56 protein-coding genes and 1 other annotated feature (1 of these 57 running past the window's edge) are annotated in these 57,671 nt (G+C 55.4%); of the genes, 54 read left to right on the top strand and 2 right to left on the bottom strand.

Going from position 1 to position 57,671, the window contains the following annotated elements; all coding sequences use genetic code 11:
• From J2Z49_RS10275 to nrdG, 36 genes are all read left to right on the top strand, one after another.
• On the top strand, window positions 1-1,075 hold the 3' portion of the coding sequence (locus tag J2Z49_RS10275) for a D-alanyl-D-alanine carboxypeptidase family protein (protein WP_307402796.1). The gene continues 143 nt to the left of window position 1, outside the view; the window shows 1,075 of its 1,218 coding nt (coding positions 144-1,218); its start codon lies beyond the left edge, outside the window; it ends in the stop codon at window positions 1,073-1,075.
• Between the two features lie 82 nt (window positions 1,076-1,157).
• The gene (locus tag J2Z49_RS10270; RefSeq protein WP_307402794.1) at window positions 1,158-1,607 is read left to right on the top strand and encodes a Fur family transcriptional regulator; all 450 of its coding nucleotides are present in this window, start codon (window positions 1,158-1,160) and stop codon (window positions 1,605-1,607) included.
• Window positions 1,608-1,967: 360 nt separating this feature from the next.
• On the top strand, window positions 1,968-2,435 hold the full coding sequence (locus J2Z49_RS10265; RefSeq protein WP_307402792.1) for a DUF4912 domain-containing protein: 468 nt from the start codon (window positions 1,968-1,970) through the stop codon (window positions 2,433-2,435).
• Between the two features lie 29 nt (window positions 2,436-2,464).
• Window positions 2,465-5,269 carry a 1,4-alpha-glucan branching protein domain-containing protein gene (locus tag J2Z49_RS10260; RefSeq protein ID WP_307402790.1) on the top strand — a complete coding sequence of 935 codons (2,805 nt, stop codon included), beginning with the start codon at window positions 2,465-2,467 and terminating at the stop codon, window positions 5,267-5,269.
• A 125-nt stretch (window positions 5,270-5,394) separates the two neighbouring features.
• The gene (locus J2Z49_RS10255; RefSeq protein WP_307402788.1) at window positions 5,395-5,529 is read left to right on the top strand and encodes a hypothetical protein; all 135 of its coding nucleotides are present in this window, start codon (window positions 5,395-5,397) and stop codon (window positions 5,527-5,529) included.
• 179 nt (window positions 5,530-5,708) lie between these two features.
• Complete coding sequence (locus J2Z49_RS10250; protein ID WP_307402787.1) at window positions 5,709-6,626, top strand: patatin-like phospholipase family protein; 918 nt, start codon at window positions 5,709-5,711, stop codon at window positions 6,624-6,626.
• 88 nt (window positions 6,627-6,714) lie between these two features.
• Window positions 6,715-7,785: a uroporphyrinogen decarboxylase/cobalamine-independent methonine synthase family protein gene (locus J2Z49_RS10245; RefSeq protein ID WP_307402785.1), complete on the top strand. Its 1,071-nt coding sequence runs from the start codon at window positions 6,715-6,717 to the stop codon at window positions 7,783-7,785.
• Window positions 7,786-7,787: 2 nt separating this feature from the next.
• Window positions 7,788-8,594 carry a histidinol-phosphatase HisJ family protein gene (locus tag J2Z49_RS10240; RefSeq protein WP_307402784.1) on the top strand — a complete coding sequence of 269 codons (807 nt, stop codon included), beginning with the start codon at window positions 7,788-7,790 and terminating at the stop codon, window positions 8,592-8,594.
• 144 nt (window positions 8,595-8,738) lie between these two features.
• On the top strand, window positions 8,739-9,176 hold the full coding sequence (mraZ, locus tag J2Z49_RS10235; protein ID WP_307402782.1) for a division/cell wall cluster transcriptional repressor MraZ: 438 nt from the start codon (window positions 8,739-8,741) through the stop codon (window positions 9,174-9,176).
• A gap of 66 nt (window positions 9,177-9,242) precedes the next feature.
• Window positions 9,243-10,217: a 16S rRNA (cytosine(1402)-N(4))-methyltransferase RsmH gene (gene rsmH / locus J2Z49_RS10230; RefSeq protein ID WP_307402780.1), complete on the top strand. Its 975-nt coding sequence runs from the start codon at window positions 9,243-9,245 to the stop codon at window positions 10,215-10,217.
• A gap of 3 nt (window positions 10,218-10,220) precedes the next feature.
• Window positions 10,221-10,727 carry a cell division protein FtsL gene (gene ftsL, locus J2Z49_RS10225; RefSeq protein WP_307402778.1) on the top strand — a complete coding sequence of 169 codons (507 nt, stop codon included), beginning with the start codon at window positions 10,221-10,223 and terminating at the stop codon, window positions 10,725-10,727.
• A 47-nt stretch (window positions 10,728-10,774) separates the two neighbouring features.
• The gene (locus J2Z49_RS10220) at window positions 10,775-12,958 is read left to right on the top strand and encodes a stage V sporulation protein D (protein WP_307402776.1); all 2,184 of its coding nucleotides are present in this window, start codon (window positions 10,775-10,777) and stop codon (window positions 12,956-12,958) included.
• Window positions 12,959-13,091: 133 nt separating this feature from the next.
• The gene (locus J2Z49_RS10215) at window positions 13,092-14,576 is read left to right on the top strand and encodes a UDP-N-acetylmuramoyl-L-alanyl-D-glutamate--2,6-diaminopimelate ligase (RefSeq protein WP_307402774.1); all 1,485 of its coding nucleotides are present in this window, start codon (window positions 13,092-13,094) and stop codon (window positions 14,574-14,576) included.
• 5 nt (window positions 14,577-14,581) lie between these two features.
• Window positions 14,582-15,976 (top strand): UDP-N-acetylmuramoyl-tripeptide--D-alanyl-D-alanine ligase, encoded by a 1,395-nt coding sequence (locus J2Z49_RS10210; RefSeq protein WP_307402800.1) that lies wholly within the window; start codon window positions 14,582-14,584, stop codon window positions 15,974-15,976.
• A gap of 95 nt (window positions 15,977-16,071) precedes the next feature.
• On the top strand, window positions 16,072-17,073 hold the full coding sequence (gene mraY / locus J2Z49_RS10205) for a phospho-N-acetylmuramoyl-pentapeptide-transferase (RefSeq protein ID WP_307402772.1): 1,002 nt from the start codon (window positions 16,072-16,074) through the stop codon (window positions 17,071-17,073).
• 36 nt (window positions 17,074-17,109) lie between these two features.
• Window positions 17,110-18,501, top strand: a complete 1,392-nt coding sequence (gene murD / locus J2Z49_RS10200) for a UDP-N-acetylmuramoyl-L-alanine--D-glutamate ligase (protein WP_307402771.1) — start codon at window positions 17,110-17,112, stop codon at window positions 18,499-18,501.
• Window positions 18,502-18,556: 55 nt separating this feature from the next.
• The gene (gene ftsW, locus J2Z49_RS10195) at window positions 18,557-19,666 is read left to right on the top strand and encodes a putative lipid II flippase FtsW (RefSeq protein WP_307402769.1); all 1,110 of its coding nucleotides are present in this window, start codon (window positions 18,557-18,559) and stop codon (window positions 19,664-19,666) included.
• Between the two features lie 15 nt (window positions 19,667-19,681).
• Window positions 19,682-20,791 (top strand): undecaprenyldiphospho-muramoylpentapeptide beta-N-acetylglucosaminyltransferase, encoded by a 1,110-nt coding sequence (gene murG, locus J2Z49_RS10190; protein ID WP_307402767.1) that lies wholly within the window; start codon window positions 19,682-19,684, stop codon window positions 20,789-20,791.
• A 149-nt stretch (window positions 20,792-20,940) separates the two neighbouring features.
• Entirely contained in the window at window positions 20,941-22,323 is a 1,383-nt protein-coding gene (gene murC, locus J2Z49_RS10185; protein ID WP_307402765.1) for a UDP-N-acetylmuramate--L-alanine ligase, read from the top strand.
• Entirely contained in the window at window positions 22,320-23,231 is a 912-nt protein-coding gene (murB, locus tag J2Z49_RS10180) for a UDP-N-acetylmuramate dehydrogenase (protein WP_307402763.1), read from the top strand. The genes murC and murB overlap by 4 nt, the downstream gene beginning before the upstream one ends.
• A 15-nt stretch (window positions 23,232-23,246) precedes the next feature.
• Window positions 23,247-24,500 (top strand): UDP-N-acetylglucosamine 1-carboxyvinyltransferase, encoded by a 1,254-nt coding sequence (gene murA / locus J2Z49_RS10175; RefSeq protein ID WP_307402760.1) that lies wholly within the window; start codon window positions 23,247-23,249, stop codon window positions 24,498-24,500.
• A 134-nt stretch (window positions 24,501-24,634) separates the two neighbouring features.
• Entirely contained in the window at window positions 24,635-25,408 is a 774-nt protein-coding gene (locus J2Z49_RS10170) for a cell division protein FtsQ/DivIB (protein WP_307402759.1), read from the top strand.
• 33 nt (window positions 25,409-25,441) lie between these two features.
• Entirely contained in the window at window positions 25,442-26,158 is a 717-nt protein-coding gene (locus J2Z49_RS10165; protein ID WP_307402756.1) for a DUF881 domain-containing protein, read from the top strand.
• Window positions 26,155-26,862: a DUF881 domain-containing protein gene (locus J2Z49_RS10160; RefSeq protein ID WP_307402754.1), complete on the top strand. Its 708-nt coding sequence runs from the start codon at window positions 26,155-26,157 to the stop codon at window positions 26,860-26,862. The genes J2Z49_RS10165 and J2Z49_RS10160 overlap by 4 nt, the downstream gene beginning before the upstream one ends.
• Before the next feature lie 6 nt (window positions 26,863-26,868).
• Window positions 26,869-27,216, top strand: coding sequence for a small basic family protein (locus J2Z49_RS10155; RefSeq protein WP_307402752.1), 348 nt, complete (start codon window positions 26,869-26,871; stop codon window positions 27,214-27,216).
• Between the two features lie 68 nt (window positions 27,217-27,284).
• Window positions 27,285-28,502, top strand: a complete 1,218-nt coding sequence (ftsA, locus tag J2Z49_RS10150; RefSeq protein ID WP_307402750.1) for a cell division protein FtsA — start codon at window positions 27,285-27,287, stop codon at window positions 28,500-28,502.
• Between the two features lie 35 nt (window positions 28,503-28,537).
• Window positions 28,538-29,590 (top strand): cell division protein FtsZ, encoded by a 1,053-nt coding sequence (gene ftsZ / locus J2Z49_RS10145; RefSeq protein ID WP_307402748.1) that lies wholly within the window; start codon window positions 28,538-28,540, stop codon window positions 29,588-29,590.
• A 70-nt stretch (window positions 29,591-29,660) separates the two neighbouring features.
• Entirely contained in the window at window positions 29,661-29,837 is a 177-nt protein-coding gene (locus J2Z49_RS10140) for a hypothetical protein (protein WP_307402746.1), read from the top strand.
• Window positions 29,838-29,952: 115 nt separating this feature from the next.
• Window positions 29,953-30,891: a sigma-E processing peptidase SpoIIGA gene (gene spoIIGA / locus J2Z49_RS10135; RefSeq protein ID WP_307402745.1), complete on the top strand. Its 939-nt coding sequence runs from the start codon at window positions 29,953-29,955 to the stop codon at window positions 30,889-30,891.
• A 37-nt stretch (window positions 30,892-30,928) separates the two neighbouring features.
• Complete coding sequence (gene sigE, locus J2Z49_RS10130) at window positions 30,929-31,660, top strand: RNA polymerase sporulation sigma factor SigE (protein ID WP_307402744.1); 732 nt, start codon at window positions 30,929-30,931, stop codon at window positions 31,658-31,660.
• A gap of 123 nt (window positions 31,661-31,783) precedes the next feature.
• Complete coding sequence (sigG, locus tag J2Z49_RS10125; protein ID WP_307402742.1) at window positions 31,784-32,557, top strand: RNA polymerase sporulation sigma factor SigG; 774 nt, start codon at window positions 31,784-31,786, stop codon at window positions 32,555-32,557.
• A gap of 184 nt (window positions 32,558-32,741) precedes the next feature.
• A complete protein-coding gene (spoIIR, locus tag J2Z49_RS10120; protein ID WP_307402740.1) occupies window positions 32,742-33,641 on the top strand; it encodes a stage II sporulation protein R in 900 nt (299 codons plus the stop codon).
• A 104-nt stretch (window positions 33,642-33,745) separates the two neighbouring features.
• Entirely contained in the window at window positions 33,746-34,042 is a 297-nt protein-coding gene (locus J2Z49_RS10115) for a YlmC/YmxH family sporulation protein (protein ID WP_307402738.1), read from the top strand.
• Between the two features lie 271 nt (window positions 34,043-34,313).
• Window positions 34,314-34,769, top strand: coding sequence for a transcriptional regulator NrdR (gene nrdR / locus J2Z49_RS10110; RefSeq protein WP_307402736.1), 456 nt, complete (start codon window positions 34,314-34,316; stop codon window positions 34,767-34,769).
• A 107-nt stretch (window positions 34,770-34,876) separates the two neighbouring features.
• Window positions 34,877-36,895 (top strand): anaerobic ribonucleoside-triphosphate reductase, encoded by a 2,019-nt coding sequence (gene nrdD, locus J2Z49_RS10105; RefSeq protein ID WP_307402734.1) that lies wholly within the window; start codon window positions 34,877-34,879, stop codon window positions 36,893-36,895.
• Window positions 36,896-36,919: 24 nt separating this feature from the next.
• Window positions 36,920-37,435, top strand: a complete 516-nt coding sequence (gene nrdG / locus J2Z49_RS10100; RefSeq protein WP_307402732.1) for an anaerobic ribonucleoside-triphosphate reductase activating protein — start codon at window positions 36,920-36,922, stop codon at window positions 37,433-37,435.
• Window positions 37,436-37,503: 68 nt separating this feature from the next.
• Here nrdG and J2Z49_RS10095 read toward each other — a convergent pair whose 3' ends face one another.
• On the bottom strand, window positions 37,504-37,734 hold the full coding sequence (locus tag J2Z49_RS10095) for an FmdB family zinc ribbon protein (protein WP_307402730.1): 231 nt from the start codon (window positions 37,732-37,734) through the stop codon (window positions 37,504-37,506).
• 168 nt (window positions 37,735-37,902) lie between these two features.
• On the opposite strand from J2Z49_RS10095, the gene J2Z49_RS10090 reads away from it, so the two are divergent.
• From J2Z49_RS10090 to J2Z49_RS10030, 13 genes are all read left to right on the top strand, one after another.
• Entirely contained in the window at window positions 37,903-39,465 is a 1,563-nt protein-coding gene (locus tag J2Z49_RS10090; RefSeq protein WP_307402728.1) for an MBL fold metallo-hydrolase RNA specificity domain-containing protein, read from the top strand.
• A gap of 85 nt (window positions 39,466-39,550) precedes the next feature.
• Window positions 39,551-40,369, top strand: a complete 819-nt coding sequence (gene pgeF, locus J2Z49_RS10085; RefSeq protein ID WP_307402727.1) for a peptidoglycan editing factor PgeF — start codon at window positions 39,551-39,553, stop codon at window positions 40,367-40,369.
• Window positions 40,370-40,393: 24 nt separating this feature from the next.
• Window positions 40,394-41,104, top strand: coding sequence for a response regulator transcription factor (locus tag J2Z49_RS10080; RefSeq protein WP_307402726.1), 711 nt, complete (start codon window positions 40,394-40,396; stop codon window positions 41,102-41,104).
• Window positions 41,105-41,108: 4 nt separating this feature from the next.
• The gene (gene pnpS / locus J2Z49_RS10075; RefSeq protein ID WP_307402724.1) at window positions 41,109-42,500 is read left to right on the top strand and encodes a two-component system histidine kinase PnpS; all 1,392 of its coding nucleotides are present in this window, start codon (window positions 41,109-41,111) and stop codon (window positions 42,498-42,500) included.
• Between the two features lie 92 nt (window positions 42,501-42,592).
• Window positions 42,593-43,354 carry a phosphate ABC transporter ATP-binding protein PstB gene (gene pstB, locus J2Z49_RS10070; RefSeq protein WP_307402722.1) on the top strand — a complete coding sequence of 254 codons (762 nt, stop codon included), beginning with the start codon at window positions 42,593-42,595 and terminating at the stop codon, window positions 43,352-43,354.
• A gap of 78 nt (window positions 43,355-43,432) precedes the next feature.
• Window positions 43,433-44,092: a phosphate signaling complex protein PhoU gene (gene phoU / locus J2Z49_RS10065; RefSeq protein WP_307402721.1), complete on the top strand. Its 660-nt coding sequence runs from the start codon at window positions 43,433-43,435 to the stop codon at window positions 44,090-44,092.
• A 101-nt stretch (window positions 44,093-44,193) separates the two neighbouring features.
• The gene (locus J2Z49_RS10060; RefSeq protein ID WP_407650082.1) at window positions 44,194-45,129 is read left to right on the top strand and encodes an HlyD family efflux transporter periplasmic adaptor subunit; all 936 of its coding nucleotides are present in this window, start codon (window positions 44,194-44,196) and stop codon (window positions 45,127-45,129) included.
• Between the two features lie 19 nt (window positions 45,130-45,148).
• Window positions 45,149-45,871, top strand: coding sequence for a YggS family pyridoxal phosphate-dependent enzyme (locus tag J2Z49_RS10055; RefSeq protein ID WP_307402717.1), 723 nt, complete (start codon window positions 45,149-45,151; stop codon window positions 45,869-45,871).
• Entirely contained in the window at window positions 45,849-46,295 is a 447-nt protein-coding gene (locus tag J2Z49_RS10050) for a cell division protein SepF (RefSeq protein WP_307402715.1), read from the top strand. Before J2Z49_RS10055 ends, J2Z49_RS10050 begins: the two co-directional genes overlap by 23 nt.
• A 5-nt stretch (window positions 46,296-46,300) precedes the next feature.
• Window positions 46,301-47,131, top strand: coding sequence for a pyrroline-5-carboxylate reductase (proC, locus tag J2Z49_RS10045; RefSeq protein ID WP_307402714.1), 831 nt, complete (start codon window positions 46,301-46,303; stop codon window positions 47,129-47,131).
• A gap of 12 nt (window positions 47,132-47,143) precedes the next feature.
• Window positions 47,144-47,407, top strand: coding sequence for a YggT family protein (locus tag J2Z49_RS10040; protein ID WP_307402712.1), 264 nt, complete (start codon window positions 47,144-47,146; stop codon window positions 47,405-47,407).
• Window positions 47,408-47,515: 108 nt separating this feature from the next.
• The gene (locus J2Z49_RS10035) at window positions 47,516-48,214 is read left to right on the top strand and encodes a YlmH family RNA-binding protein (protein WP_307402710.1); all 699 of its coding nucleotides are present in this window, start codon (window positions 47,516-47,518) and stop codon (window positions 48,212-48,214) included.
• 15 nt (window positions 48,215-48,229) lie between these two features.
• A complete protein-coding gene (locus J2Z49_RS10030; RefSeq protein WP_307402798.1) occupies window positions 48,230-48,532 on the top strand; it encodes a DUF167 domain-containing protein in 303 nt (100 codons plus the stop codon).
• Between the two features lie 81 nt (window positions 48,533-48,613).
• Here J2Z49_RS10030 and J2Z49_RS10025 read toward each other — a convergent pair whose 3' ends face one another.
• Window positions 48,614-49,465: a flavodoxin family protein gene (locus J2Z49_RS10025; RefSeq protein ID WP_307402708.1), complete on the bottom strand. Its 852-nt coding sequence runs from the start codon at window positions 49,463-49,465 to the stop codon at window positions 48,614-48,616.
• A gap of 403 nt (window positions 49,466-49,868) precedes the next feature.
• Window positions 49,869-50,110, top strand: a binding site (T-box leader).
• Window positions 50,111-50,176: 66 nt separating this feature from the next.
• On the opposite strand from J2Z49_RS10025, the gene ileS reads away from it, so the two are divergent.
• The 5 genes from ileS to J2Z49_RS10000 all read left to right on the top strand — a co-directional run bounded on the left by ileS (window position 50,177) and on the right by J2Z49_RS10000 (window position 57,587).
• On the top strand, window positions 50,177-52,960 hold the full coding sequence (ileS, locus tag J2Z49_RS10020; protein WP_307402706.1) for an isoleucine--tRNA ligase: 2,784 nt from the start codon (window positions 50,177-50,179) through the stop codon (window positions 52,958-52,960).
• A gap of 754 nt (window positions 52,961-53,714) precedes the next feature.
• Window positions 53,715-54,032 carry a hypothetical protein gene (locus J2Z49_RS10015; protein WP_307402704.1) on the top strand — a complete coding sequence of 106 codons (318 nt, stop codon included), beginning with the start codon at window positions 53,715-53,717 and terminating at the stop codon, window positions 54,030-54,032.
• 139 nt (window positions 54,033-54,171) lie between these two features.
• Window positions 54,172-55,554 (top strand): FAD-binding oxidoreductase, encoded by a 1,383-nt coding sequence (locus J2Z49_RS10010; RefSeq protein ID WP_307402703.1) that lies wholly within the window; start codon window positions 54,172-54,174, stop codon window positions 55,552-55,554.
• Window positions 55,551-56,819: a (Fe-S)-binding protein gene (locus J2Z49_RS10005; protein ID WP_307402701.1), complete on the top strand. Its 1,269-nt coding sequence runs from the start codon at window positions 55,551-55,553 to the stop codon at window positions 56,817-56,819. Before J2Z49_RS10010 ends, J2Z49_RS10005 begins: the two co-directional genes overlap by 4 nt.
• Before the next feature lie 36 nt (window positions 56,820-56,855).
• Window positions 56,856-57,587 (top strand): sporulation protein, encoded by a 732-nt coding sequence (locus tag J2Z49_RS10000; RefSeq protein WP_307402699.1) that lies wholly within the window; start codon window positions 56,856-56,858, stop codon window positions 57,585-57,587.
• Window positions 57,588-57,671: the final 84 nt, after the last annotated feature.

Genomic DNA, 57,671 nt, shown 5'->3' with positions numbered 1-57,671 from the left:
TGCAAGTTCGCCCATGTACCCGGCCAGTACTACAAAAATCCTCACGGCCATTATTGCCCTGGAACATTCCCGCCTGGATGAAGTGGTTACGGTTCCCCGCGAAGCCACCCGGGTGGAGGGATCTGCCATTGGTTTGCAGGAAGGCGAGAGGCTCACCATGGAGGATCTCCTGTATGCCCTGTTGCTGGCTTCGGCCAATGATGCGGCTGTGGCCATTGCCGAACATGTGGCCGGCTCCGTCCCTGCCTTTGCTGCTTTAATGAATGAAAAGGCACGTTCAATCGGAGCCCGGTCAAGTAATTTTCAGAATCCCAGCGGTCTGCCCGACCCCCGGCATTATACAACCGCCTACGACCTGGCCCTGATTGCCCGGTATGCCATGCATAATCCTGTCTTCAGGACCATTGTGTCCACCCGTTTTAAGCAGATCCATAGGCCGGATGCGGATAGGAGTAAAGGCCCCCCCCAGGAGCACCTCTGGAATCACAACCGGCTTCTTTCCCGCTACGAGGGGGCCATCGGGGTTAAGACCGGTTATACCATTGAAGCGGGGCAATGCCTGGTGGCCGCCGCTCAACGCAATGACCGGGAATTAATTGCCGTGATCCTGAACAGTCAGGGGGCAGCCGTTTACAGTGATGCCCGGGCTCTGCTTGACTATGGTTTTTCCGCCTTTAAGCCGGTTCAGTTGGCGGAAAAGGGGGAAAAAGTATCTTCCTTTTCGGTAACCGGTGGAGCTGAGAAAGTTGAGGCAATTACCGGGAATAGTTTTTATTTTAATTTTCCCGCCGGCGAAAAGCCGTCCTTTGAGCAGAAAATCGTTGTACACCAGGATTTACGGGCACCCCTGGCCACAGGGCAGAAGGTGGGGGAACTGGTTTTTACCCGGGCCGGGGGTAAAGAGCTGGGGCGGGTGGATCTGGTATCGGCCCGGGCCGTAGGTACCAGTGTAACCAGGCGGTGGTCCACCTGGGTCCTGGGTGCAGTCGTATTTCTAGTGGCTTTGCGTTTAAGGGCCATGATGGTGCACCGCTGGCGCTGGCGGCGGCTGCGCTACCCGCCATATTTACGCTAAACCAGTTTTTTAGCCGCCATTGACTTTTTTCTGTATGTTTATTATACTTACACAAAGGGCTAAATGGCGGGGTGAGCTCCAGATGCAAAGAGTCATTAACGAAGTGGAGGAAAAACTCCGGGCCGGTGATTCTAAACTGACGCCGCGCCGGGAGCATATCCTGCGCGTACTTTTGGAAAATAAAGACAAACACCTGAGTGCGGAAGAGATTTACAATCTGGTTAAACAAAAAGCTCCCGATGTGGGGCTGGCCACAGTTTACCGCACTTTAGAACTCTTTTTAGATTTTGATATTATCCACAGCATCGATTTCGGGGACGGCCGCAAACGCTATGAGTTTGGTGGTGAACGGGGAGAAGGACACCACCACCATCATCTCATCTGTACCCGTTGCGGGAAAATCATAGAGGTCAATGAAGATCTGCTGGAGGATCTGGAAAAGCGGGTTACAGAAACTTATGATTTTACGATTACAGACCACGAGTTAAAGTTTTTCGGATACTGTAAGGAATGTGCCGGGAAGGAGAGTTGAAGGTCCGCATACCTGCCCTTTTTTATTTGCAGGAAAGTAAAAAAACTTCGCAACCAGGCGTGGCCTTTAGCAACAGTTACCTGAAGTTGGTTCCTGGTGGTTGTGCCGGTCCACAGATTGTGTACTATGATAGATATAAGGAACGTGTTTTCAATGATTAACAAGGTGGTGTTGCAGCACGCATAAGTCTCCGTTACGTAACTGTTTTTTATTAATTTATATGAAAAATATCACTATGTTACATAAGCACTTGTAAATTTAATATTAAAGTTGACTTGAGATGGTTGTGTTGGTGCAAGCTGGTGGAGTATGATAATGATACCAGACTTTTTCCAGATACACACGAGGGGGTATTTTAGCATGGAACTGCCGCGGCATTACAATGAAAACAGGCTGGTTCTGATGATACAGGAACCCACCGTCATTTTCAGTTACTGGGAACTGTCCCGGGGACAGTGGGAGTCCCTGGGGGAAGGGCGTCCTTTATTTTTGCGGCTTTATACTACCGGGTTAAACCAGGGTGGTACTATCCTAATGGAAGTGTCTCTCCCCCCCTTTACTAACGACTGGTATTTTCGCGATGTGTTTCCTGAGTATATTTACCAGGCCGAACTTGGTTATTACGAGCCGAAAGGGGAATTTTATCCCCTGCTTCGTTCCAATCAGGTAGTTACGCCCCGTACCCGGACAGTGGAGGGAGTGGCGCGGTTTTTGAAAGTGGAGACCGTTATTCGGGTCGATACGGATGAGGACACCGTAGAAGATGAAGGAGAAGGCACTGCCTTTTGGGGAGGATACAGTTCAGTGGATTTACCGCATAAGAGTTAACTTATTGACTGGAAAGGGGTAACATCGTAATGCCCGCAGGCTACCTGGCGTTAGTGCTGCACGCCCATTTACCCTATGTAAGGCATCCGGAGATGCCCGAGTGCCTGGAAGAGCGCTGGTTCTTTGAGGCCCTGACCGAGTGTTACATCCCCCTGGTGGAAGTGCTGCAAGGGTTGGTCCGGGACGGGGTGTCCTTTCAGCTAACCATATCCCTTTCTCCGCCCCTTTTAGCCATGCTTGCCGATCCCCTGCTTCAAAAACGCTATCTAAACCATCTGGAGGCAATGATCCAGTTGGGGGAGGCGGAGTGCCGGCGTACTGCGGAAGACACCGACCTGCACCCGCTGGCTTTGATGTACCTGGAAAAGTTAAATGAGGTCCGGAGGGCGTATACAGAAAAATATCAATGTGACTTAATTGGTGCTTTCCGAAACTTACAGAAGATAGGGAGAGTGGAGCTAATTACTACCTGTGCCACCCATGGATACTTACCGCTCATGCAGACCAGGGAGGCCAGGAGGGCACAAATTGGTGTGGGGGTTGAATTTTTTGCGCGGCATTTCGGCGGGCCTCCCGATGGATTCTGGTTGCCGGAATGCGGATATGCCCCTGGCGTGGAGGAGTTGCTTAAAGAATTCGGCATCCGTTATTTTTTTGTTGAAACCCACGGGTTGCTCTACGCGGAACCCGCCCCACGCTATGGTGTTTTTGCTCCGGCCAGTTGTGCCAATGGAGTGGCTGTTTTTGGGCGGGACCCGGAGAGTTCCCGTCAGGTTTGGGACAGGCAAACTGGTTATCCCGGCGACTATTTCTACCGGGAGTTTTACCGGGATATTGGCTATGACCTGGATGTGGACTATTTGCGTCCCTACCTGCCGGCGGGTACCATCCGGGTGGATACCGGGTTCAAGTATTACCGCATTACCGGTCCGGGCCCCCATAAAGAACCCTACCGTCCGGAGCTGGCCCGGGAACGTGCGGCGGAGCATGCCGCTCATTTTCTTTTCCACCGGCAACAGCAGGTGCTTCGTCACGGGGCAAAGATGGACCGTCCCGCGCTGGTGGTTGCCCCCTATGACGCGGAGTTGTTTGGTCACTGGTGGTATGAAGGTCCTCAATGGATAGATCTGCTTAGCCGTAGAATTTGCTTCGATCAGGATGTAATTCAGATGATTACTCCTGGCCAGTACCTGTCCCTGCATCCCGATTTGCAGGTGGTGGATCTGCCCATGAGCAGTTGGGGGGAAGGGGGCTACAACCGTGTCTGGCTGAATCCCAGCAATGACTGGATTTACCGCCACCTCCACCGGGCCGAGGCTGTCATGGCTGACCTGGCCGATTTGCATCCAGACGCTTCCGGGGTGAAAGAACGGGCCTTAAATCAGGCTGCCCGGGAATTGCTTTTAGCCCAGAGCAGTGACTGGGCCTTCATCATTAGAACAGAAACCGCCGTAGAATACGCCCGGAAAAGGCTGACCGGGCATATCGGCAGGTTTAACCTCCTGACGGAGCAATTGGAAAAGGGGTGTATTGACGAAGCGGTGCTCCAGGAAATGGAATACCGGGACAACATTTTTCCCCATCTGGACTACCGCATTTACAGCCGCCACCGGCGGTACAACGTCATGTGCGTGGAGCCCAGGCCACCTTTGCGTATCTTGATGCTGTCCTGGGAATATCCACCCGCCACTGTGGGTGGCCTGGCCCGGCATGTTTACGATCTTTCCCGGGCCCTGGCCCGCCTGGGGGACGAAGTGCACGTAATTACCTGTCCCGTGGCCGGAGAAGAAGCTTACTCGCTGCAGCAGGGCGTTCATGTGCACCGGCTCCTGCCGGAGCAGCTTGGCGCAAAGGATTTTTTGACCTGGGTTAAGCAGTTAAACGAAGGCATGATCACACTGGCCCATAAAGTAATCGCGACCTGGGGGATGCCGCACCTGGTTCACGCCCATGATTGGATGGTGGGGGCGGCCGGCGACCACCTGCGTGAACGATACGGGTTTCCCCTGGTGGCCACTATCCATGCTACGGAGTACGGGCGGAACAGGGGCATCCGTACCGACCTGCAGCGCCGGATCCACGAAAAGGAATACCTGCTTACCCAGGGGGCTACCCTGGTTATCTGTTGCAGCAATTACATGGCTGAGGAGGTAAGCCGTCTTTTCGGGCTGGACAGGGAAAAGGTAAAGGTTATTCCCAACGGGGTGGATCCGGTCAATTTAACGGATGGGAGGACGAAAGAACCGGATTGCAAGGACCTGTACCACCGGGACCCGAACATCGTGTTCCTGGGCCGTCTGGTGCCCGAAAAAGGAGTGCAGGTGCTCCTGGAGGCCTTGGCATCCATATCGGAGCGTGTTGAAGGGGCCAGGCTGCTGGTGGCGGGCCGGGGTCCCTACGAGGAGTACCTGAAGGGTCGTGTTGAGGAACTGGGGCTGTCACCGAGGGTGCAGTTTGTGGGTTTTGTGGATGATCTGGGACGTAACCGCCTTTTGGAAATGGCCCGGGTAGCGGTGTTCCCCAGCCTTTACGAACCCTTTGGGATCGTGGCCCTGGAGGCCATGGCCGCCAGGGTCCCGGTGGTGGTTGCCGACACGGGTGGATTGGGTGAAATTGTGGAGCATGGGGTAGATGGTTACAAGGTGCCGCCGGGTAGAGCGGACATGCTGGCCCATTATATAACCCGGTTGCTCTTTTATCCTGAACTGGCCGTTGAAATGTGCCGGCGTGCCTGGCGCAAGGTTATTACATTTTACGACTGGCAATACATTGCCGAAGAAACACACCAGGCTTATTGCCAGGCCATGGCTACAACCGGTTCCCCCGTGGCATAGAGGAATATAGCCAGTGATGATTTGTTCCCCAAGCACAAAAATTACCAGAAAATCTCTTGCAATCTGGAACCATTTAGCTACTGCTGTAATATGATGATTAGAAAAACAAGGGGTGTCGGGTTTCAATGAAGCTGGAAGGGATATTTACAGATTGGCTGAAGCCTTTTCCACTCAAAAAAATCAGTCCGTGGTGGATTGTCGGCGGGGTAATCCTGCTGGTGCTTGTACTTATTGCAGTCATTGTAATAGTGGTGATTTAGTTTTAAAGATGCCGGTTCTGCTACGCGGAACCGGATTTTTATAATTAAGACGTATGGTGTCACACCGGGTGTATTAAAGGTCGACCAGTCCTTTTGATAAAAAGAGGGCGCCAGGAACCGCCGGGCAGCTTTCCTCATACCATGAAAATAGCATGATTGAGCCTCCAGGAGGGATGATCATGGGGGGCGGGGTTAAGCTGGGACTGGCTTTAGGTGGCGGTTTTTTGCGGGGCATAGCTCATGTTGGTGTTTTGAAGACGTTGACCGCCGAGGGGATTGAACCGCAGTTGGTGGCGGGAACCAGTGCGGGTAGTATTGTTGCCGCGCTTTACTGCAGCGGGTGGAGCATCCGGGAAATGGAAAAGCTGGCCCTGGAGGTAAACCCCCAGGATATATATGATTTAGGCCCCATGTTTATTAACCTGGGAGCTATGGCCGTAAAGGTCCTCATTGATCTGCTTCACCTGCCCGTACCCTTTCCTTCTCCCCTGGGGTTAATGTCGGGTTGTAAACTGGAAAGCTGGGTGGAACACCTGGTAGAACGGAAAACCTTCCGGCAAATGGGGAAATTGCTGGCCATTACTTCGGTGGATATTCATACCGGCCACCGTATTATTTTCGTCAGTGAGGATGTCACCCACCGCCCTCCACCCGAGGATATTTTTTTTATCCGGGGGATACCGGTGGCCCAGGCGGTTCGGGCCAGTTGTTCAGTTCCGGGACTATTTGAACCGAAAAAAGTCGGTGGCCGGCTGTTGGTGGACGGCGGCCTGCGGGAAAATGTACCGGTGGAAGTGCTCCATCTTCTGGGTGCCGATGTGGTGGTGGGAGTGGATGTGGGGTACGAGGGGGAGCACTACAAGCCCATCGAAAATATGGTCCAGTTACTCAGCCAGTCGCTGGATGTTATCGGCAGCGAAGTTACCCGGGTCAAACTGGAAAACTATGCCGACGTGGTGATCCGCCCCATTCTCACCGGGGTTACCCCCTGGGACTTTTCCCGCAATGCTTACTGCATTGCCCAGGGAGAAAAAGCCGCCAGGGCGGCGCTTCCCGAGCTAAAACGCATATTGCAGGAAAAAAGAAGCCGCCGTTAGCCCGCCCTTCTATCGGTAGGGGCTATTTTTTTACTTTGCTTTAGGGTAAGGCCAGGGTATAATTACGTTGTTAAAGGAGGGATTTGTGATGACCTTTTCTCCCGGCGGTTTAGCCACGGGTATTGGCAGCCTGCCCTACACCGATCCAGGACAGGCGCTACCCCTGATTAGAGAAAATATGACCGCTATTCCCCACTGGCCCCAGTTGCCCCAAAGGGGTAGTGCCGAGGGCTTTGTGTACCAATTTTTACAGCCCCTGGTCCAGTTTGAATTGCTGGTGACGGAAAACGACCGGGCTGTCTTTGATGATGAAAACCTCCACTGGCCCGAAAGGCTAACCAATTTTTATACGGCCTACCTGGCGGTGGAAGAGAAAGACCTTACCACCCTGGAAACCTTTGCCCTGCCCCGCGAGGCAGCGGCAGGTTTTTATGCCTTCATGGAAGATATGGCAAGGGATATCGGTGAAGCCCTTTATCTCAAGGGCCATCTGGCCGGTCCCCTTACCATTGCCTTTCAGTTAAAAAACCGCCAGGGCCGGGTGGCTTATTACGAAGAGCAACTGCGGGATCTGGTGGTAAAAGCCCTCGCCGCCCACGCTTACTGGCAGGCCCGCACCCTCGCCAGGCTTAACCGGCCGCCGATAATTTTCGTGGACGAGCCGGCCATCAGTGTCTACGGCCAGTTTACTTACATTACCGTCACCCGGGAAATGATCAAAAACGATCTAAACACCATCTTCCATTTTATTCACGAGGCGGGCGGGCTGGCCGGGGTGCATTCCTGTGATGCCATTGACTGGTCCATCCTCTGTGAATGTGATCTGGACATTATCAATTTAGATGCCTATAATTTTGGTCCTTCCTTATTTGTTTACGCCCGGGAATTAAGGGACTTCATTCACAGAGGGGGGGTCATAGCGTGGGGCATTGTGCCCACCTCTGAAAAGGCCTTTGATGAAGACGAGAAATCCCTGCTGTTACGCTGGAAGAAGCTCTTCTCCGGACTGGTAGAGCGGGGGATTCCGGCGGAGCTGTTGTACCGCCAGTCCATGATTACCCCTGCCTGCGGCACCGGCCTTTTGGCCCCGGAACTGGCCGAGCACATTTACCGTCTTACCCGGAAGGTGTCGGAGCGGGTTCGTGAGGGGGGGTTTTAATCGTGTTACCCGACCTGCACCTGCACACCTGCCGGTGCGGTCACGCCAGCGGGGATGTGGCGGAGTATATTGCCGTGGCCCGCTCCCGGGGCCTTAAACATATCGGTTTTGCCGATCATATCCCCATGTACTGGTTGCCCCCCGGCCGGCGGGATCCGGAACTGGCCATGACCGACGAGGATCTGCCCGGTTATATCGAGTCGGTCCGGAAGCTTAAGCAGAGTCATTCCGATTTGACCATCTACCTGGGGATAGAGGCCGATTATATACCGGGTTACGAAAACCACCTGCACACACTACTTTCCCGTTATCCTTTTGATTATGTCCTTGGTTCGGTGCACTACCTGGACGGCTGGGGTTTTGATAACCCGGATCTGGTGGAGGAATACACCCGGCGGGAAATTGATGAATTATACCGGCAGTACTTTCAGCTGGTGCAGCAGGCGGCCCGCGCAGGTCTTTTTGATGCCATCGCCCACCCGGATTTAATTAAAAAGTTTGGTTACCGGGCCCGCATGGACCTGCAGGAGCTTTACGAGGAGACAGCCCGGGCCTTTGCCGAGGGTGGTGTGTGCGTGGAGGTAAATACGGCCGGTTTGCGCGTGCCCGCCGGGGAAATTTATCCCTCTTTAGATTTCCTCAAGCTCTGCCGCCGCTATCACGTTCCGGTGACCGTGGGCTCCGATGCCCACCAGCCCCGCCTGGTGGCTTACGGTTGGGACCAGGCCCGGGAATGGTTGCTGGCCGCCGGCTACCGTGAGTTGGTAGTGTTCAAAAAACGGATGCAGGTAGTAATACCTCTTTTTTAATAATAACCTTGAGATTAGCCAGATGCTGGCTAATTTTTTTATTTTTTCTTGCGGGCCAGCAGGAATTTACTTCTCCCTGGAGAATTAGGGTGGTGTGATGTGGAGTAAAGTGGAATCAAAGTGGATGATAGTGGGGCATCCGTGATGTTTTTAGGCGAGTACCGGCATACCATTGATGCCAAGGGACGCTTGATTATACCAGCCCGCTTCCGCGAAGGCCTGGGCGAAAAATTCGTTTTGACCAAGGGTCTGGACGGATGCCTTTTCGCCTACCCCCCTCAAGAATGGGCGGAACTGGAAAATAAGATGCGGTCCTTGCCCTTGACCAAGGCCGACGCCCGGGCCTTTGTGCGTTTTTTCTTTTCCGGTGCCTGTGAATGCGAGGTAGATAAACAGGGTAGAATACTTATTCCAGGAAACTTAAGGGAGTATGCGGGTATCGAAAAGGATGTAGTGGTGATTGGTGTTTCCGCCAGGGTAGAAATCTGGTCTGCCGAGCGGTGGGAGGCCTATAACTCCCGGGCAGCCGGTCAGGTGGAAGAAATTGCGGAAAAAATCGTGGATTTAAATTTGGGAATTTAGATTTCCCAGGCCTGATGGGGGCGGGTTTTCACCTGCCCCTACAGTGACGGGTGGGAAAATCAGGGGATGGAGGAAAGGAACTTTACGCATCAACCTGTGTTGCTGGAGGAAGTGCTGGCCTGGCTGAACCCGAAGAGCGGGGGCACCTACGTGGATTGCACCGTCGGGGGAGGGGGTCACGCTGCAGCCATCCTGGAAAGCAGCAGCCCCGATGGCCGCCTGATCGGGCTGGACCAGGACCCCCATGCCCTGGAAGCGGCCGCCCGGCGCCTGGCCCCTTACGGAGAACGGGTCACCCTGGTACGGGAAAACTTTATCAACCTACCCCGGGTCCTGGCCGAACTGGGTCTTCCGGCCGTAGACGGCATACTCTTCGACCTGGGTGTGAGTTCTCCCCAGTTGGATGTTCCCGAACGGGGTTTCAGCTACCACCAGGAGGGTCCGCTGGATATGCGCATGGACCCAACCATGCACTGCACGGCTGCCGACCTGGTCAATAACCTGGGAGAAGAGGAACTGGCCGGGATTATTGCCCGCTATGGCGAGGAACGTTGGGCCAGGAGGATCGCTTCCTTCATTGTGCGGAAAAGACAGCACCAGCCCATAACAACCACCTCCCAGTTGGTGGAAATAATTAAAGAAGCGATACCGGCAAAAAGCAGGCGCAGCGGTCTCCACCCGGCCCGGCGAACCTTTCAGGCCTTAAGAATTGCCGTTAACCGGGAGCTGGAGGTCCTGCCGGAAGCTTTGCGTCAGGCGGCAAACCTGCTCCTGCCAGGGGGACGCATTCTGGTGATCACTTTTCACTCCCTGGAGGACCGGATCGTCAAAAATTTGTTTCGCCATTTGGCCAACCCATGCGTTTGTCCACCCGGTTTTCCCCGGTGCGTATGCGGGCAAAAGCCTGTATTGCGGGTACTTGCTCCCGGGGGGGTGGTACCCTCGGAAAGGGAGGTCAATTTAAATCCCCGCTCCCGCAGTGCCCGCTTGCGGGTGGCAGAAAAATTAAGGCCGGTTCTAAATGCCGCGGGGGGTGAATAAGCTTTGATAGTAGCCAAGGAACAACCTTACCACCAAAGCCCGCCCGGGGAAAGGTACAGCCCTGCGGGTCGTCCCCGGCCGCAAGCACGGCCCCGGGAGCATCTAATACTAACGCTGCTGATCCTGCTCGTTTTTGCATTGGGTATCCTGATTTCGATTTTCTATTCCCGGATACTCATTACCGGATATCAGATCACCCGCATGCAAAAAGAGCTGGCCGAGCTGGAAATCGAGACCCGGGGTCTTGCCGAGGAGGTGTCCAGGCTATCCTCCCTGGAACGGGTGGAAGCTGTGGCCACCACCCGCCTGGGCATGGTGAAGCCAGACGAGAGCCAGGTGGTACTGGTTAAGGCTGCAGGTGATCCCCAGGATGTTCCCCCGGAATCCAGGCCGGCCGAAAAATCTGGGTCCGATGATACGGAGAAAGGCCGTGCACCCAGGGAGCATCACTGGATCCTGCAGGCCCTGGCCGATCTGGTCATTCACCGTTCCTCCGGACATTCCGGTTAAGGGGCACCTATTTTTTCACGGGTGGGCGCTATCTGGAGGAGAAGGGTATGCGCACCACCAGCGTCATTATCCGCCGCAGGCTGACCTCTCTTTTCCTTCTGGCCACTGCGGCCATCGTTGTTTTGATAGGCCGTCTGGCCTGGATCCAGTTTATAAGGGCGGATGAATTGCAGCAAAAGGCCCTGGAAGTGCGGATGCGGGATATTCCGGTGGAGGCCAGGCGAGGGAATATTTACGACCGGACCGGGCGTCTACTCGTAACCAGCGTCAGCGCCGAGTCCCTTTATGCCATTCCCTATCTCGTAAAGGATCCCCGCCGGGCTGCCGAACAGCTTGCACCCCTCCTGGATATGAAGGTGGAACGCCTCTATCAAATCCTCACCCGCCAGTCCTGCTATGAATGGGTTGCCCGCAAATTAGAACCGGGGACAGTAGAGAAAATCAAGCAGCTCAAGTTGCCCGGCCTCTTTTTTGTTGAAGAAAGCATCAGGCATTACGTGTTTGGCTCCCTGGCGCCCCACGTCCTGGGCTTTACCGGCGTAGACAACCAGGGGCTCATGGGCATAGAAAAGACGTTTGACCGGGAATTACGGGGAACTCCCGGCCGCATTGTAGTAGAACAGGATGCTACCGGGCGGGAGGTTCCCGGAGCGCTGCATAAATATATTTCCCCCCGGCAGGGAAGCAGCCTGATCCTGACCCTGGATGAAACCATCCAGCAGTTTGTGGAGCGGGAACTGGACCGGGTGGTGGCTAAATACAACCCCAAACTGGCAGTGATTATCGTCATGGACCCCCGGACCGGGGAAGTCCTGGCCATGGGTAATCGCCCCAGCTTTGATTTGAAAAACTGGATGACTGCTCCGCAGGGGGTTTGGGACCGGAATCCAGCCATCTGGTATAACTACGAACCGGGCTCTACCTTTAAAATCATCACCACGGCTGCTGCCATCAGCGAAGGGGTGGTCAGGCCAGATGACCGGTTCTTCGATCCGGGCTACGTAAAGGTTGCCGACCGCTACATTCGCTGCTGGGCCGACGGCGGCCACGGCAGCCAGACCTTTGAGCAGGTGGTGATGAATTCCTGCAACCCCGGATTTGTGGAGGTAGGGCTGCGCCTGGGCAAGGAAAGGTTTTATTCCTATATTAAAAACTTTGGTTTCGGGGACGTTACGGGTATTGACCTGCCGGGGGAGGCTACCGGTATTCTCATTCCCGAAAAAAAGGCAACCAGCCTTAACCTGGCCACCATGGCCATCGGTCAATCCATTGCCGTGACGCCAATTCAACTGCTGACCGCCACCTGCGCCGTGGCCAACGGAGGTCTTTTATTGCGCCCGCATCTGGTGAAAGAAATCCGCGACCCATCGGGTAAGGTAATCAAGACCTTCCAGCCCGAGGTGGTGCGCCGGGTGCTTGACCGGGAAAAGGCCCGCCAGGTTGCGGACCTGCTCCAGGCGGTGGTCATGAAGGGTACCGGCAGAAACGCCTTCATCGACGGCTACCGGGTGGCCGGCAAAACCGGTACCGCCCAGGTGGTCGGGGAAGGGGGGGGCTACGTAAGCGGGAAATACGTGGCTTCTTTTACCGGCTTTGCCCCGGCAGACAACCCGCGGGTCGCCGCCCTGGTTATGGTTGCCGAGCCGCAAGGCGGCATCTATTACGGCAGCCAGGTAGCCGCTCCGGTGTTCCGGGAAGTGGTCCGGGACACCCTGCATTACCTGCAGGTGCCTGAAACGCCCGGCCTCGAAAAACCAAAGGATCCTTTCGTATACTTTGAACAGCCCCGGGTTAAGGTCCGGGTGCCAAACGTGGTCAATTATCCCCTGGAAAAGGCTCAAAATATCTTGCGCGAGGCGGGACTGTCCTTTGTGGTCCGGGGGGAGGGAGCTGTTGTCCAGGGGCAGACACCAAAAGCGGGAGCCGAGGTGTTAAGTGGTACCTCGGTGGTGCTGGATCTGCAACTCCCCGGGGGTAAATCAAGGGAGGGACCGGTGACCGTTCCCAATCTCACGGGCCTGACCATTACCGAGGTGGCCGCTCTGCTGGCGGGTATGGATCTCCGCCTGGAAGCGGTGGGGATGGGGCAGGCCGCCAGCCAGAACCCCCGGCCGGGGGAAAGAGTCCCCCGGGGAACCACGGTGAGGGTCGAGTTTAAACCCGGATCCGAGCCTTCCCAGGCACCTCCTGCAACTGCCCGGCCGGTGCGGGAATTTATTGAGAGACCATAGCATTATTTATATATAATTAATAAAAAGTGGCAATAATACCTTAAAAAGGACCAAAGGGCTCTTATTGCATTGTAACAGCAGGGGTGGTAGTATAACCACGGGAAATCTTTCTGGTAAGGAAGGAGGATTTCACTTGCTGTTTAGCGAGTTGATCAAAGGGCAAACCTGTTTGGCTGTGGGAGGCAATCAACAAGTACATATATCGGGCATTACCTACGACTCGCGGCAGGTGCAACCGGGTTTTCTGTTTGTAGCCGTGGAGGGCTTCACCACCGATGGCCATCGTTATGTGGAGCAGGCCATATCCAGGGGTGCAGTAGCCGTGGTGGTGCAAAAGGAAATCCCCCTTCCTTCCGGTATTGCCTATGTGCGGGTGCCGGACACCCGCTTAGCTCTGGCTTTACTTGCGGCGCGCTTCTATGGCTATCCGTCCCGGAAATTAAAATTGATCGGGGTTACCGGGACAAACGGTAAAACCACTACCACCCATTTGCTGGCAGCCATTTACCGGGCTGTGGGAAACAAGGTGGGGCTTATTGGTACCATTGCCAACTGGATTGGTGACCGGGTATTGCCGGTAGCCCATACCACCCCCGAATCCCTGGACCTGCAGAAGTTGCTGGCCGAAATGGTGACTGAGGGGGTTACGGTAGCGGTAATGGAGGTAAGTTCCCATGCCCTGGCTTTAAACCGGGTGGCCGGATGTGCCTTTGATGCCGGGGTATTTACGAATATTACCCAGGACCACCTGGATTTCCACCGGGACATGGAGGATTACCTGGCGGCAAAGACGCTGTTGTTCCGGGGGCTGGGGGAGGACGGTAAGCCCGCCCTGGCGGTCATTAATGCCGATGACCCCCGGGCGGAAAGGATCGTGGCCGAAACCAGAGTACCCGTTTTTACCTACGGGCTCACGGCAGAAGCGCAGGTGCGGGCACAGGAGGTTAAGGTCACCTCCCGGGGCGTCTCTTTTACTGTCACCGGCCCCTGGGGTGAAATTCCGGTAAACTTAAAGTTAACCGGTTATTTCAACGTTTATAACGCCCTGGCCGCCGTGACGGCGGCAGTGGCCGGGGGAATTCCCCTGCCGCTGGCGGCCCGGGCCCTGGAGTCGGTGGAAGGTGTGCCGGGCCGGTTTGAGCTGGTGGACCGGGGGCAGGATTTTACCGTGGTGGTGGACTACGCCCACACCCCCGACGGGCTGGAAAACATCCTCACCACCGCCCGGGCCATAACCCCGGGAAGGTTGATTACCGTATTTGGCTGTGGCGGCGACCGGGATCCCACCAAGCGGCCCATCATGGGGGAGATTGCCGCCCGCCTGAGTGATCTTCCGGTGATTACTTCGGATAACCCCCGCACCGAGGATCACATTAGGATCATTGCCCAGGTGGAAGAAGGGGTGCGGCGGGTCCGTTCCGACTACCGGGTGGTGCCCGACCGGCGGGAGGCCATTCGTTTTGCCCTGGGGATAGCCGCCCCGGGGGATACGGTCATTATTGCCGGTAAAGGGCATGAGAATTACCAAATTATCGGTACCACTAAATATCCTTTTGATGATCGCATTGAAGCTATGAAAGCGCTGGACGAAATTTTAGATAGAGGAGAACGACCGTGAAAACGATGACCCTGGAGGAAGTAGCACGGGCCGTAAAGGGCAGGCTGTGTCAAGGGGATGCAGGCGTCCGGGTCCGGGCCGTCTCCATCGACAGCCGCAACCTTGCGGGAGGCGAGCTGTTTTTTGCCCTCCGGGGGCAACGGCATGACGGCCATGACTTTGTACCCCAGGCTCTGGCCGCCGGTGCCGCCGGGGTGGTGGTGGAGCGGATGGTTTCCGCTTTAAATCCCGGGGCGGCCGTGATCCAGGTGGACGACACCCTGGTAGCTTTACAACGGCTGGCCCGCTATAACCGGGAGGCTTACCGGGTGCCGGTGATTGGTATTACCGGCAGTTCCGGTAAAACCAGTACCAAGGACCTGGTGGGGGCTGCCCTCTCCCGGCGGTTTAACACCCTGAAAACCACGGGCAACAGGAACAACGAAATTGGCTTGCCCCTCACTCTCCTGGAGCTTGATGAGCGCTACCAGGCCGTGGTGGTGGAAATGGCCATGCGGGGAATGGGTGAAATTTCCTTCCTTTGCCGCCTGGCCCGCCCCACGGGAGCGGTAATCACCAATATCGGCGAGGCCCATATAGAGCGCCTGGGGTCGGTGGATAACATTGCCCGGGCCAAGGGAGAAATTCTGGAAGCCATCGGGCCGAAAGGGTTTGCCGTTTTGCACCGAGACAGCCCCTATATCCGGCGGGAGGCGGCCCGTTGCCGGGGGCAGGTGTACTTTTTCGGCATCGGCGGTGAAGCGGATGTCCTTGGTAGGGACATTCGTCCGGAAAAAGGCGGCAACCGGTTTCGGGTGAGGGTGCCCGACGGGGGGGGAACGGAAATACATTTACCCCTGCCGGGGCGGCACAATGTGGAAAACGCCCTGGCTGCGGTGGGGGTAGCCTGGGCACTGGGGGTGCCGCTGGAAGACATTGCCGCCGGCCTGGCCGGGGCCGTCTTGACTCCCATGCGCCTGGAAATAATTGATTACCGGGGGCTGAAAATCATTAACGATGCCTATAATGCCAACCCGTCCTCGACCCGGGCTGCCCTGCAGGTACTGGCTGAAACGGATGCTAAAGGGCGCCGCATTGCCGTTCTGGGAGACATGCTGGAACTGGGAGAAAAGGCTCAGGCCGCTCATCGCCGGGTGGGCGGCGATGCCGCCGGGGTAGTGGATTACCTGATTACGGTGGGTAATCTGGCCCGTTTTCTTGCCGACGGAGCCCTGGCGGCCGGGATGCCCGGCGGGCGCATCTTCCGGTGCGCATCCAACGGCGAGGCCGTAGAGATATTGAAAGACCTGGCCCTGCCCGGGGATGTGGTGCTGGTTAAGGGTTCCCGGGGCATGCGCATGGAAGGGATTGTGCAGGCCCTGGTCCAGGGACAAAACACCTTTTTGCATCAAAACACATAAGCTGGCAACAGTTGGCTATGGCGCGCGGAACGACCGGCGCCGACATGTACCGCTAACTTCCGGAGTAGGAGGGAATCCGCCGCAGGTGGTAGCGGATGGGGACCAATGATTTATGGCTTCTTTTAAGCAAGGCTTTGCTTATTTCTCTGGCCGTCACCCTTCTTTTAGGACCCCTGACCATACCCCTTTTGCGCCGTCTTAAGTTCGGCCAGAGTATCCGCAACGATGGGCCGGTCACTCACCTTTCTAAGGGCGGTACCCCCACCATGGGCGGAATCATGTTCCTGGCCGGAACGACTGTGGCCGGGCTCTGGCTGGCCCACCGTTTTCCGGAGGGCCTTCTGGTGCTTGGGGTTACCCTGGGATTCGGGTTGATTGGTTTTTTAGACGACTACATTAAGGTGGCTTTAAAAAGATCCCTGGGCCTGCGGGCTCGGGAAAAACTTTTCGGTCAGGTGATCTTAAGTGTGCTGCTGGCCTTGCTGGCTGTTTCCACCTTTGGCCGGGGGACGGATCTGGTAATCCCTTTTAGCGGTTTTTTTGTTCCCGGGGGATTAACCGTGGAGCTGGGAACCTGGGGTTATCTTTTGTTTGCCGTGCTGGTAGTGGTGGGTACGGCCAACGCGGTGAATCTCACCGATGGCCTGGACGGCCTGGCCGCCGGAGTAACTGTACCGGTGGCCGCAGCCCTTGTGCTTATTTCCCTCTTAATGGATAAGTTGGGAATTGCCATCATCATGGCCGCCCTGATGGGTGGCTGCCTGGGTTTTCTGGTCTACAATCACCATCCGGCCCGGATATTCATGGGCGACACTGGTTCCCTGGCCCTGGGAGGGGCCCTGGGAGCGGCGGCGGTATTGACCAGGAGCGAGTTATTCCTGCTGGTTATCGGGGGTGTGTATGTACTGGAGGCCCTGTCGGTAATCATCCAGGTCATTTCCTTCCAGCTCTTCGGCCGGCGGGTGTTCCGGATGAGCCCCCTGCACCACCACTTTGAGCTGGGCGGCTGGAGTGAACAGCGAGTGGTCTATACCTTCTGGGGGTTTACCCTTGTGCTGGCCCTCCTTGGGCTGGCCGGGCTGTATCAGCTGGGTTAGGTGTTTTGTGAGCATACTCGTTTAAGAAGGAAGGTAATGGACTTGGCATTTGAAGGACTGAAGGTTCTGGTAATCGGGGCAGGTAAAAGCGGGGTGGCGGTTAGCTGTTTTCTGGCGGGTAAGGGGGCAAAGGTCGTCTTAACCGACCGGAAGGAGCCGGCTTCCTTTGTCCCGCCCCTTCAATCCCTCTTGCCGCCGGAGGTGGAACTGGTGCTTGGCCGCTACCCGGAGGTGGATGAGGGGAGCTTTGACCTGGTGGTGATCAGCCCGGGGGTACCCCTCACCACTCCGCCGGCAGCCCGGGCCCGGGAGCTGGGTATTCCGGTAACGGGTGAGCTGGAGCTGGCTTACGGCCTGGCCATGGCACCCATAGTAGCCATTACCGGCACCAACGGTAAAACCACCACCACCAGCCTGGTGGGACAAATTTTTGCCGACGCCGGGATCAAGACCCTGGTGGCCGGTAATATCGGCCAGCCCCTGATTACGGAAGTGGAAAAATATGGACCAAACGACCTGATTGTTCTGGAGGTCAGCAGTTTTCAACTGGAGACCACGAAGCTTTTTCATCCCCGGGTGGCCGTCATCTTAAACATAACCCCCGACCACCTGGACCGGCACGGCAATATGGAGGGCTATGTGGCGGCAAAGGCGCGCATTTTTGCCAACCAGACCGGGGACGATTACACGGTTTTAAATTACGACGATCCCCTGACCAGGAATTTAGCATCCCCATGCCCCGGAAAGGTTATATTTTTCAGCCGGCGGCATAATCTGGAAGAGGGGGTAATCGTGCACAATGGTTACATAGCGGTCAGGGAAAGGGAGGCGGTCCATCCCATTTTGCCGGCCAGCGCCCTGCGTATTCCGGGCAGCCACAACCTGGAAAACGCCTTGGCCGCCGTAGCTTGCGCCTGGGTGCTGGGAATCAGGGAACCGCAACTGGCCGCCACGCTGCACCACTTCTCCGGCGTCCCCCACCGCCTGGAATTTGTCGCCGAGATCAACGGCGTAAAATATATAAACGATTCCAAGGGCACCAATCCCGAGGCCAGCATCAAAGCCCTGGAGGCCTATGATCAGCCCATCGTTTTACTGGCAGGGGGGAGAAACAAGGGCAATGATTTTACCGCCTTGGCCCGCCTGGCGAAGGAGAAAGTAAGGGTGCTGGTGGTGCTGGGAGAATGTGCCCGGGAAATTGAAGCCGCCGCCAGGGCGGCCGGGGTCGGGGAAATTATCCGGGCCCAGGATTTTAGGGATGCGGTGTTTAAAGCCCACCGGGCAGCCCGGCCGGGAGAAGTGGTCCTGCTTTCCCCGGCCTGCGCTAGCTGGGACATGTTCAGAAGCTACGAGGAGCGCGGGGAAGTATTCAAGCAGCTGGTACATGAGCTGATCGTGCGGGAAATGGCCGGGGGGCAGGCCAGGTAAATATTCGGTGAACGGTTTTGCTGAGCATTCACCCGGAGAAGGCAGGGAGACTCCCATGCGCTTACGCAGGCGGCCACCGGATTTTATCCTCTTCCTTACCGTACTCATGCTTTTAAGCGTGGGCATAGTGATGGTTTTCAGTTCCAGTTGCTACTACGCCATGTTTCCGCCCTTTAACAACCCTTTTCATTTTCTGATCCGCCAGTCCATCTGGGCCATCATAGGCCTCACGGCTATGTTTTTAATGATGAATTATGACTACTGGCATTTCAAAAGATGGGCGGGAGCGCTTTTGATCCTGGCCTTTGCCCTGCTGATTGCCGTACTTATTCCGGGGATTGGCGTTTCCAAGCTGGGAGCCCAGCGCTGGTTGAACCTGGGTCCCTTAAGTTTTCAACCTTCGGAGTTTGCCAAGCTTTGCCTGGTGGTCTTCACTGCCTACGGCCTTTCCCGGCGACCCGAACGGATCACCAATTTTCGCCAGGGAATGTTGCCGTACCTGGTGATAATGGGCTTGGCGGCGGGGCTAATTCTCATGCAACCGGACCTGGGTACGGCCGTGACCCTGGCCGGTACCATCGTGTTGATGCTTTTTGCGGCCGGTGCTTCCCTGGTGCACCTGGGCGCCCTGGGTGTACTGGGAGCGGGAGCCCTGGCCCTGGCCATCTGGATGGAGCCTTACCGCATGAGGAGATTCTTAGCCTTTCTGGATCCGGAAAAAGACCCCTCGGGCTCGGGGTGGCATATTTTGAATTCTCTCATGTCCCTTGGTTCCGGTGGCCTTTTGGGCACCGGCCTGGGGCAGGGTCGCCATTCCAAATTCCTTTATCTCCCCGAGAGGCAGACGGACTTTATCTTTGCCGTGATCGGGGAAGAGCTGGGTTTTATCGGTGCCTGTCTGGTGATCCTGTTGTTCATTATGTTCATCTGGCGGGGATTGAAGGTGGCCATTACCTCTCCCGATCCTTTTGGCAGCCTGCTTGCCGCCGGGATTGTTTCCGGCGTGGGTATTCAGGCAATCATTAATATCGGCGTGGTCACCAGCTCCCTGCCGGTCACCGGCATTACCCTTCCCTTTGTCAGCTTTGGGGGAACATCCCTGGTGTTCACCCTGCTGGGGGTAGGGATTTTGCTAAACATATCCCGCTACAGTGCTCCCAAATGACGGGAGGTGGAGTATTTGCATTTTGTGGTAACCGGGGGTGGTACGGGAGGACATATTTACCCCGCCCTGGCCATTGCCCGGGGACTGTTGGCCAAATACCCTGGAGCCCAGGTGCTTTACATCGGCCGGGCCGGCGGCCTGGAGGCCGACCTGGTTCCGAAAGCAAACCTGCCCTTTCGTTCCATTCCGGTAACCGGCTTAAAGCGCAACCTGTCTCCCCGGAACCTGCTGGTGTTCTGGCAGGCAGCCCGGGGGGTTCTGCTGGCCCGGCAGATACTGGCCGATTTCAAACCGCGGGTGGTAGTGGGTACCGGGGGATACGTGTGTGGGCCGGTGGTCATGGCCGCCGTTTTGCTGGGTATTCCCACCCTGATCCACGAACAAAATGCCCTGCCCGGTTTGACCAACCGGCTTCTTTCTCGTCTTGTTAGCCAGGTGGCGTTAACCTTTGACGATGCCCGGAAATATTTTCCCCGTAAAGCTCGGGTTAAAGTTACCGGGCTACCGGTGCGTCCGGAGGTGCTGGCCTGGCGGCGGGACGAGGCCAGGCGGGCCATGGGTATCCCTGAAGATGCCCAGCTCGTCCTCTCCTTTGGGGGTAGTCAGGGGGCCAGGGCGATCAACCTGGCCATGATCGAGGTTTTGAAGCAGTTTGGGGGACGGGAGGGGGTATACTTCCTCCATGTGACCGGTCCCGGCCAATATGAGGAGTTTTGCGCCCGGGCAAGGGAGGCGGGTTTAAGTATAGCCGAAAATGGCAATATTATCCTTGTACCTTATCTTGACGAAATGCCCCGGGCACTGGCGGCAGCCGACCTGGCCATCTGCCGTGCCGGGGCAGCCACCCTGGCAGAGTTGACGGTGGTGGGGTTGCCGGCCATTCTCATTCCCTACCCCTATGCTGCCGGGAATCACCAGGAATACAATGCCCGTTCCCTGGAGAAAGAAGGTGCCGCTCTGGTCATCAGGGATCGGGAGTTAACGGGGTCTTTGCTGGCTGAAAAGTTGGCCCGGCTTCTGGCGCGGCCGGCAAAACTGAAGGCGATGGCCAGGGCAAGCCGCCGCCTGGGACGTTCGCGGGCCCTGGATGAAATACTCGAGCTAATAGACAACCTGGTCCGGTAAAAACGGGGCTACTGCCCTTCATGAACCAGGTGGCACGGCTGGACAAGCCCGGGAATGGCACACCTTTTTTAACGCGGGCATAGTATATGGTGTATCGCGAAGCCGTCACGTTTGCCAGGAGCTGTAACCGGGAAAGGAGTTGAAAGTCCTTGCAGGTAATACCCCGGCGGGTACATTTTATCGGTATTGGCGGGGCTGGCATGAGTGGCCTGGCCAGCATCCTTTTGGATTTGGGTTATGAGATTAGCGGTTCGGATCTTTCCTCCACTGATACCATCCGCAGGCTGGAATCCCGGGGAGCCGTTTGCCATGTGGGGCACGCCGCCCGGAACCTGGATGCAACGCAACTGGTGGTTATTTCCTCGGCGATTAAACCGGATAACGCCGAATTGCTGGCAGCCCGGCAAAAGGGCATCCCGGTGATGCACCGGGGGGATCTGCTGGCCTGGTTGATGCAGCGGCAAAAGGGCATTGCCGTTGCCGGGGCCCATGGCAAGACCACCACCACATCCATGCTGGCCCTGGTACTGGAAAGGAGCGGACTTGACCCGACCATTGTCATTGGAGGTGAATTGAACGATATTGGCGGAAACGCCAAGCTGGGTCGAGGGAAATATCTGGTGGCTGAGGCCGATGAAAGTGACGGATCCTTTTTGAAGTTGCATCCGCTGGCAGTGATCGTAACCAATATTGAGGATGATCACCTGGACCATTACGGTTCGGTGGCGGAAATTAAGAAGGCTTTCCGGCAGTTTATGGGCAGAGTGCCAGAATACGGGGTGGTCATTGTTTGTCTCGACGATCCCAATGTGCGGGAAGTATTGCAGGATTTGGGCCGCCCCGTGATTACCTACGGTATCGAGAGTTCCGGTGCCGACTATGTCCTGCGCCATTTATCTTTAGACGGTGAAGGTTCCCGCGGTGAAGTGTATTATCATGATCAGCACCTGGGTACCCTGGAACTTTCCGTCCCTGGGAAACATAATATGTTAAACGCCCTGGCCGTGGTAGCTGCAGCCCGCTGGCTCGGTCTTGATTTCCAGATCATCGCTCAAATCCTCAAAGAGTTCCGGGGGGCCAGAAGAAGGTTTGAACTGCTGGGGGAAGTGGGAAATGTGCGGGTGGTGGATGATTATGCCCACCATCCCAGTGAAATAAAGGCCACCTTGCAGGCGGCCCGCCAGACGGGGCCAAAGCGCCTGATCGTCGTCTTTCAGCCTCATCGCTACACCCGGACGGCCTTGTTAAAGGAACAATTCGGGAAGGCTTTTGGCGAAGCCGATCTGGTTATCGTCAACGAGATCTACAGTGCCGGGGAGCAACCCATAGAGGGGGTCAACGCCCAGTTGATTGTCCGGGCCATTAAAAACCACGGCCGCCCGCCGGTGGTTTACCTGCCGACCGGGGAACAAATAGTCAATTACCTGGCTGCCAATGCCCTGCCCGGCGATTTGATTTTAACCATGGGTGCGGGGAACATCTGGCTCTGTGGTATTGAACTGGTAAAAAGGTTAAGGGAGAAAACAGCATGACTTTGCCGGCCGGTTTTAAAGAATTAAATGCCCTGTTACCCGGGCAGGTGAAGGCCAATGAGCCCATGGCTCGTCATACCACCTGGCGTATCGGTGGCCCGGCGGATATCTTTGTAGAGCCAACGGGAGTGAAGGAACTGGCCCGGCTGGTTACCTGGGTACACGGTCGTGGTCTCCCCCTTTATTTTATTGGCAACGGTTCCAACCTGCTGGTAAAGGATGGTGGCATCCGCGGCATAGTGGTGAAAATTGGCCGTGCCTTCGGTCAGGTCCAGGTGCAGGAAACAACTCTGATCGCCGGGGCCGGGACAATGCTGGGTGTGCTGGCGTCCGTAGCCCAAAAGAACGGCGTGGGCGGTTTGGAGTTTGCCACCGGCATTCCCGGAACGGTAGGCGGGGCGGTGGTAATGAATGCCGGCGCCAACGGTTTATCCATGGCCGACCTGGTGCAGGAAGTTACGGTTATGGATTCATCCGGTGAGCTGGAACGCCGGAACGCCGGCGAGTTGGGTTTTGGCTACCGGACCAGCAATTTGCTGGGCAGTTCGCTGGTGGTGCTGGAGGTGACCTGTCGGGGTGTGGCCCGGGACCCAGACCGGATCCGGGCGGATATGGAGCAGTATCTCGCCCGCCGCCGGGCTTCCCAGCCCCTATCCTACCCCAGTGCCGGCAGCGTCTTTAAAAATCCCCCCGGCAAAACGGCCGGCTGGTTAATTGAACAGGCCGGGTGTAAGGGTATGCGCCAGGGTGATGCCCAGGTGTCTTTAATCCACGCCAATTTCATTGTCAATTTGGGAAAGGCTACCGCCCGGGATGTACAAATCCTGATCCACCGGGTACAGCAACTGGTTTACGAACGCTTCGGGATAACTCTAACTCTGGAGGTACAGGTTCTCGGTGAGGATTGAGGCGGGGGTGACAGCATGGTCAGGTTTTTCATTACGGGCGGTAATCCCCTGCGGGGCACCGTGCGGGCCAGCGGCAGTAAGAACGCCACCCTGCCGATCCTGGCCGCCTGTCTCTTGCACGGGGCACCCAACGTAATCCAGCAGGTGCCGGCGTTAAAGGACGTAGCGACCATGTGCGATGTCCTGGAATACCTGGGGGCCCGGGTGAACAGGGAAGGGGATTCCATCAGGGTTGACGCCACCCATATACAATCCCTGGAGGTAGGGGAAGATTTAATGCGCCGGATGCGGGCGTCCAACCTGGTGCTGGGGCCTCTTCTGGGGCGCTTTCGCCGGGTCAGGATCTCTTACCCCGGCGGCTGCAACATCGGTTCCCGGCCCATGAACCTGCATTTAAAGGGGCTCAAGGCCATGGGGGCCAGGATTGAGGAAAAATTCGGCTATATTACCGTGGAAGCCGATAAACTGGCGGGTGCCGAAATCCACCTGGATGTTCCCAGTGTGGGCGCCACCGAAAACATAATGATGGCCGCCGTGCTGGCCGAGGGCACCACTGTCGTCCGCAATGCCGCCAAGGAGCCCGAGATTGTGGACTTGCAGAACTTTTTGAACCGGATGGGAGCGCGCATCAAGGGTGCGGGTACGGATGTGATCCGCATCGAAGGGGTGAAACACCTCTATTCGGTGGAACACGCGGTGATTCCCGATCGCATTGAAGCAGGGACACACCTGGTTGCCGCTGCCATTACCGGCGGAGATGTCACGGTAACCAACGTCATTCCCGAACATCTGGAGCCCGTGCTGGCCAAGTTGAAGGAAATGGGCTTTTTAGTGGAGACGGGCGATGAACATGTGCGGGTGGCGGCCCAGGGGCGCCCGCGGACGGTAGATATCAAAACGCTGCCCCATCCCGGCTTCCCCACCGATATGCAGCCCCAGATTATGGCCCTGGCCTGCCTGGCGGAGGGAACCAGCGTGATTACCGAAACAGTCTTTGAGAACCGTTTTAAACATGTGAGCGAACTGCGGCGGATGGGTGCCGACATCAAAGTGGAGGGGCAGACGGCCATCGTCAAGGGGGTAGAAAGGCTCACCGGTGCCCCGGTGATGGCCACTGATTTGCGGGCGGGCGCAGCCCTGGTCCTGGCGGCCCTGGCTGCGGAAAACGGTACGGTGGTTGAAGGTGTGGAACATATCGACCGGGGCTACGAAAGACTGGAACAAAAATATGCCGCCCTGGGGGCCAGAATTATGAGAGTATCCACTTGATGTGGTTCTTTTTTAGTTTTTGGGTGGACAAGTTTTTCCGGTTGCTATAATATTTTGGTATAATAATCCGGGAACGGGAAAACCGGGTATTATTGCTTGTTGGGGCCAGCCGGCGGGCTGGCCGGATACAAGGGATGCCTGGTATCCGCGGGCATCAATTCTACCGGTTCCAGGACAAACTATTGGGAGTGGTGAGGTTGGGCATACCGCGGCGTACCGGAAAATATCTTGCCGAAAGGATTTTGTTTGCCTTTGTGGTCCTGCTGGCCGCTTTTATCCTCCTGGGTTCACCCCTGTTCGAGGTGCGCGAGATTGAAGTTACCGGTAACAGTTCGCTGGCGGATAAAAAAATTGTGGAACTTTCCGGGATCACCGCCGGCACAAATATTTTCAAGGTTAATTTAAAAGAGTCCGCAGCCCGGATCCGCACCGTGCCGCTCATTAAAGATGTCAGTCTCACCCGCGAGTTTCCCTCCCGGATAGTGATTGCGGTACGGGAAAGAAAAGCAGTGGCTTTGCTTCCCGTCAAGGACGGTTTCATGCAGGTGGACCGGGAAGGGGTATGCCTGCAGGAAAGCGGGGTGGCCGGTTCCCTGCCGGTGGTGACGGGGGCGGTTGTTTCCACCCCTGCCCCGGGGCAGGTGATCCGGGATGCCAAACTGTGTACCGCCCTGCAGGTGATCAATCAGTTGCCCGGGCCGCTGCGTAGTAACCTTTCCGAAATACACGTTAATGGTCAGGGTCAGGTGGTGCTGTATACCCTGGACGGAGTGGAATGCCGCCTGGGTACTCCTGTGGATATCAATAAAAAAGCCGGTGTACTCCTGCAGGTTCTGGAACAGGTAAAGGGCCGGCAGATAGCCTATGTAGATCTTACCGGTGTTCCCGTGATCAAATATGTCAGATAAAATTTAGATGGCCTGAAATTGGGGGGCATGACCGTGAAAAGCAGGGGATTTCACTGGGCGTTGGTCCTGGTGGGGCTGGTCATGGGTCTGATGCTGGCGGTGCAGTTTCGTTTGACCAAGGATATCCAGGAAACGCCCCCCGTTAAACAAACGCAAACCCTGGCTGCCCAGGTTAATCAAGCTAGAAAGGAACGGGATGATCTCCAGAGACGGGTTAGTGACCTGCGGGCCCGCCTGGATGAAGTGGCGGCCGATCCCCGCTTAAAGGCGTTAAAAGAGGAATTGAACCGGGTGCGTATTACGGCCGGCCTGGTAGATGTTACCGGGCCGGGGGTGGAAGTAACTTTAAATGACAGCAACCAGGTTTTGCAGCCGGGACAAAATCCAAACCTTTATGTTTTACACGATGAGGATGTGCTGAAAGTTATCAACGAGTTAAAGGCCGCCGGGGCCGAGGCCATAGCCATCAACGGGCAGCGCATGCTGGCCACCAGTGAAATACGCTGTATCGGCCCGACCATTTTAACCAACCGCAACCAGCGCCTGACCCCCCCTTTTGTCGTCTCGGCCATTGGTAATCCCGATAATTTAGTTAATTCCCTGCTAATGCGGGGAGGGGTAGTGGAGCAACTGCGCTTTTGGGGTATACAGGTGGAGGTTAAAAAAGTAGCGCAACTAACCGTGCCGGCCTATACGGGAGGGGTGCGCTTTGAGTATGCCCGCCCGCTGGAGGAGGGAGGAAAACAATGAAGCTGTCCACGTATCTATCCCTCGGATTGGTGGCCCTGGTTTTGGGTGTACTTATTGTTTTCCAGTTCCGGGTTACCAGGCACATTGAACAGGGTGTTCCGGCCGGCCGGGCGCAGGAGCTGGCCCTGGAACTGCGCCAGCTGGAAAAGGACAAGAGCAAACTTGGGGCCGAGGCCAATGACTTAAGTCTTAAACTGGAACAGGTTACCCGGGGGCAAACCGAAGCAGAGAAGGCCCTCAAGGATGAGCTGGCCAAAGCCAGGTTGCTGGCCGGTTTGGTTCCCGTTACCGGGCCCGGGATTGAGTTAACCCTGGACAATCCTCCCCAGCAGGCCGGTGGACGGGGGCCCGCCAGCCTTTATGCCATCCGGGACGAGGACCTCTTGCGGGTGATCAATGAACTACGGGGTGCGGGGGCCGAGGCCCTTTCCATTAACGGCCAGCGCATAGTGGCCCACACTGAAATTCGCTGGGCCGCCCCCTTTATTAATGTTAATTTGACTAGAATAGTGCCGCCATACCATATCCTGGCCATTGGCAAGCCGGACAATTTAAAAAGCGCCCTGGAAATTCCCGGCGGGCTGGTGGAGTACTTGCAGGATCTGGGGGTCCAGGTAAAGATCCAGCCCTATGACCGGCTTACCATCCCGGGTTATTCCCGCACGACGGAGTTTCGCTATGCCAAACCAGTGGTAAAAGGGTGAGAAAAAATGTGGTTAGGTATCTGGCTGGCCGTTGCCGGTTTGGTTCTGGGAGTGCTGCTGGGGCTTAATATCCCCCTGGTGTTGCCACAGGTTTACGCCAAGTATCTTTCCGTGGCGGCGCTAGCGGCCCTGGACTCGGTTTTTGGAGGCATCCGGGCAGCCATGGAGGACCAGTTTGATAACACCGTTTTCATTTCCGGTTTCTTCAGTAATGCCCTGCTGGCTGCCGGTCTGGCCTTCATTGGAGAACGCCTGGGGATCGATCTTTATTTAGCCGCCGTGGTGGCCTTCGGGGTGCGGCTGTTTCAAAACCTGGCCATTATCCGGCGCCACCTTTTTGAAAAATTAAAATAAAGTTTAAAGGGAAAAGAACGACTGGCGTTGAATTTTACATTTTTAGTAACTGGTAGGGGGTGCCCCGCTTGACTGGAAAGGAAGTTGTGGCCGGCCTGGATGTGGGTACGTCCAGTATGGTGGCGGTGGTGGCCCGGGTTGCCGATCCCGGACGGGCAGTCGGAGTGGGCTGGTGTCCATCCCTGGGCATGCGCAAGGGTATAGTTATTGACGTAGAAGGGGCAGCCCAGGCGGTGCGGCGGGCCGTGGAGATGGCCCAGGAGGCTGCAAGATGCAGGATCGGTACTATCTGCGTGGGTTTTTCCGGCCACGGCGTAAATGTGCTCACCAGACATGCCGATATAACTATTGGTCACGGTGGAAAAATTACCACCGGTGATGTGGCTGACCTGATACAAATTCTGAGGCAAGTGGAGGTCCCTGCCGGAAGGCGGGTTTTGCAGGTAGTGCCGGTGGAATTTATGATTGACGGTATGCCCAAAAGGGATAACCCCGTCGGGTGTACAGGTTCCAAACTATCCCTGGAAGCACGGGTGGTAACTGTAGACAGTCAAATGGTAGGACAGCTGGTTACCGCCGTAGAATCGGCGGGACTCCGGGTGGCGGAGGTTGTATTAAACCCACTGGTGGTGGCGCAGGGAGTTTTGAGTACCGTTGAGAGGGAACTTGGCGCGGCTCTGGTGGATTTAGGCGGTGGAACTACGGCCGTCACAGTCTTCAAAAGTGGGACCCTTATGGATATGACCGTTATTCCCGTGGGTGGGGAACATATTACCAGCGACCTGGCTATTGGAGTGAGAACTTCCCTGGATGCAGCCGAAAAGGTGAAGCGCGAGATCGGCCTCTTCCCACAAGAAACAGTTTTTGTAGAATTACCCAGCATGGGTGGCCTGGCCTCCCGGCGGGCCAGCCTGGCTACCATCAGGCAGATTATCGAATCCAGGGTGCTGGAGATTTTGGATCTAATTAAGCAAAGCATTGCCAGGCTCACCCGGGGGAAGGCGTTGCCCGGGGGGGTTGTACTCACCGGCGGCGGCTCCTTTCTAAAAGGATTGACCGATCTGGCCTCCCGGGTTTTGCAGTTGCCTGTCCGGGTAGCTACAACGGAACCGGACTGGCAGGCTGCCCGTTTTTTGGCCAGACATGCGGCCGCATGGGTAGCCGGGCGGGAAAACCACAGGCTGGCGATGGCAGCCGGGGAGTTCCGGTTCGGGCCGCGGGGAGTAAGACAGATTTTTGCCCACTTACGCCGGAGTTACCCTCATGGAAGCGGTACTGACGGTTAAGGTATTTTCTTGAAAAGCCATAGAGGGGGATAATCATGCTTGACTTTGAGCTTGAAAACAACCAGTTTGCCAATATTAAGGTCATCGGAGTGGGAGGGGCTGGCAACAACGCCGTTAACCGGATGATTATGGCCGGTTTGCGGGGAGTGGAGTTCATTGCCGTTAACACCGATGCCCAGGCTCTCCAATTGGCCCAAACCAGCAATAAAATCCAGATCGGGGCCAAGTTAACCAAAGGGCTGGGTGCCGGTGCCAATCCGGAGATTGGGCAGAAGGCGGCTGAAGAGAGCCGGGATGATATCATCCAGGCTTTAAAGGGGGCAGACATGGTTTTTGTTACTGCCGGTATGGGTGGTGGTACCGGTACCGGAGCGGCGCCGGTGGTGGCTGAGGTGGCCAAGGAACTGGGTGCTTTGACTGTAGGGGTGGTGACCAAGCCTTTCACCTTCGAAGGAAGAAAGAGGATGAACCAGGCAGAGATGGGTATTCAGAACCTTAAGGGCAAGGTGGATACCCTGATCACCATTCCCAACGATCGCCTGTTGCAGGTTATTGACAAGCATACCTCCATTGTAGAGGCTTTTCGCATAGCTGACGATGTTCTGCGCCAGGGCGTGCAGGGCATTTCGGACCTGATTGCCGTTCCCGGTTTGATCAACCTGGATTTTGCCGATGTGAAGACAATCATGAAGGATACCGGTTCCGCCCTCATGGGTATCGGGGTGGCCAGCGGCGAGAACCGGGCTACCGAGGCGGCCCGCATGGCCATTTCCAGCCCGTTGCTGGAAACCTCCATCGAAGGGGCCAGGGGCGTGCTGTTAAACATTACCGGCGGTACCTCCCTGGGTCTCTTTGAGGTAAATGAGGCGGCGGAAATTATCTCCCAGGCCGCCGATCCCGAAGCCAACATTATTTTTGGTGCGGTCATCGATGAGCGTATGGAAGATGAAGTGCGGGTAACGGTCATTGCTACCGGTTTTGATCAAAAAGTGGTTAAAAAAGAACGGGCTAAAGATGAGTTGGAAATTAAGCCCTTCGCCAGCCACGACGACCTGGACATTCCTGCCTTTTTACGCCGCCGCAATTAAAGCTTGGTAGTTAGTTTTGAGCAAATTTTTTTAAAAAGCCGGTCTGTAAAGACATGGCTTTTTTATTTTTGTGCACAATAAAGGGGAGGGAGGAGATGAACAGTTGGAGCATCCGGAGCACGAGAAAACTGTGGAAGTGAAGGGAAATCGCAAGGAAGATCTTAACCGCATCAGGGGTGCCCAGCGTCTGGTAGATCCCGAACGGGGGCCGGAGAATAAGAGAAAAAAGAAAGCCCGGGAAACATAGAATGACATATTTTACCAGTCTGGTATTGTATAATAAGACCAGACTTTTCTTTATGCCCATTGATTTGTAAGGCTGTCATAAGGGTCTAGAGGCGGCCATATAATGGTAGAGGGCTGTGCACGGCCAGGTGGGAGTGGGCTTGATGACCGGTTACGTCGTCTATGTGGATCAGGTCCTGGCAGGCAATTTGCTCCTCAACTATATTCTATTATGGACGGCCGGGCGACTATCACAGGTGAGGGCAACTTTGTTCCGGCTGGTATTATCCAGTGCCCTGGGCAGTATATACGCTTTGTTCTTCTTTGTTCCGGGCTTTAACCAGTTATTTAGCTTACCTTTGAAAATTTTCTTTTCGTGCTTGATGATCGTGATAGCCTTTGCTCCTTTGCCCCTGAAAAGACTGCTCGCCTGTCTGGTTTTTTTTTACTTATCTTCTTTTACTCTGGGAGGCATCTGGCTAGGTTTTATTTATCTTCTCTATTCTAATAGCGATTTTGCCTCCGCCGCGAACCGGATATTGCGCATTATCCAGCAGTATTTCTGGCCCGGCCTGTTGCTAGCTCTTTTAACCCTGGTGGGGGGAGGGCGTGTACTGGCCCTGTTGATGCGGTCGCGGTTGGAGCAGCAGGCCCACCGGGTGGCCCTGGTGGTGGAAGTAGAAGGGCAGCGGGTAGAGGTGAGTGGCCTGTTGGATACGGGTAACAGTTTAAGGGACCCCCTTACCGGTTACCCGGTGATTGTCGTGGAGTACACCGCCTTGCTGCCCATATTGCCCCCGGCGGTGAGGCAAATTTTTGAGGAACCGGGGGATTCCGGCGACCCTTCCCTGCTGGCGACCCTGGCCGGAACTGACTGGCCGGCCCGCCTCTGTTTAATTCCCTTCCGCTCCGTGGGCCAGGAGCAGGGAATTTTGATTGGTATTCGGCCGGACCGGGTGGAAATTCTCCAAAAAGGTGGTAGTACCGGGGTTCAACAGGTAGTTGTGGGTATTTGCAGGCATTCATTAGGAAGTTACCAGGCACTGGTACCTCCGGCACTGGTCAGGGCAGCTTGACAGGCCGGGGAGCAATTTCAAGGTGGGGTGGGAAAGTATGTCTTTGCCGAAAATTGTGCAACTGAAATGGTATTACCGCTTGCTACTGATCAGGCTGGCGGCCTGGTTGGGCTACCAGCGGGAAATCCATTATGTAGGCAGCAGCGAGGCACTCCCGCCACCCCTTTCCACCGATGAAGAGTCCTTTTTGATTAACAAGCTGGAGGCCGGGGATAATGCCGTGCGTACCGTGCTTATTGAACGCAACCTGCGTCTGGTAGTGTATATAGCCCGCAAGTTTGAAAATACCGGCGTGGGGATAGAGGACCTGGTTTCCATTGGAACCATTGGGCTGATCAAGGCGGTAAACACCTTTGACCCCGCAAAAAAAATCAAGCTGGCCACCTATGCTTCCCGCTGCATTGAAAACGAAATCCTCATGTACCTGCGGCGCAACAATAAAACCCGGGCCGAGGTATCCTTTGACGAACCACTGAACATTGATTGGGAGGGCAACGAGCTATTGCTTTCCGATGTACTGGGTACGGAAAACGACATTATCTATAAATACATTGAGGAAGAGATAGATAAAAAGCTTTTATATATGGCCCTGAACAAATTGAGCGGCCGGGAGCGCAAGATTATGGAACTTCGTTTTGGTTTGAACAACGGGGTGGAAAAGACTCAGAAGGAGGTAGCCGATTTACTGGGTATTTCCCAGTCCTACATTTCGCGGTTGGAAAAAAGGATTATCAAGCGCCTTAAGAAAGAAATGCACCGGCTGGAATAGGGTGGCAAAGAGCCCCAAAGTCCGCCGGGGCTTTTTTTATCCATGTATAAAGGCAGGGGGCCTGGGTAATAATGAGGTTATGGCCAAACGCATAAAAACTTGAAAAGAGGTGGGCGGTCTTCCATGCTGGTGAACAAGGTAGAGATCAGCGGTGTGAACACCTCGAAACTCCCCCTGCTCACGGGGGCCCAGATGCGCCAGTTGTTCGAAGCAATGCACAACGGAGACCAGGAAGCCCGAACCCAGTTGATTAACGGTAACCTGCGCTTGGTCCTTTCGGTAATCCAGCGGTTTACCAACCGCGGTGAATATGTGGACGATCTCTTTCAGGTAGGTTGCATCGGATTGATGAAGGCGATCGATAATTTTGACCTCTCCCAGAACGTTAAGTTTTCCACCTACGCTGTTCCCATGATCATTGGTGAAATCCGCCGTTACTTAAGGGACAACAATTCCATTCGTGTAAGCCGTTCTTTAAGGGATATTGCCTATAAAGCCCTGCAGGTAAGAGACAACCTGGTCAACAAGTATTCCCGGGAACCGTCGATCAATGAAATTGCCGGCGAACTGAAGCTACCCCGGGAAGAAATTGTTTTTGCCCTGGATGCCATCCAGGAACCCGTTTCCCTGTTTGAACCCATCTATCATGACGGCGGGGACCCCATTTTTGTCATGGACCAGATTAAGGACGAAAAGAACCACGACCATAACTGGCTGGAAGGTATCGCCATTAGGGATGCCTTGAGAAGGTTGAGCGACCGGGAAAAGTTGATTCTCACCTTGCGTTTTTACGAGGGGAAAACCCAGATGGAGGTGGCGGAAGAGATCGGCATTTCCCAGGCCCAGGTATCCCGCCTGGAAAAAGCCGCTTTAAATAACATGCGCAAGTATTTATAGATTATATCTCCGGCCGTCTTCCTGCCGCCGGTGTCGTCCCTTCAGGCCGCTCCCGTGGGGGACAAAAACTCACCGGCGCTTTCGCTTTCCTGTGCCCTCATTACTCAGGTTTAAGCTGTCGAAAAACGGGTAAAACTAGGGGTAGAACAAATATTTGCAAGTTGAGTAATGGGGGAACAAGAAAATGCTCTCGCGAAGGCGGATCGGCTTTTGGGTTGCGGGTGTACTGGCGGTGGCGCTGCTGGCCTGCTGGGGCTTGCAGCGGGCTGCCATGGTTAACCCCTACCATCCCGATCACCTGATCCGCTTCCATGTGATTGCCAACAGCAATTCGCCTGCCGACCAAGCGCTGAAATTCCGGGTGCGGGATGTGCTTGTCCAGGCCATGACCCCTCGCTTCCAGCAGGCCCGCAATATTGAAGAAGCCAGGATCATCGCCCGGACCAACCTGGATTACATGGAACAACTGGCCAGGCAGGCAATCCGCGACGCCGGGGCGGACTACCCTGTCACCGTTTCCCTTGGTCACTACCGGTTTCCGGCGAAAACCTATCACGTGGCTAATGCTAGCCCGGGGAAAGTTCACGACCTGACCCTGCCCGCCGGTGAGTATGAAGCGGTGCGGGTGGTCATCGGCCGGGGTGCCGGGGCGAACTGGTGGTGCGTGTTGTTCCCGCCCCTATGTTTTGTAGATTTTCACAATTCTGCCGGACCTTGTGCCGGTAAACGGGAAAACCCGCCCCGTTTGGGCACCGGGTTGAAGTGTGATCCGGCTAAAGAAAGGCCGGAGCAAAAAACTCGGTCTCCGGCGGATGAAGGCAGAGAAGGGGAACTGGATGCCGCGGCGGGTTCAAAAGCGGAGCCGGCTTTTAAATGGACCGGGCCCCCCGCCGTAGCCACCCTGGCTCCCGCCCACCGGGCCGGTGAAGATGAGGGTGTTCTTTTAAAAGCGAATTCCTCCGACGGTACGCCCGTGGAATTTCGCTTGCGCATCCTGGACTTCTTTACCAGTGCGCAGGGCTGGTTGGATCGTCTCTGGAGTGCCCAGCACTCACCGTTTTCAGTTAACTACGCAGGAGATTAAAACCGCATATAGCCAGTCCGCACCATTGGATAACCCTTATTTCGGTGAGTGCTGGGTTCAGCTTGCCCCCCTGGCGGCATATAATATGCCAGGGGGTGCAGGCAATGGTAAAGGTATCGGATTTGCGCATGCGGGAAGTAATTAACATTGCCGACGGGCGCCGTATGGGGCCGATTAAGGATATTGACATTGACCTGGAACAGGGACGCATCAGCGCCATCATTCTGCCCGCTCAGGGAAGTCGCCTTTTAGGGTTATTCGGCCGGGAAGAGGAAATTGTGGTCCCCTGGCACAAGATTAAAAAGATCGGCCTGGATGTAATCCTGATCGATTTGCGGGATGTTACCGGCGTGCGACCCGAACCAGGTTTCCCGGGCAACGGGAAAGAACGTTATTTCTAATAACCTCCAAAACTACCCGTGTCTTGTCCAGGTAGTCTCGTCCTGGACTAAAAAATGGGACAAGCATCACCCGCAACGGAAAAAACATGAAAAGGGTACCTCTTGCGAACAGAGAGGGAGGAAATCGTTTGTGGTTTCGCGAGGGGTACCCTTTTCACGTTTTTGTTTTTGCCCCTATATATAGTATAATATCTGCGCCAGCTGTACTATATATGTGAAGAAAAGTTTCTTTATCCCCAGGGCCTGTGGTGGAAAAGAGTGGTGAAACAGCGTGCGCTGTCCCTTTTGCGGTTTTTCGGAAAGCCGGGTGCTGGATTCCCGCTCGGCGGAAGACGGGTATTCCATCCGCCGCCGGAGGGAATGCGCGGGATGCGCCCGGCGGTTTACCACTTACGAGCGGGTGGATGAGCTTCCCCTGGTGGTGGTAAAAAAGGACGGCCGGCGGGAGGTATTCAATCGCAAAAAACTCCTGGCCGGGCTGGTCAAGGCCTGTCAAAAGCGCCCCGTATCCATGGCCGCCCTGGAGGCCCTGGTGGACGAGGTGGAGCGAACATTGCGCAGCACGGCTGAGCTGGAGGTTTCCAGCCGGCAAATCGGCGAAATGATTATGGAACGGCTGCGTGTCCTGGATGGAGTGGCTTATGTGCGCTTTGCCTCGGTATACCGGGAGTTCCGGGATGTGCAGGAATTTTTGCGGGAAATCCAGCGCCTATCCGAAACGACGTAAAAGCTTAGCTATTATAGCAGCTGGAACTGTAACGCTAGATATTTATATATTTAAGAAGCTAGGATTGCCGGATATTATCCAGACCTTAGTTAGAGGAGGCTACCGACTTGTTCAAGGTTATCCGCAAACGGGATGGGCGGGAAGTGCCCTTCGATGAGACCAAAATTACCGATGCCATCTTTAAGGCCGCCCGGGCGGTAGGGGGTGAGGACCGCCAGACGGCCATGGAGCTCACCATCGAGGTCCTCAAAATGCTCAAGAAGAAGTACAACGGCCAGGTCTTCGGCGTGGAAGATGTCCAGGACGTGGTGGAAAAGGTGCTCATTGAAGCCGGTCATGCCCGCACGGCCAAGGCCTACATCCTCTACCGGGACAAGCGAACCCGCATCCGGGAAGCCAAGGGTGATTTAATGGATGCGGTGGAGGAAATCCTGGCGGAAACCAACCGGGAAAATGCCAATGTGGGCAATTCCCCCTCGGCCAAAATGTTGCAGATTGCCAGCGCAGCCAGCAAGAAGTATTACCTCACCCGCCTTCTGGACGAGGATTTTTCCAATGCCCATATGCGGGGAGACATCCACATCCACGATCTCGACTGGTACGCCAAAACCTTGAACTGCCTGCAACTGCCCCTGGACAGGCTCTTAAGTGAAGGCTTTAATACCGGTCACGGGTATATCCGGCCTCCGAAACGGCCCACCTCGGCTACGGCCCTGGCGGCAATCATTTTGCAGAGTTCACAAAACGATATGTTCGGCGGACAGTCCTTCCCCTTCTTTGACCGGCAAATGGCTCCTTTTGTGGAAGATTCCGATGAGAACGAGACATTCCAGGCCATGGAAGCCCTGGTGTACAACCTCAACTCCATGCACTCCCGGGCGGGGAGCCAGGTGCCGTTTTCCAGCATCAACCTGGGCACCGATACTTCCGAGGCCGGGCGCAAGGTAACCCGCAACTTGCTTTTAGCCTATGAGGCCGGGCTGGGGCGGGGAGAAAACCCCATTTTCCCCAATATCATTTTCCGTGTACAGAAGGGGGTCAACTTTGAACCCGGGGACCCGAACTATGATCTGTTCCAGTTAGCCATTCGGGTAGCCAGCAAACGGTTGAATCCTTCCTTTGCCTTTATGGATTCTTCTTTCAACCGTCCTTACGGAGATCAGGTGGCCTATATGGGCTGCCGCAGCCGGGTGATGGCCAACCGGCGGGGCCCGGAGGTCACGCCGGGTAGGGGGAACCTGTCCTTCACCACGATCAACCTGCCCCGGCTGGGCATAAAGGCTGAGCGAAATCTCAAGCGGTTCTATGGGCTTTTGTCGGAGGTCATGGACCTGGCAATCAGGCAGCTTTACCATCGCTTCCGGGTGCAGGCCAGGCTCAAGGTCAAGGACATGCCCTTTGTCATGGGGCAGGGCATTTACCTGGGTTCGGAGGGGCTGAAGGAGGACGATTGTATCGAGCCGGCCATCGTCAACGGCACCCTGGCAGTGGGCTTTATCGGCCTGGCCGAAGCCCTGGTGGCTTTAACCGGGCGGCATCACGGCCAAAGCGAGGAATCCCAGGCCCTCGGCCAGGAGATTGTGGCCTTTATGCGCCGGCGTATTGATGAGGCCTGTGAGGAATATGACCTGAACTATACCCTGCTGGCCACACCGGCCGAGGGGCTTTCCGGGCGGTTTGTGCACATAGACCGGCGGGAGTTCGGCATTATTCCCGGGGTGACGGACCGGGAATATTACACCAACTCTTTCCATATACCGGTGTACTACCCCATCAGCAGCTTTGAGAAAATCAGTCTGGAAGGACCCTACCATAAATACTGCAATGCCGGACACATCAGCTATGTGGAAATGGCCTCGCCACCGGTACATAACCCCGAGGCGGTGGAAACCCTTATCCGCCACATGGCGGCCAGCGACATGGGTTATGCGGCCATTAACTTCCCGGTGGATTTCTGTACCAGCTGCAACTTAATGGGCGTAATCAACGAAAATAATTGCCCCCGCTGCGGCTCGGCAGCCATCCGGCGGGTGCGGCGGATTACCGGTTACCTTTCCACCGTGGACCGCTTCAACGACAGCAAGGTGGCGGAATTAAACGACCGTTTGCCCCACAGCCTGAGTTAGATGCTTTAGCGAGGAGAGGTATTTGTGCAGTTACGTGTAGCCGGAATAATTAAGGAAAGTGTGGTGGACGGGCCGGGCCTGCGGCTGGTGGTTTTTGCCCAGGGCTGCCCCCATCGCTGTCCCGGCTGCCATAATCCCCACACCTGGGATCCGGCCGGGGGCGCTTCGGTTGAGGTGGAAGAAGTTCTGGCCATGGTCAAGAAAAATCCCCTTTTAAAAGGGATAACCCTTTCCGGGGGCGAGCCCTTTGCCCAGGCCGGTGCCCTGGCCTATCTGGCCCGGCAGGTTCGCGCCCTGGGCCGGGATGTGATTACTTACACGGGCTATACCTGGGAGGAACTCCTTGAGCTCGCCAAAAGGGATGGGGCGGTAAAAGAGCTTCTGGAGCTTTCCGATTATATTGTGGACGGTCCCTATATCCAGGAAAAAAGGGATCCGGAACTGCCCTTCCGTGGTTCCAGCAACCAGCGCATTATCGATGTACCCGCCTCCCTTGCCTGCGGCCAGGTGGTCATCGCTTCGTGGGGTAGGATTGGATAACGGACGGGAATTCCCTCTTTTTCCGGCCATGTTCCATATAGCGAAAAAGGGGTTTTAAAACCCCTTTTTCAATGTCCGCAGGTAGCGCAGCTTTTACCGGCGCACCCGCCACAGCTGCTGCCACCACTGCTGCTACCGCTGGCATCCCGGTTGCCCGGGGAGGCAAAGCTGCTCATCACCCGGTTTGCGCCGGTGGCCTGGCATGCCGGGCAGACCTGATGCTCACCACTTTCTCCCAGTGAGCATAATTTTTCAAAGCGGTGACCGCAGGTGTTGCAGCGAAACTCATAAATAGGCATTCCGTAACACCCCTTTCCCCATTCACAGCAGGGACTTCCCGGCTATTTTTAGCTTACGCTGCAGTCCGGCACCTGTCAAGGAAGACATTTTTCACTGTATTCAGAAGGGATATCCTCGTTGAAAGGGAATTAATAAAAATCTAAGTTGCACTAATTAGGAGGGGTTGCATGCGCGTTCGTTTTCTCGGAGCTGCCCAAACGGTCACGGGCTCCTGCTTTCTTTTAGAAGTGGGAGCCAACCGGCTGATGGTGGATTGCGGCATGTTTCAAGGGCCCCGGACTTTAAGGGAGCGTAACTACCGGCCTTTCCCTGTATCACCCCTTAGCGTAGATTACGTTTTGCTCACCCACGCCCATATAGATCACAGTGGCTTAATTCCCAAACTGGTGAAACATGGTTTTCGGGGCAAGGTGCTGGCCACCCCGGCTACCATCGATCTGTGTGCAGTCATGTTGCCCGACAGCGGGCACATCCAGGAAATGGAGGTAGAAAGGCTTAACCGCAAGGCAGCTCGGGCCGGCCGCCCGCTCATAGAACCAATTTATAACGTTGAAGACGCCAACCGGGCCATGGATTTTTTTCAACCAGTGGATTACGGCCAGACGGTGAATCTTACCAGAGAAATCAGCGTACGCTTTTTAGAAGCGGGACACATCCTTGGTTCGGCCATGGTGGAGCTTACGGTGAGGGAGGGGCAGCAAGAAACCAAACTTCTTTTTACCGGCGATTTAGGGAAAAAGAACAAGCCCTTCCTTAAAGACCCCTCGTTTATCGACCATGCCGATTATGTCTTCATCGAATCCACCTATGGTGACCGCCTACACCCGGATCAGGGGGATCATGTAAATCTGCTCCACGATATTATCTGGGAGACCTATCACAAGGGTGGCAATTTAATTATTCCCGCCTTTGCCGTGGAGCGCACCCAGGATTTGATTTATGATCTCAATCTCCTGCTCATCAACAATCGTTTCCCGCCCATGAAGGTTTACATTGACAGCCCCATGGCTGTGGCGGCCACAGAAGTTTTCAAGAAGTATACTCCTTATTTTGACCGGGAGACCCAGGATCTTATAGCCCGGGGCAAAGATCCCCTGAACATGGCCGCCCTTGAGTTTGCCCGTACCACCGAAGAATCCATGGCCTTGAACAAAATTAAAAGCGGCGCCATCATCATTGCGGCCAGCGGCATGTGCGAGGCCGGCCGGATCAAGCACCACCTGCGCCACAATCTGTGGCGTCCCGAATGCACCGTTCTTTTTGTTGGTTATCAGGCTCCAGGAACCAAGGGCCGCCAAATAAAAGACGGGGCGAAATTCGTGCGCATACACGGGGAAGAAGTGGCCGTACGGGCTACCATTAAAAGTATCGATAGTTTTTCTGCCCATGCGGATAAAGAAGAATTGCTGGAATGGTTGGAACACTTACAAAAACCTCCTACCAGGGTTTTCCTGGTGCATGGGGAACCTACGTCCATGAATGTTCTGGCGCAGGATATTGCCCGGCGTTACGGTTTTTCCGTGCACGTTCCCGTGCTTGAGGAAGAAGTGCAGCTTACTCCGGCTTTGCCGGTTGGCGAGGAGGAGTTGCGCCAGGCATATGACGCAGTGGCGAGCCGCTTGCAAGATCTGCTGGCCAGCGGTCTGGGCAGGGGGCATTACCAGGAGATTATGGAACAACTGGACCATTTGAACGCCCTGCTGGCATCGATTCAGAAGCAGGCCAGTTAATTACATTGCCTAAAACAAGGCGTACCGATATAATTATATGGTGTAATCGGGAATTTTCCCGGTTTTTTGGGAGGGACTGATTTACGTGCCCGGCTACCTGTGGAAAGAAGAGGGGGCAGTTAAGTGGCTGCTCTGGGAAGCCTTCCTGGACACCGGTTTGGTGAGCCATGGCTTTACCACCCGCCATGGTGGTGTTAGTACCGGGGAATTCGCCACTTTAAATATGGCCTTTCATGTGGGTGATGACCCTGATCATGTCCTGACCAACCGGGAGGTGGCCTGCTGGGCTTTGGAAATGAACCCCGCACACCTGGTGGCCGGCCAGCAAGTCCACGGGGATCGGGTGGCGGTGGTTGGGAAGGTTCACCGCGGCCGGGGGGCCCGGTCAACGGAAGATGCCCTGCCTGCCACTGATGCCCTGATTACCGGGGAACCCCTGGTACCCCTGTCCAGTTATTATGCCGATTGCGTGCCAGTTTTCCTTCTGGACCCGGTCCGGCGGGTGGTCGGTCTGGCACATGCAGGCTGGAGGGGGACGTACCTTGACATTGCGGCCAAAACGGTGGAGGCCATGGGCCGGTTTTTTGGCAGCCGACCCGAGGATTGTCTGGCGGGCATTGGCCCCTCCATTGGACCCTGTTGTTATGAAGTGGATGTGCCCTTAGTTGACCTGTTTAAGGGACATTTTCCTTTCTGGCAGGAACTTTTGGTTCCCAATCCTACCGGCAAGTGGCAGCTTGACCTTTGGGAGGCCAACCGGCGCATTCTGGTGGAAGCCGGCCTTGGGCCGGAAAACATTTTTATAGCCGGTGTTTGCACCTGTTGCCGGCAGGATCTCTTTTTTTCATACCGGGGGAGTGGCGGCCGTACCGGCAGGATGGCGGCCCTGATCATGTTAACTTAACGGCCGCTTAAAGGAGGCAAGTATATGGCTAAAATCCTGGTTGTGGATGATGAAGAGCATATTGTGGAGTTGATCCGCTTTAACCTGGAAAAGGAAGGTTACCAGGTAATAGCCGCCACGGACGGGAATACCGCCATCGAAATGGCACGCTCCCAGCGGCCCGATCTCATCCTGCTGGATGTGATGTTGCCGGGACAGGATGGCCTGGCGGTCTGTCGCACCCTGCAGCAGGAGGCTGAAACACGGCATATTCCGGTGATCATGATCAGTGCCCGGGGGGAGGAGCTGGATAAGATCCTGGGTCTGGAAATGGGAGCCGACGATTACGTCACCAAGCCTTTTAGCCCGCGGGAGCTGGTGGCGCGGGTCAAAGCCCGGTTGCGCCGGGCGCCTGTGGGGGGCGAAGGAAGGGGTGCTCGCCCCCCGGGGGGAAAGCTGGTCCGCGGGCGGCTGGTAATTGACCCGGATCGTTTCCTGGTTACCGTGGACGGCGTTAAACAAGACCTAACTCCGAAGGAATTCGAATTACTGCGGTTTCTGGCCAGTGAACCGGGAAAAGTATTTTCCCGTGAATACCTGCTGGAACAGATCTGGGGGTACGATTACGCCGGGGACTCCCGGACGGTGGATGTGCATATACGCCATATCCGTCAAAAGCTGGAACAGGTGCCCAACGCGTCCCAGTATATTGAAACGGTACGTGGAGTGGGTTATCGCTTCCGGGAGGTGCCTTAAAAGAGTGAAGCTAAACTTCCTGCGGGGTATTTCCTGGCGGCCGGTGGTCAGTTATTTTTTTCTAATGGCCATCTTTTTTGCCCTTTTGCAGCTTTATGCCGCTAAAAAACTGAGCGTAGGAGGAGCTTTATTTATTATCCTGCCCCTATCGGTATTACTGGCCTGGCTTTTATACCAGAGGGTCATCGGCCCGTTAAATGAAATCATTGCCGCGGCCAGGGATATGGCCCGGGGCAACCTGAACCGGGAACTGCATATTTATACCCAGGATGAAATAGGAGAACTGGCCCGCAGCATTAATGACATGGCCCGTCAACTGCGGAACACTATTGGCATGATCACCGATGAAAGGAACCGGGCTCGCGCCATTCTGGACAGCATGGCCGACGGGGTAATTGCCCTGGACCGGGATGGTCGCGTGCTGCTCATAAACCCGGTGGTAGAGGAAATATTCGACTTAAGGCAGGAAACCTGCCTGGGAAAAAAAATCCTGGGAGTTATCCGAAACTATGACGTTGAGCGCCTCTTGCGCAAGGCTCTAGAGACGCAAAAACCCACCAGCGAGGAAGTGAAAATTTTTGGGGCCGGTTCCGACCCTCGCATTTTTCGCCTCCATGCCACTCCTTTAAAAGGCTCCGGCCGAGAAACCGGGGGGGTAGTGGTGGTCCTGCGGGATATTACCGAACGCAAAAAACTGGAACAGATGCGTACGGAGTTTGTGGCCAATGTCTCCCATGAACTGCGTACTCCGTTAACTTCCATCAGGGGTTTCGTAGAAACCCTTCTGGACGGGGCTCTGAATGATCCAAAAACTGCCCGCCAGTTTTTAGAAATAGTGAATAAGGAAACCGAACGTCTGACCCGTCTGGTCGATGACCTGCTGGATCTCTCCAAGATTGAGGAACGGCGGGTGGTGCACCGCTGGCAGCCGGTAAATTTGGTGGACGTTATCAACCGCGTGGCTTCCCTGTTCCGGCCGCAGGCAAAGGAGAAAGCGCTCACCCTTTCCCTGGAAGTGCCCCGGGATCTGCCCAGCGTATATGGTGATCCCGATATGCTCGCTCAGGTGTTAATTAATTTGCTGGACAACGCCATTAAATATACACCACCCCGGGGCAGCGTAACCATCCGGGCCATGATCCTGGAGGATCAGTTGAGGGTAGAGGTGGAAGATACCGGCATTGGCATTCCTGCTGAAAGCCTGCCCCGTATATTTGAACGTTTCTACCGCGTGGATAAAGCCCGTTCCCGGGAACTGGGGGGTTTTGGTATCGGCCTGGCCATTGTGAAACATATTGTCCGCGCCCATGGCGGCAAGATTGAGGTGGAAAGCACCCCTGGGAAGGGAAGCTTGTTTTACTTTACCCTGCCCCTGGCTGAACCGGCATCCCGTTAATCAAAAAATAACCTTTTTGTAAACCATGATTAACATTCCTTTGTTAGAATGGGCCACAATGACAAAAAAGAGGTGACTTAGGGGGGTGCCCGATGGAGGAACACGTGAAAATTGCTGTTAAAGATTTAAACCTTTATTATAAAGATTTTCACGCCCTGAGAGATATTAATTTAGATATAAAGGCCAACAAAATCACTGCCCTTATTGGTCCTTCCGGTTGCGGTAAATCAACCTTTTTGCGTACTTTAAACCGGATGAACGATCTTATCGAGGGAGTGCGGATAGAGGGAACGGTTTTACTGGACGGTCATGATATCTATGCCCCCGATGTGGATGTGGTTTACTTACGCAAACGGGTCGGGATGGTTTTCCAGCGTCCGAATCCTTTTCCCATGTCGGTTTATGATAACGTGGCTTACGGACCAAGGGTTCACGGTATCAAGAATAAGCGGCTGTTGGACGAAATTGTGGAAAGGAGCCTGCGGGACGCGGCCCTGTGGGATGAGGTGCAGGACCGCTTATTTAAATCGGCCCTGGGCCTTTCCGGTGGTCAGCAGCAACGCCTGTGTATTGCCCGTCTCCTGGCGGTTGAACCGGAAGTGTTACTGATGGACGAACCCAGTTCTGCCCTGGATCCCATTTCCACTCTCAAAATAGAAGAGCTGATCCAGGTGCTGAAGAAAGATTATACCATTGTGATTGTGACCCACAATATGCAGCAGGCCGCCCGGGTTTCGGATATTACCGCTTATTTTTTAAACGGCGAACTGGTGGAATGGGGGACGACGGATGAACTCTTTACCCGTCCCAAGGATCAGCGAACTGAAGATTATATTACTGGTCGGTTTGGTTAGTATTTTGCGTTTGCCGGTCCACCGCGACTGTTGGCGCAAAGGACGAAAACAAAACATGTTTTTCCGGGAGGGATGTCGGTGAGTCCCCGTTCTTCCTTTGATAAAGCCCTGGCGGAGCTCCAGCAGGATATCCTGCGCATGGCCAGTTTGGTGGAACAGGCCATTTATGATGCGGTTCAATCTCTGGTCAAGCTCGACGTGGCAAGTGCGGCCCAGGTAATCATGGGCGATGAGATGATCGATGAACTTTACCTGGAAATTGAAGATAAATGCGTAAAATTAATTGCCACCCAGCAACCCATTGCCCGGGATTTGCGGGTGGCCATCACCGGGATCAAGATTCTTTTGAGTCTGGAGCGGATGGCCGATCATGCGGTGGATATCGCCCGGGCCACCATGTGTTTAAGCGGGCAGCCTTTGACGGTAAAATGCCTGGAATATATCCCCCAAATGGGAAGGCTGGCCCAGCAGATGGTCAAGGATGGCCTGGATGCCTATGTTAACGGTGATGTTCAAAAGGCCAGGGAGATGTGTGCCCTGGATGACGAAGTGGACTATATTTTTGCCAAAGTGTTCCGGGAACTGATCAACGGCATGATGGAGAATCCCAAAACGATAATGCAATCGGCCTACCTTCTTTACGTCAGTCGCTATCTGGAAAGGATAGCCGATCACGCCACCAACATCGGGGAAGCGGTTATCTACCTGGTCACGGGTGAACGCCGGGAACTAAACTAATTTTCTCAGCCAGGCGCCAGTTGCCGGTACTTTTTTCGCAGGATTTGCACCAAGAGCCGTCGAATAAGACAAGTTATGCATCTCTATCTGAATCTTGGCAGGTGACGGGGTTGATCTCCCTGCTCCGGGCCAGAAAAATATTCCCTTTGTCGATCCTTTCTCTGGTAGTTCTTTTTTTCCTCTGGTGGCTGGGAAACCGCACCTGGTACCTGGTCGAGACACGCCTGGTCAAGGTGGAATGGTTGGAAGAGGGCAAGGTTTCCCGTACCATTACCACCGCTGGCTGGTTGATTAAGGAAGAGCAACTGCTTCCCTCGCCAGGGCGGGGTCAGTTAAGGCTGCTGGTAGGCGATGGGCAGCGGGTGCGGGCCGGGGGAGCGGTGGCAGAGATCCTCCTGGCCGATAATGGTGCCGGCGGGGAAAAAGTGGTTGTACATGCACCCCGGGGAGGAGTTTTCTGCAGCCATATCGATGGACTGGAAAAGGTATTGCGGCCTGGCAATGCATTAGAAATGGAGGCCGTGGAAAAACTGGGGGCAGAGCCCGCTTCCCCCGGTACGGGTAGCCGGGTGGAAAAAGGGGAGCCCGTAGGCAAGCTGGTGGATAACCTGTCCGGCATGTGGTACTGGTGTCGGGTTCCCCGGGAGGAAGCCGGGTCTGGAAAATGGTCCCCCGGGCAGCCGGTGGTCGTTCTGTGGCAGGGACGCCCAATACGCGCCCGGCTAGAGAAAATTACCGGAGAAGAGATGCTCTTTCTGTTATCCGTTTATCCCGGAGACCTGGTCCACCAGCGCCAGGTCCAGCTGGAGCTGTTGGCGGGAGAAGTGGCCGGTTTTGTGGTCCCTCTCCGGGCCGTGGTGGAGCGGGGCGGGCAACCCGGTGTTTATATCATTTCCCGGCGCCGGGCCACCTGGGTGCCCGTTCAGATTCTCGGCAGGACGCCGGGGCGGGTGGTCATTTCCGGCCGCGGTTTATCTGCCCGCACCCGTTACGTGACCAACCCCTTGTGGGTCCGGGAAGGAGACAAGCTGGAATGAGTGCTGGGGGGAAGGATATTTGGGAATCAGAGAAAATCTGCGCCTTGTACTTGAGCAGGTCGCGGAGGCAGCTAAAAAGGCTGGCCGGGATCCCGGTTCGGTTAAGCTGGTGGCGGTAACCAAAAACGTTCCCGTGGACATGATGCAGGAAGCTATGGCAGCAGGGGTAAAGGCCTTTGGGGAAAACCGGGTGCAGGAATTGGTGGCCAAACACCCCCGACTGCCGGTTGATGTGGAATGGCACCTTATCGGCCATCTGCAAACGAATAAGGTTAAATATATCATTGACAGGGTTCACCTGATCCATTCACTGGATAGCTGGCGCCTGGCCCGGGAAATCAGCCGCCGGGCTCAGGAGCGGAGCTTAAATGTTGAAGTGCTGGTGCAGGTAAATATATCCGGGGAAGAAACCAAATACGGTCTACCCCCTGGGGAGGTGAGGAACTTTATTGTCGGGGTGGCGGAGCTTCCCGGTATCCGCGTGCGCGGGTTAATGACCATTGCTCCCCTGGTTCCGGATCCCGAAGGGGTAAGACCGATCTTTCGAGAATTATATCAAATGGCTGGCTGGCTCAGACAAGAGCTGCCGGGGTTACCGCTGGATTTTTTATCTATGGGTATGAGCAACGATTTTAGGGTGGCGGTAGAGGAAGGGGCAAATATAATTCGAGTGGGTAGCGCCATTTTTGGACCCCGACCAAATCCAAGGAGGGATAACCATGGCGAAAAAATTGGTGGATAAGGTCCTCGGTTTTATGGGCTTTGAAGAAGAGCCTCCGGAGGAAGAGGAAAAGGAGCGCTTCCGGGAGGAACGGTTCCGGGATGAAGAAACCGTACCCCAGGTCAAGCGCAAAGGGCAGGTCTTCAGCTTGCACACCCAGCGCCAGGTGCGGGTCATTGTGGCCGAACCCCGGGCCTTTGAAGATGTGCAGAGCATAGCCGAACATTTAAAAAACCGCCGGCCGGTGGTGGTTAATCTGGAGCGGGCTGAGAGCGAGCTGGCCAGGCGCGTGGTGGATTTTGTCAGCGGAGCTACATACGCTCTGAACGGGAGCATGCAAAAGGTAGGCAACGGTATTTTTCTCTTTGTGCCCAGTAATATGGATATAGCCGGCGACATTAAAGAATTTGGGGAACGGAGGATTTTCTCCTGGATGGACCAGTAACGGGGGTGTTCCTTTTGCCATTAACAGGGCTTGCAATTGGTTGCCTGGGAGGCGGGGCCATGGCCCAGGCCTTGCTCACAGGATTGATAAAAAGCGGTATCCAGGCTCAAAACCTGTATGTAAGCGATACCCGCCGGGAAAGGCTGGAATTATTGCACCGGGAGCTGGGTGTACATACGCGGGAGGACAACAAGGATCTGATAAAGGAAACAGATGTGGTTATTCTGGCAGTCAAGCCCCAGGTAGTAGAGGAGGTTTTGAAGGAAACGGGGGCCCTGTTCCAGCCCCATCAGACTCTAATCTCCATTGCCGCCGGTATTACCACCCAGTTCATTGAAAGTTTTCTCGCCCAACCGGTGCCGGTGGTCCGTGTTATGCCCAACACGCCCTGCCTTTTGGGAGCCGGAGCCAGTGCCCTTTGTCTCGGCACCTACGCCGTTGCCCGGGATCGGGAACGGGCCATGGCTATTTTCAGTGGCGTCGGCCGGGCGGTAGAAGTGCCGGAAGGGCTGATGGACGCCGTGACAGGGCTTAGCGGCAGCGGGCCTGCCTATATGTATGTTATCCTGGAGGCCCTGGCCGATGCCGGGGTGCGGGTGGGCCTACCCCGGGATGTGGCTCTATTGCTCAGCGCCCAGACCATGCTGGGAGCGGCCCGGATGGTTTTAGAAACCGGCGAGCATCCCGGCCGCCTGAAAAATATGGTTACCACGCCAGGGGGGACGGCCATTGCCGGTGTCTATGCCCTGGAAGAAGGAGGGCTGCGGGTAACCCTCATGCGGGCGGTGGAAGAAGCTACCCGCCGCTCCCGGGAAATGTCCAGTGGATTAAAATAAAAGGAGAGCACTATGAGTTTAGAACGCATTATTAACGTGGCTTTCCAGGTTTATGCCTGGCTGATCTTTATCCGCATTATTTTGTCTTTTATTCGTCATAACCCCTACCATCCTCTGATCCGTTTCGTTTATGAGATTACCGAACCTGTATTGGGTTTCTTCAGGCGCTTTATCCCCCCCGTGGGAATGCTGGATTTTTCACCCCTAGTGGCTTTTTTTGCCCTGGAATTGCTGCGCCAGATAATTCTCAACGTGATCCGGGCCCTGGGGTTGTAGTCCTGAAGGAGTGAGGAAGTACTGGATAAAGAGTTTCTTCTATCCCGTGCCCAAACCCAAGAGGAAAAAGAACTTCTGGCCAGGCTTTGTGACCTGGTGCAGGGAGTTTTGCGTACCCGCCAACCGCGCGTAACGGATTTCCTTGATCCCCATCATGCCGGTCTGGTGCTTAAGGCTTTGGAAAAAGTGGCCGATCTGGCGGCGCAAAGTGATGGTGGTTACCCCGGTGCCGAGCGGGTGCGTATTCTTATTTATCCCGATTATCTCGATCCCCGGGAAGAGGAGTGGGATCTGGCATTTTTGTCCATCCAGGGTTCCTTTAGAGATCAGGGACTCAGCCACAGGGATTTTCTTGGGGCTTTGCTGGCCCTCGGCTTGCGCCGGGAGAAAATTGGGGACATCCTCCTGCATAACGACCAGGCCCAGGTGGTGGTCACCGGCGAGATAGCACCCTTTATCCAGTCCCAGCTTGCCCGGGTGGGCCGCATCCCCGTGACCGTGCACCAGATTGCCAGGGAGCAACTCTGCCCTCCTCCCCGACGGATCCGGGAAATCAAGGCCACCGTGCCTTCCCTGCGCCTGGACGTGGTGGCTGCTGCCGGTTTTGGCACTTCCCGCACCCGCATGGCTCGGGAGATTACCGCCCAACGGGTAAGTATAAACTGGCAGGTCTGCAGTGATGTTTCCCATCCGGTGAAGGAAGGAGACGTTATTTCCGCCCGGGGACGCGGCCGGGTGCAGGTAACCAGGGTTACGGGAACCACTAAAAGCGGCCGCCTGGCGGTTATTTTGCACCGGTATGTTTAATGGGGTGACGGGTTGATGATCTTCCTGCGGGAAGAAAAGGGAGCAGTAGTCTTTAAAGTTCGCGTTCAGCCCCGGGCGGCCAGAAATGAACTGGCCGGGATTTTTGAAGACGCCCTGAAGGTCCGTTTGACGGCGCCCCCGGTGGAAGGGGAGGCCAACGAAGCCTGCCGGGATTTTCTGGCCCGGCTGCTGGGAGTGCCCAGGGCACGGGTGGAAATCGTAGCCGGGTACACCGGGCGTAACAAGCTGGTGCGGGTACAGGGGGTTTCTGTGGAAAAGGTGCGCTCTTTGATGGCAGCCAAAGATAGGCCTGGCTAATCGCGTCAACCAAAAGCTTTGTTCTTTAAAAGAGTGGAAGAGGTGATGCACCGTGTTAAGGAGGCGTATCACCTCTTCCACTCACGTTTTATACCTGGCCAGAAGTTCCTTAATTAGCTCCCGCCGGGCCAAATAACGGTCGCGGCTGGGAACAATCCAGTCATTCAGATGGTGGCGGCGATGTTCTGCCGTCCAGAAATGACCATAGGGGCCCGGCGGGTCGGGTAAAAAACGCAAGGCTCCCTTTTCATCCGGGACCAGCCGTCCTGTGGTGTTGCATACCACACAGGTAACCCTATCCTGCCCGCTGAGGCGAAAGGCGCGGCTATAGCAGTTGCCGCACTGCTGCTCTTCCGGAGGACGTGCCTCGATTTCTCCGGATAGGGCCCGGGCTACCCGCCGGCCCAACTCGCGGGCCCGGGCAACGTTTGCCTGTTCCAGCAGCACCTCCCCCGGCCCGGGAGCATAGGCCTCATGATAATCAATAACCCGGTAGCCGTAGACCAGGGGGAAAAGGTTCAGGAGTTCCACTCCCAGTGGATTCCATTTCCTGTTGCCGGCTACGCTAATGGTGGTGGCCACCCGGGCGCGACCGGCCAGTTCTTCCAGGTGAGGGGAGAGACTTAGAGCCCGGTCCGCTACCAGCTTGACTATGCCTGCTGGACCCAGGATATAGGTGGGCGCGGCAATGATCAACCCGTCAGCCTCCAGGATTTTCTCCAGTAAAACCCCCAGGTCGTCATTTTTGATGGCGCAGGACCCCTTGTAGACACAGGCCAGGCAACCCCGGCAGGGTTCAAACCGCAGGTCCGACAGGCGTAAAAAGGATACGGCCGCACCGGTTTTTTGCGCCGCGTCCAGGGCTTCCCGTAAGAGCACCTCACTATTTCCCAGGGGACGCCGGGAACAGCAGATACCAAGTATGGTGGCCATTGTTTGCGAACCTCCCGATCAGATTTTGACGAAAGTAGGAAAACCGTTGTTGCTACTTCAAGTAACGGTGCGTATACAGGTTAATTATCTGTTTTCAAGAAAATTCCTCTTTTTAAATGGCCTCTCCATTTTTCCTTACGATTAAAATCTTTATTGAAATTATACCGTCTTTGATTGAGGATATAACATAATCGGCCGTGTAAAATTTAAGTAGGTACCAGAAGGAGAACGACCCCCCGAAAAAAGAAATGAGACCTCGCCCCAAAAACACCAAAAGGCAAACTAAAGGAGTGTGCGGTCTCATATTAAATATTCGCCACATAGTGGGGGCAGTCCTTCTTTTCGTCACCAGGCGTGTTGACCTGATCCCTGTTTTTTGTGTATAATACTTGTTGTTTATGATGCAAAGCCTGTGAACGGGACGAGTAGCCAGGTCCCTCCTGTTGCAGAGAGCCCGGGGAAGCTGGAAACCGGGTACAGGAAGCCATGGCGAAAATCACCCGGGAGGTGCCGGCTGAACGGCGGGGTTATCCCCGTTTAGTAGGCCCGGACGGCTGGCCGCCGTTACCGGCAAAACGAGGGGACAGGTTAGGGAAAGTTAACCTGTCTATAAGGGTGGTACCGCGGGAAGATCCCGTCCCTTGGGGCGGGGTTTTTTCTATTTTAGCCGGACACACTTGAGCTATTATACGTAAACTGGGGTGGTTACTGATGGATTACAGCCAGACCTTAAACCTGCCCAAAACCGATTTTCCCATGCGGGCCAATCTGCCCCAGCGGGAACCGGAGATCTTAAAATTCTGGGATGAAATTAATATTTACCGCCTCGTACAGCAAAAAAATGCCGGGCGGCCCAAGTTTATCCTGCATGACGGGCCGCCCTACGCCAACGGGCACATCCACCTGGGGACTGCCCTGAACAAGGTACTCAAGGATATTGTGGTCAAATATCATTCCATGGCTGGCTATGATGCCCCCTATGTGCCCGGCTGGGATACCCACGGGTTACCCATTGAACAGCAGGCCATTAAAAACCTGGGGTTAAACCGGCATGCTGTTCACCCGGTGGAGTTCCGGCGCAAGTGCAGGGAATACGCCTTGAAATTTGTGGACGTCCAGCGGCAGGAGTTTAAGCGCCTGGGCGTGCGGGGAGACTGGGAGCATCCCTACCTCACCCTGATGCCCCACTATGAGGCGGCGCAAATTGGCGTCTTCGGGGAAATGGCCCGCCGGGGTTACATTTACAAAGGCTTAAAACCCGTTTACTGGTGTGCCACCTGTGAAACGGCCCTGGCTGAGGCGGAAGTGGAATATCAGGATAAAAAGTCCCCGTCCATCTATGTTCGTTTTCCCGTAAAGGATGGAAAGGGGCGTTTGCCGGCGGGCAGCCAGGTGGTCATCTGGACCACCACCCCCTGGACGTTAATTGCCAACGTGGCCGTTTGCCTGCATCCCGATTTTACCTATGTTCTGGTGGCCTCCGGGGAAGAGGAATATGTGGTGGCTAAAGAACTGCTGCCTTCTTTTGCCCGGGCTGTGGGACTCAATGATTGGACCATTAAAGAAGAGTTTGCCGGCAGCGACCTGGAGGGCGTGGTTCTGGGGCATCCCTTTATTGAACGGGATTCCTTGGTCATTTTAGGGGACCACGTCACCCTGGATGCCGGTACCGGCTGCGTGCACACTGCTCCTGGTCACGGTCACGAAGACTACCTGGTGGGGCAGCGCTACGGTTTGCCCATCCTGTCTCCCATTGACGGCCGGGGGCGTTTTACCGGGGAAGCGGGGCAGTTTGCCGGACAGTTTTATACGGACGCCAACGAGGGCATCATTGCCGAGTTAAGGGCCAGGGGTAAACTGCTTAAAAGCGATACCATAAACCACCAGTACCCCCACTGCTGGCGTTGTAAAAGGCCGGTCTTTTTCCGGGCTACGGAACAATGGTTTGCCTCTATTGAGGGCTTCCGCCAGAAAGCCCTGGAAGCCATCCGCCAGGTGCGCTGGATCCCGGCCTGGGGAGAAGAGCGCATTTACAATATGGTGGCCAACCGCGGCGACTGGTGCATTTCCCGGCAGCGGACCTGGGGCGTTCCCATACCCATCTTTTACTGCGCTGGTTGCGGCAAGGAAATTATTACTGAAGAAACCATATCCCACCTGCAGGGATTGTTCAAGGAGTACGGTTCGGATGTCTGGTTTATGCGGGAAGCGGCGGAACTGCTTCCCCCGGGGTTCAAATGCCCGTCCTGCGGGGCCGGCGAGTTTACCAAGGAAACCGATATAATGGATGTCTGGTTTGACAGCGGCACCTCCCACGTGGGCGTGCTGGAGCAGCCGGACATCTGGCCGGAACTGCGCTGGCCGGCGGATCTCTACCTGGAAGGCAGCGACCAGCACCGTGGCTGGTTTAACAGTTCCCTGTCCACGGCGGTGGCGGTGAAGGGTCAGGCTCCCTACCGGGCGGTGCTGACCCATGGCTTCGTGGTTGATGAGCAGGGCCGTAAGATGAGCAAATCCCTGGGCAATGTCATCGATCCCCTGAAAATAATCGATCAGATGGGGGCCGATATTTTGCGCCTGTGGGTGAGTTCCGCCGATTACCGGGGAGATCTGGCGGTATCGCCAAACATTTTAAAGCAAATGACCGAGGCCTACCGCAAGATCCGCAATACCTGCCGATTCTTGTTGGGCAACCTGTATGACTTCGAGCCCGGGGACCAGGTACCCTATGACCGGCTTCCCGAGATGGATCGCTGGGCTCTTTTGCGCCTGCACCGGATGATGGAGCGGGTGCTGGCTGCTTACAGGGATTACGAGTACCATGTGGTTTTCCATACCATTCATCACTTTTGTACCACTGATATGAGCGCACTGTATCTGGATATGATTAAAGATCGGCTATACACCACCCCCGCCCTTTCCCTGGAACGCCGGGCGGCCCAGACTGTGCTCTACCAGGTATTACATGCCCTGGTGCGTTTGCTTGCCCCCATTCTGGCCTTTACCACGGAGGAAATCTGGCGCTATGCCCCCAAAGAAAAGGATGCGCCGGTAAGTGTCCAGCTAACCGACATGCCCCAGGTGAATGAGGATTACCTGGATGTGGAACTGGAGGCCAAGTGGGAGCGCCTGCTGGCGGTGCGGGGCGAGGTCACCCGGGCCCTGGAGGCGGCCCGGCGGGAAAAAGTGATTGGCAACTCCCTGGAGGCTGCAGTGGTCCTGTACGCCCGGGAGGAAATGTACGATTTTCTGTCCAGGGCCCAGGATCTGCCTACAATTTTCATCGTTTCGGCCGTGGAGCTAAAAAAATGGACCGGGGATCTGCCGGAAAAGGCGGTGGCTTCTGAAATAATCCCCGGGCTGGCGGTAGCGGTGGAAAGGGCGCCGGGAGAAAAATGTGAGCGGTGCTGGATGTACCATCCTGGAGTCGGCCGGCACCCGGATCACCCCACCCTTTGCCCCCGCTGTGTGGACGTCGTAGGAACACTGGAGTGAACACGGGGCCGGCGCACCACCAGTTTTAAAACCGCTGGAAAATAAGAAACCCTTCTCCATTGGAGAAGGGTTTCTACTTCGAGCCGGTAATGACCTGCGCTACAGCCATTACGCATCCCTGCATAGCCCGCGGTAACCTTTCGGTTACCGCGGACCATTACGGAACCCGTAATGACCTTTGCTCGACCAGTACAGATACCTGGGAAGCCTGATGCAGTCTCTCGGCTGCACCAGACCTCTCAATTTTAGTCGTAGTAGACAAAAATAATCCGGCACCTGTACTGATCTTAGCTCGATCAATGGATATCCCTTACGACCCGGCAGCAGCCCTTCGGACTGCTGCCGAGCCTGCCGGAACATCCATTGATCTGCCCGCCGGCTGGTATCGAGCCTGTGCGACCCGATATCAACCTTTGGCCGACTGCTACAGAGCCATTTGCGACCCTGTAGCAGTCTTGGCTCGGCCATTACCGACCCTGCTGGTAGTATTATTGCCCTTTCACCCGTTTATATGCAACAAATTCGATGGTAAATAAAACCATATTATATTTTGCCTTTTAAACTGATTTAAAGTCAGGTGAATGGCATAAAGAGGATACTACTTGAGCAAGTATCCTCAAAGTTTAACCATTAAACTTTTTCTGCCGTCATTTAAGTGGTTCATTTTTGTTATTGGCCTTCAGAAAATTTACCCGCCATAGCTCAACTTAATATAATAGAAAAAAGCCCAGAGCAGGAAAAGTGAGGTGTCTTTATGTACAGCAGTGGTCTGGGGGAGCCAAGCCTTGATGCCCTGCTGGCTCAGGTGCAGGCCGAGCTGTCGTCCCGGGATGGGCGGATAACGCGCGTGGCCCCGCTTCGTTCCGTGGGTGAGCGGTTGCACCTGCAAGTCTGCCTGCGCTATGGTGACCGCCCGGAGTTCTGCCTTCCCCTGGCTTTGCCAATCAAAGCCGTTCGGGAAGGAGATGTGGGCAGCCTCGTATCTCAGATCCTCTGGGCGGCCGAACATGGCTCTCGAGTAACAGTGGTAGAACCCCTGGAATCCACCCGCTCATTCCGGGTGACGGCTTAACCGAATTAAACCTGCCTTCCCGGCAGGTTATTTTATTTCTAAAGTGCTTTGAGAAAAAAGCAGGATAAGGTCAGGTGACATCGTATTGGTTATGGGAATGGGGTAATGGGGACTTTACTTGCTGGAAAGGTATAGGAGCATGAAAAATCTTGCTAAACACCTGAAAAGGATCCTGGGCAAAGAAAAAGTTTTTACCGCCCCGGAAGATTGCCTTTGCTATTCCTACGATGGCACTTTTAAGACCGGTGTTCCCGGGGTGGTGGTACGCCCTTCGTCAACCGAAGAGGTGGCGGCGGTGATGAAACTGGCTTCTCGAGAAAGAATTCCCGTGATACCCCGGGGGGCCGGAACCGGTTTGAGCGGTGGTGCCGTACCTTTGGAAGGGAGCCTGGTCATTGACCTGACGGCGATGAACAGGATTGTTAAAATAGACCCCGCTGAGATGCTGGCCGTGGTGGAGCCCGGTGTCATTACCGCCTACCTGCACAAAACGGTGGAAAATATGGGACTTTTTTACCCACCCGATCCCTCCAGTGCCAATGTCTCTACCATTGGGGGCAATATTGCCGAGTGCGCGGGAGGCCCCCGGGGGTTGAAATACGGCGTGACCAGGGATTATGTGTTGGGTGTCCAGGTGGTTCTAGCCAGCGGGGAAGTAATTCAGTGCGGGGGCGAGACCGTAAAAAATGCCAGCGGATACGATCTGCGCGGTCTTTTCGTAGGTTCCGAGGGTACGCTGGGCATCATCACCCGGGCTAACTTGCGCCTGCTCCCGAAACCCCAGGCCAGGCAAACCATCCTGGCGGACTTTAAAACCATCGAAGAGGCAGCCGGGACCATCACCGCCATAATTGGCGCCGGGGTTATTCCCGCGGCCCTGGAAATAATGGACGATGTGACCATTCGCTGCGTGGAAAATTTTTTGCATGCCGGTTTGCCCCTTGATGTGGAAGCCATCCTTTTGATGGAGGTGGACGGCCCGGCTGTATCCCTGCCCGGCCAGGTCAAGACCATAGCCACCCTGTGCCGGCAGCACGGTGCCGCCAGGGTGAAGGTGGCCGAAACAGAAGCGGAAGGGGCAGAACTGTGGAGGGCAAGGAAGGCCGTTTCCCCGGCCGTAGTGCAGGTAAAGCCCACCAAAATTTCCGAAGATGCCACCGTCCCCCGGAGCAATATTCCGGCTATGATCAGGGGGATCAGGGAAATTGCGCGCAAGTACAACCTGATCATTGCTATATTTGGCCATGCCGGGGACGGCAATTTGCATCCCAATATTTTGATCGATAAAAGCAACCCGGAGGAAATGGAACGGGCGGAAGCGGCGATTGAGGAAATGTTCAAACTGGCCCTTTCCCTGGGCGGCACGCTTTCCGGTGAACACGGAATAGGCCTGCTCAAAGCTCCCTTTTTGGAGATGGAGTTTGGCAAAGCCGGTGTAGCAGTGATGCGACGGATTAAAGAAGCCCTGGATCCCCTGGGCATTTTGAACCCGGGCAAAATCTTCGGAGGGATCAGCAGTTGAACGATGACGCCGGTGCCGCCAAATACCAGATAAACCGCTGCAGTAAATGCGGGTCGTGCCGGGAAGTGTGTCCCGTTTTTTCCGAGATGGGGGGCGAGCCCTGGGTGGCCCGGGCCAGGGTACAACTGGCCAATGCCGCTATAGAAGGTCAAATTGATTTTTCCCGGCGGTTTAGGGAGATCATGGAAAGCTGTCTCCTGTGCAAGGCCTGTGTTACTCACTGTCCGAACGGCGTAAGGGTGGACAAGCTTGTCCTCTGGGCCAGGCAGGAGGCGGTGCGCAAACAAGGGCTACCTTTCATCAAGAAGTCCATTCTGCGCAACGTTTTGCGCTACAATCACAGGCTAGAACTGTTAGCCAGGGTTTTAGCAGCTTACCGGGCGACGGGCCTGCGTTTGACCAGAAAAGAAGGCCTTTTGCCGCCTGTTCGTGTAGCCCCTTTCAGGCGGTTGGCACGCATAAAAAAGCTGGGAAAACCTTCACTTTTGGTTGCTTATTTCACCGGCTGCATGACTCAGTATGTGTATCATCAGACGGGTTCGGCCTTGCTGGACGTGTTAACCGAAAACAACGTCCAGGTGGTGCTTCCCGAGCAGTACTGCTGCGGGATGCCTGCCCTGGCTGCCGGAGACAGCCAGACAGTGCGCGAACTGGCCAGGGGCAATGTGGAAAGTATTATGAAAACGGGTGTTGATTACATCGTTACTGATTGCCCTACCTGTGGCGAGATGTTGAAAAGTTACGGAGAGTTGCTTGGGGAAGATGCCGCAGGGGACTTTAGTTCCAAGGTTCAGGATATATCTTACTTTCTGGCGCATACGGTTGGCTTCCGGGAACCTGCCGGAAAGTTGCCCCTGGTTGTCACCTACCACGACCCCTGTCATTTGAAACGGGGTCAGGGTATCTGGTCGGAACCGAGAAAAATTCTGGCCGCTATTCCGGGGCTTTCCCTCAAAGAAATGGCTGAGAGCGACTGGTGCTGTGGTTCGGCGGGTTCCTTCGGTCTTACCTATTACGAGCTTTCCATGAAAATACTCAGGCGTAAGGTAGAAAACATCAGGGCTACCGGTGCTCAAGCGGTGGTTACGGGCTGTCCTTCCTGCCGCCTGCAAATTGAGTACGGCCTGAACCAGGCGGGTATTTTTATTCCCGTATTGCACACGTTGGAATTATTGAGCCGGGTGTACGGCCCAGCCAACGCCTCCCTTTCCTTACCTTCAGTTTGCCAACGGCAGGAATTGGTTGCCCCCACAGCGAATAATTAACAAAAGGTCAATTTACTGGGGGGAGGGTGGGGGTTTTTGAGTTTATGGGATAACTTAAAAAGGAAAGTTTTCCCCGATCTCTCCCTGGATGTGCGCTTGTCCTCCCTGGAGTATGTCCAGGGAGGGACGATACAAGGGGAAGTTCTTTTAAAAGCGGTAAAAACTTCCCGGCGCATCAAGGGGATACGGCTGGAATTACTGGAGGAATGGCATGAGGGAGAGGAAGGGGAGAAGAGACGTCACCGGCAAAGGGAAACCGCGGTCAAAATGGACCTGGCCAGGGAAATGACCGTAGATCCGGGCAAAGTATTGGAATTGCCTTTCACCTTGCACCTGCCCTTGAACCTGGTCATCAGCAGTGATCACCACCGTTGTTTTTTGCGTGTACAGGTGGTGATTGCCTTTGCCCCCGATGTCACCCGCATGATCGAACTGACCATAAGGCCTTCCCCGGCCATCACTGCCGTATGGGAAGCCTTGTCCTGGCATTTGGGCTTTGCCTCCTGTGGCCTTACCTCTACTTCCCGGCAGCAAGTATTTAAATTTTGTTCCGGTCCCGGTACACCCACCGATTTTCGCCACATTGAACACATTGAAATGATTTTTGTAAACGAAGAGGACGGACTGCGCATTCACATGAAGGCAAAGGTTGACCTGTTAGGCAATCTTGATGCCGATAATTATTTCACCCTTTTCATTCCCTATCAGGAAATGTTCCGATCCGATGGTACGCCGGCTCACCAGTGTATTGGTGAAACTCAAGTTTGAAACTTTAGCGCCCCATACATTTCCAACGAAGCTGGAAACCCAGTAAAATCAAGGATCTTAGTTAGCGGAATACTTAAAAATTGC

Source organism: Desulfofundulus luciae (genome assembly GCF_030813795.1).
GTDB lineage: Bacteria > Bacillota > Desulfotomaculia > Desulfotomaculales > Desulfovirgulaceae > Desulfofundulus > Desulfofundulus luciae.
The sequence above is the reverse complement of the archived record's forward strand: the minus strand, read 5'-3'. Positions and strand labels throughout refer to the sequence as shown.

Coding starts and splice junctions, on each gene's coding strand:
- J2Z49_RS10270 (WP_307402794.1), top strand. CDS start 1,158: ATGCAAAGAGTCATTAACGAAGTGGAGGAAAAACTCCGGGCCGGTGAT.
- J2Z49_RS10265 (WP_307402792.1), top strand. CDS start 1,968: ATGGAACTGCCGCGGCATTACAATGAAAACAGGCTGGTTCTGATGATA.
- J2Z49_RS10260 (WP_307402790.1), top strand. CDS start 2,465: ATGCCCGCAGGCTACCTGGCGTTAGTGCTGCACGCCCATTTACCCTAT.
- J2Z49_RS10255 (WP_307402788.1), top strand. CDS start 5,395: ATGAAGCTGGAAGGGATATTTACAGATTGGCTGAAGCCTTTTCCACTC.
- J2Z49_RS10250 (WP_307402787.1), top strand. CDS start 5,709: ATGGGGGGCGGGGTTAAGCTGGGACTGGCTTTAGGTGGCGGTTTTTTG.
- J2Z49_RS10245 (WP_307402785.1), top strand. CDS start 6,715: ATGACCTTTTCTCCCGGCGGTTTAGCCACGGGTATTGGCAGCCTGCCC.
- mraZ (WP_307402782.1), top strand. CDS start 8,739: ATGTTTTTAGGCGAGTACCGGCATACCATTGATGCCAAGGGACGCTTG.
- rsmH (WP_307402780.1), top strand. CDS start 9,243: ATGGAGGAAAGGAACTTTACGCATCAACCTGTGTTGCTGGAGGAAGTG.
- J2Z49_RS10220 (WP_307402776.1), top strand. CDS start 10,775: ATGCGCACCACCAGCGTCATTATCCGCCGCAGGCTGACCTCTCTTTTC.
- J2Z49_RS10210 (WP_307402800.1), top strand. CDS start 14,582: ATGACCCTGGAGGAAGTAGCACGGGCCGTAAAGGGCAGGCTGTGTCAA.
- mraY (WP_307402772.1), top strand. CDS start 16,072: ATGGGGACCAATGATTTATGGCTTCTTTTAAGCAAGGCTTTGCTTATT.
- murD (WP_307402771.1), top strand. CDS start 17,110: ATGGACTTGGCATTTGAAGGACTGAAGGTTCTGGTAATCGGGGCAGGT.
- ftsW (WP_307402769.1), top strand. CDS start 18,557: ATGCGCTTACGCAGGCGGCCACCGGATTTTATCCTCTTCCTTACCGTA.
- murB (WP_307402763.1), top strand. CDS start 22,320: ATGACTTTGCCGGCCGGTTTTAAAGAATTAAATGCCCTGTTACCCGGG.
- murA (WP_307402760.1), top strand. CDS start 23,247: ATGGTCAGGTTTTTCATTACGGGCGGTAATCCCCTGCGGGGCACCGTG.
- J2Z49_RS10170 (WP_307402759.1), top strand. CDS start 24,635: ATGCCTGGTATCCGCGGGCATCAATTCTACCGGTTCCAGGACAAACTA.
- J2Z49_RS10160 (WP_307402754.1), top strand. CDS start 26,155: ATGAAGCTGTCCACGTATCTATCCCTCGGATTGGTGGCCCTGGTTTTG.
- J2Z49_RS10155 (WP_307402752.1), top strand. CDS start 26,869: ATGTGGTTAGGTATCTGGCTGGCCGTTGCCGGTTTGGTTCTGGGAGTG.
- ftsZ (WP_307402748.1), top strand. CDS start 28,538: ATGCTTGACTTTGAGCTTGAAAACAACCAGTTTGCCAATATTAAGGTC.
- sigE (WP_307402744.1), top strand. CDS start 30,929: ATGTCTTTGCCGAAAATTGTGCAACTGAAATGGTATTACCGCTTGCTA.
- sigG (WP_307402742.1), top strand. CDS start 31,784: ATGCTGGTGAACAAGGTAGAGATCAGCGGTGTGAACACCTCGAAACTC.
- spoIIR (WP_307402740.1), top strand. CDS start 32,742: ATGCTCTCGCGAAGGCGGATCGGCTTTTGGGTTGCGGGTGTACTGGCG.
- J2Z49_RS10115 (WP_307402738.1), top strand. CDS start 33,746: ATGGTAAAGGTATCGGATTTGCGCATGCGGGAAGTAATTAACATTGCC.
- J2Z49_RS10095 (WP_307402730.1), bottom strand. CDS start 37,734: ATGCCTATTTATGAGTTTCGCTGCAACACCTGCGGTCACCGCTTTGAA.
- J2Z49_RS10090 (WP_307402728.1), top strand. CDS start 37,903: ATGCGCGTTCGTTTTCTCGGAGCTGCCCAAACGGTCACGGGCTCCTGC.
- J2Z49_RS10080 (WP_307402726.1), top strand. CDS start 40,394: ATGGCTAAAATCCTGGTTGTGGATGATGAAGAGCATATTGTGGAGTTG.
- pstB (WP_307402722.1), top strand. CDS start 42,593: ATGGAGGAACACGTGAAAATTGCTGTTAAAGATTTAAACCTTTATTAT.
- J2Z49_RS10050 (WP_307402715.1), top strand. CDS start 45,849: ATGGCGAAAAAATTGGTGGATAAGGTCCTCGGTTTTATGGGCTTTGAA.
- J2Z49_RS10040 (WP_307402712.1), top strand. CDS start 47,144: ATGAGTTTAGAACGCATTATTAACGTGGCTTTCCAGGTTTATGCCTGG.
- J2Z49_RS10030 (WP_307402798.1), top strand. CDS start 48,230: ATGATCTTCCTGCGGGAAGAAAAGGGAGCAGTAGTCTTTAAAGTTCGC.
- J2Z49_RS10025 (WP_307402708.1), bottom strand. CDS start 49,465: ATGGCCACCATACTTGGTATCTGCTGTTCCCGGCGTCCCCTGGGAAAT.
- ileS (WP_307402706.1), top strand. CDS start 50,177: ATGGATTACAGCCAGACCTTAAACCTGCCCAAAACCGATTTTCCCATG.
- J2Z49_RS10015 (WP_307402704.1), top strand. CDS start 53,715: ATGTACAGCAGTGGTCTGGGGGAGCCAAGCCTTGATGCCCTGCTGGCT.
- J2Z49_RS10010 (WP_307402703.1), top strand. CDS start 54,172: ATGAAAAATCTTGCTAAACACCTGAAAAGGATCCTGGGCAAAGAAAAA.